The sequence below is a fragment of the Streptomyces sp. NPDC048258 genome, from assembly GCF_043201995.1.
Classification (GTDB): Bacteria; Actinomycetota; Actinomycetes; order Streptomycetales; family Streptomycetaceae; genus Streptomyces.
The window spans coordinates 266637-324307 of the sequence record NZ_JBICZH010000010.1 but is presented as its reverse complement, the minus strand read 5'-3'; the positions used below and the strand labels follow the sequence as shown (position 1 = coordinate 324307).

The following is a 57671-nucleotide window of genomic DNA, read 5'->3' as shown; positions in this document are numbered from 1 at the left end:
GTGACCGCGGCCGGGCCGCTCGCCGCGGGCTTCACCGCGACGCCCATCCTGCCGGGTACGGACAGCGCGGGCGCCTTCACTCCCCCGCTCACGGTCGACATCGACCCGCGGGACGCGACGGCCGCCCCCTGGCCGGTGCAGCGCACCCAGGTGGCCTTCGGCGACGGCACCTACGCGCACAGCGAGCACCTCGACGGCTTCCAGCACACCTACAGCCGGCCCGGCACCTACACGGTGACGGTCAGCCTGGGTGACTCCAAGGGCGCCGACTCCACGGTCAGCAAGACCGTGAAGGTCGACTACGCCGCTTCCGGGTACGTGGCCACCGAGCCGTCCCGCGTGCTGGACACCCGCACCACCAACTCCCCGCTTCAGGACGGCACCCCCGCGTCGGTGCCCGTGCCCGTCCTCACCTTCGGGTCGGGGGGCTTCAGCTCGGGCGGTGCGTCCGCGGCGGTCCTGAACGTGACGGTCACCGGCGCCACCGAGGACACCCACCTCAGCGTCTGGCCCTCCGGCCAGCCCCGCCCGGTCACCTCGAACGTCAACATCAAGGCCGGCGGCACCTCCTCCAACACCGTCACCGTCCCCGTCGGCGCCGACGGCAAGGTCTCCGCCCAGCTCAACTCCGGCAAGGCCGCCCTGATCGTCGACTTCGTCGGCTACTACCAGCCGAACACCGGACAGCGCTTCTCCCCGATCGCCCCGACCCGCCTCGCCGACACCCGGACCACGGGCGGCGCCCTCGGCGGCGGCCAGACCCGCACCGTCAAGGTCGCCGGCATCAACGGCATCCCCGCCGACGCCACCGCCGTCGCACTCAACCTGACCGGCACCGGCGCGACCGAAAACGGCCACGTCATCGCCTACCCGGACCCGGCCAAGCGACCCACCACCTCGAACCTCAACCTCGAACCCGGCAAGGACAAGTCCAACCAGGCCATCGTCCCCGTCGGCCCGAACGGCACCATCACCCTCTACACCAACACCGGCTCCACCCACCTCATCCTGGACGCGGTCGGCTACTACGCCAACGACGGCAAAACCCTCTTCACCCCCGCCGTCCCCCAACGCCTCGCCGACACCCGCACCACCGGCAAACTGAACCCCGGCGCGACCACCACCGTCACCGGCCTGCCCGCGGGCGCCATCGGCGCGGCCCTGAACGTCACCGCCACCGAGTCCACCGGCCCCGGCTTCCTCACGGTCTACGGGCACGGCACCACCCGGCCCGAGGCCAGCAGCCTCAACACCCGCCCCGGTGAGACCGTCCCCAACCACGTCACCACCCCCGTCACCGACGGCCGCGTCAGCATCTCCAACAGCTACGGCGGCAGCACCCACGTGATCACCGACCTGCTCGGCTACTTCACCCAGGGCTGACCCCACGCGTGGCAATGGCCCGGCGGACAGGTGTCCGGCCGGGCCATTGCTACGGAAGCGCCGCCGCCAGGGCCGCCAGGGTCGGGGTCCACGCGCTGTCCGACGGGGTTCCGTAGCCGACGACCAGCGCGTCGCGCGGCGGCAGCGACGCCTGCGGGTGGCGGAAGCCGGCCAGGCCCTCCAGAGCCAGGTCCTGCCAGGCCGCCGACTGGAGCACCGCGCGCTCCGTCCCCGCCGGGAGGTCCAGCACCGCGTGCAGGCCCGCCGCGATCCCGGACACGCCCACCACCCGGCCGGCCACCGCCGCCACCAGCTCGTCCCGGCGGCGCCGGTAGCGCAGGCGCATGCCGCGCACGTGGCGGTCGTACGCCCCGGAGGTGATGAACTCCGCCAGCGTGAGCTGGTCCAGCGAGCTGGAGGTCCGGTCGCTCATGCCCTTGACGGCCAGGACCTCGTCCACGAGCCCCGGCGGGGCCACCATCCAGCCCATGCGCAGCCCCGGCGCCAGCGACTTGCTGGCCGTACCGAGGTACACGACCCGGTCCGGGTCGAGCCCTTGCAGGGCGCCGACCGGCTGGCGGTCGTAGCGGAACTCCCCGTCGTAGTCGTCCTCCAGGATCAGCCCGCCGGTGGTGCGGGCCCAGTCGACCGCCGCCGCCCGGCGGGCCGGGGTCAGGGCCGCTCCCGTCGGGAACTGGTGCGCCGGGGTCAGGAGCACCGCGCCCGGCCCCGCGCCCAGTTCCCCCGTACGGGCCCCCTCCCCGTCCACGCCCAGCGGCGGCGTCCGCAGCCCGGCCGCCGTGAGCAGGTTCCGGTGGATGTCCAGGCCGTACCCCTCCACCGCCACCTCCCGTACCCGCCGCGCCCGCAGCACCCGTGCCAGCAGCGTGAGCGCGTGCGCGAAGCCCGCGCACAGCACGATCCGGTCCGGGTCCGCGTACACCCCGCGCGCCCGCGCCAGGTACCCGGTCAGCGCCTCGCGCAGCTCGGGCCGGCCGCGGCCGTCGATCCCGTACCCGAAGGCCTCGTTCGGGGCGTCCGTCAGCGCCCGCCGGGCCGCCGACAGCCAGGCCGCGCGCGGGAAGGCGCCCACGTCCGGGGAGCCCGGCCGCAGGCTGTACGAGGGCCCCTGGCGCGCGGGACGCCGTACGCGGGCGGGCACGGCGGTCCGGCGCGGCCGGGCCCGTTCCGCGACCCGGGTCCCGGAGCCCTGGCGGGCCGTCAGCCAGCCCTCGGCGACGAGCTCGGCATAGGCCTCCGCGACGGTGTTCCGGGCGATCCCCAGGTCGACGGCGAGCGAGCGGGAGGACGGCAGCCGGGTCCCGGCCGCCAGCCGCCCGCTGCGCGCGGCCTCGCGCAGCGCCTCGACGAGCCCGGCGCGCAGCCCGCGTCCGGCGGAGAGGTCCAGATGCAGGTCGGCACCGAAAGTGGCCCAGGATTCCGTCATGGATATGGACCATATCGGTGGGCCGCCCGCCCCCTACGGTTGATCACATGACGAACGCACACGAACACACTCCCCGTATGAACATGGCGAAGGCCGCCCCCGAGGTCTACAAGGCGGTCCTGGCCCTGGAGATCGCCGCCAAGAAGGGCCTGGACCCGGCTCTGGTCGAGCTCGTCAAGATCCGGGCCTCGCAGCTCAACCACTGCGCCTTCTGTCTGGACATGCACTCCAAGGACGCGATCGCCGCCGGCGAGAGCGTCGAGCGGATCGTGCAGCTCACCGCCTGGGAGGAGTCGCGGCACTTCTACACCGAGAAGGAGCTCGCCGCGATCGAGTTCACCGAGGCGGTCACGGTCCTGACGGACGGCTTCGTGCCCGACGAGGTGTACGAGAAGGCCGCGAAGCACTTCGAGGAGCGCGAGCTGGCCCAGCTGATCGCCGTCATCTCGACGATCAACGTCTGGAACCGCATCGGCGTCACCACCCGCATGGTGCCGGGGCACTACACGCCCGGCATGTACAACAAGGGCTGATCGGCCGATCAGAGCGGCTGGAAGGACTGGACGGCCGCCGTGAGGTACGTGCGGGTCAGCTCCTCGTCGCCGGCGGGGCCGTTGATCATGATCACCCACCGGCTGCGGTCGGCGGCGACGAGGAGCCGTTCGACGGCGCGGTTGGGCGGGGCGGACACGGCCGGATCGGTGTACTCGAAGACCAGCTCGCAGCCGGAGCCGTCCACCGGATCCCGGGAGATCTCCCGGTAGCCGGGTTTCCTGCCCAGCTCCTTGGTGGAGTCGCCCAGGACCTCGCAGGCCGTCATGGTGTCCTGGGTGGCCCGGAAGATCTGGAGCAGCGCGCTCTGATCGCCGGACCGGTACAACGTGCCGGCGGCCGGCTCGGCGCGGTCGGCCGTCCAGCCCGTGGGAACGGCGACCGAGAAGCCGGACGCCGTTTCGCGCACCCACGCGTATCCGGAGGGCCCGGTGGACGAGGTCGAGGTGGGGGTCGGGCCGGAGGTGGCGGTCGGGGTCGCGGTTCCCTCCGCGCCCGGGCCGCCGGGGCCGGAGCCGGAGTCCCGCTGGCCCAGGTAGAGCCACCCGCCGACGGCGGCCGCGCCGACCACGGCCACGCCGAGGGTCACCGCCACCAGGGTCCGTCGGCGCCGCGCGGGGGGCGGCGCCGCCGGACCCTGTGCCCGCCACCCCGGCGCCGACGGCATGCCCGGCGCGTACGAGGGCGGCGACGGCGGATACGACGGCCACTGCGGCGGCCCGGGGGCCGGGGCCGGGCCCGGCCGGGTCCGGTCGGCGGGGGCGGCCCGGCCGGCCGGCCCGGTCCACTCGCTCGGCTTGGTCCGCTCGGCCTGTTCGGCCCGGCCGGCCCGCTCGTGCCCGCCGGCCTGCTCGGGCCCGCCGGCCTGCTGGGGCCGCTCGGCCGGATCGGGCCGCTCGGCCGGGCCGGGCCGCTCGGCCGGATCGCTCGGCCCGGTCCGGTCGGTCCGCTCGCTCGGCTGCGCCCGCTCGCTCGGCTCGGCCGGCCGGACCCACTCGGCCGGCTCCGTCCGCTCCGTCCGTTCCCACCGCTGCGACCGCGGATTCCAGCGGACGCCGCCCTCCCCCGTGGCCACGCTCAGCCTCCCAGCGAGGTCAGCAGGGCGCCCAGGGCGGTCGCCGCGCTCACCGTGTCCACCAGCGGGGCCCACCGCTCCAGCGCCCCGCGCAGCCTGGCCGGCAGGCCCGGGCGGACCTCCCCGCCCGCCTCCAGCTCCCCCGCGACCTCGTCCAGTTCGCCGTCCAGCGCCGCCCGTTCGGGGCTGCGGGGCAGCCGTACCAGGGCCGCGCGCAGCTCCCGTACGGCCTCCAGCAGTTCCTCGGCGCCCGGCGCCGCGGCCTCCGTACCGCCGTGGTGGACGGTGCTGTTGGTGTTGTGGGTGCCGCCGATGCTGAAGCTGCTGCCGTGGACGTCACCGATCCGCACCGCCGGCTGTTCTCCGCCGCTAGTTGCCACTGCTTCTCCTCTTGCCCGACCTCGTGCGCTTGTCCTTGTCGTCGTCCGGGTCGGAGGACCCGTGGCGGGTGGCGCTGTTGTGGCTCACTCCGCCGATGCCGAAGGCGCTGTCGCGCACCGACTGGATGAAGACCGCGCCCTCGGCGACGTTGACGGCCCGCTCCGCGAACTCCTCGGTGTGCCAGCCCGCCTCGTGCAGGGCCAGGGTCACCCCGCCGACGATCCGGTCCTGGATCGTCTTCAGGTACCGGTCCAGGTCCATCAGCTGGAACAGCGAGGCATCGCTCTGCGCGGCGAGTTCGCGTACGGAGACGGCCGGCCCGGCCGGGATCGCCACGCCGTGCCCCGCGGTCGCCATCCGCCACGGGATGCGCAGCGCGCGCACCAGGGCGAGCAGCGCCGGACCGAGAGCGCCCGCACCGTTCACGACCGCCCAGACCACCTTGGCGAAGGTGGTGTTGCGCCGCTGCCGCTGGGCGGTGTCGTCGGCCCGCTGGAAGTCCGGCCGAACGGGCAGCAGCACGTGCGGGGCCACCTCCAGCATCAGCATCCCGCCCTGGGTGTGGACGCGGATGAAGACGGTGATGACGAGGTTCTCGTCCCAGCCGCCGACCCGAACGCGCAGGAAGTGCCGGCGGCGCTCGCCGCCCTCCTCGATGGCGCTGGCGCGGTGTTCGGCGAACGCCTTCGCGGACAGGTCCAGGGAGTCGACGTCGGGCAGCCCGTCAGCCGGCAGGAACACGCACTCGTCGATGACCAGTTCACGCAGCCGGTCCAGTACGGAGGCCTCCGCGTCCTCGGAGCCGTGCGGCGACGGGATGCGCAGGGCCTCCAGGCGTGGCCGGATCCGGTCCACGATCTGCGCGTTGTCCAGCTCGTCCGCCTCGCCGTCGCCGCGCGGGCGCAGTTCGACGGCCAGCTGCCACGGCAGGTAGGCCTGGCCCGCGCCGCAGAACGGGTTGTCCACGTCGTACATGACCAGGGGCGCGTGCTGGATCCGCTGGATCCGCGCGCGGGCCCGGCCGAAGCGCCGGCCCGTCACCAGCAGGTCTCCCGCCCCGGCGGCGTAGTGCTCCCGGTCGAGCGAGGAGTGCAGGACCCGGGCGAAGTGCCCCCGCTGGAGCCCGGCGACGGTCGTGAGCAGGAGGAAGACGAGTATGGCGACCCAGGAGTAGGCCTCCGCGTGGATCTGCCCCATCCGCGGCCACTCCAGGAAGATGCCGAGCGGGTTCCGCGCGATCACCTCGCCGACGTACGGGAAGAACCAGCCCGCGTCCGAGAAGCGCAGCGGCCCCAGGTTGCCGTCGGCGAAACCGGCCGCCACGCCCCAGAGGACGTTGCCGAGCATCCAGACGGCGTACCCGCGCAGGATGTACTCGACGATGCGGCTGCCGCGGCCGGTCCGGTCACGGTGCCGCTTGATCTGACCGGCACCGCTGAGCAGGAGCGCGGGGACGATCAGGAAGACGGTGAAGGTCTGGAGCAGCAGCAGCCCGAGGGCCCAGACCGCCACCACCGCCACCGCCCAGGCCATTTCGATGCGCCGGGCGCGCAGGGCGTGGGCGAGGACGCGCGCGGCGTCGAATCCGTAGGAGGGCGCGGTGAAGCGTTCCTCGTGGACGTACAGCTCGTCGATCACCCGATCGCGGTACGCGGTGTCGAGATGGACGCCGGCGCACAGCAGCCGTCCGGCCTCCGTCTGCGACGGGTGTACGGGCGCTCTGCCGTCCGGAATGGTGCCGCTCACCGAGTCCCCCCTCAGGTGTGGGAGGAAAACGTACGGGGCCGGGCGGGCCCCGGACAGGGCGGATCACGCCAAAAGGCCCCGGCGCACTGGGCGCCGGGGCCTTTCAAGCGGTGGAGCGGTGATCAGATGAGGCCGAGCTCACGGACCGCGTCGCGCTCCTCGACGAGCTCCTGCACGGAGGCGTCGATGCGGGCGCGGGAGAACTCGTTGATGTCCAGGCCCTGGACGATCTCGTACTTGCCGTCCTTGGTGGTGACGGGGAAGGAGGAGATGATGCCCTCCGGGACGCCGTAGGAGCCGTCCGACGGGATGCCCATCGAGGTCCAGTCGCCCGCGGCGGTGCCGTTGACCCAGGTGTGCACGTGGTCGATGGCGGCGTTGGCGGCCGAGGCGGCCGAGGACGCGCCACGGGCCTCGATGATCGCGGCGCCGCGCTTGGCGACGGTCGGGATGAAGGTCTCGGCGAGCCACAGCTCGTCGCTGACGACCTCGGCGGCGTTCTTGCCGGCGATCTCCGCGTGGAAGATGTCCGGGTACTGGGTGGCCGAGTGGTTGCCCCAGATGGTCAGGCGCTTGATGTCGGAGACGTCGGCGCCGGTCTTCTGCGCGAGCTGCGAGATCGCGCGGTTGTGGTCCAGGCGGGTCATCGCGGTGAAGCGCTCGGCCGGTACGTCCGGGGCGGCGGCCTGCGCGATGAGCGCGTTGGTGTTGGCCGGGTTGCCCACGACGAGGACCTTGATGTCGTCCGCGGCGTGGTCGTTGATGGCCTTGCCCTGCGGCTTGAAGATGCCGCCGTTGGCGGAGAGCAGGTCGCCGCGCTCCATGCCCTTGGTGCGCGGGCGGGCGCCGACGAGCAGCGCGACGTTGGCACCCTCGAAGCCCTGGTTCGGGTCGTCGAAGATGTCGATGCCCTTGAGCAGCGGGAAGGCGCAGTCGTCGAGCTCCATGGCGGTGCCCTCGGCGGCCTTCATGCCCTGGGGGATCTCCAGAAGACGGAGCTTGACCGGCACGTCCGCGCCGAGCAGGTGGCCGGACGCGATGCGGAAGAGCAGCGCGTAGCCGATCTGGCCTGCGGCGCCGGTGACGGTGACATTCACGGGAGTGCGGGTCATGGCCTTCTCCGTTAGACAGCTGGCGGTCGGGGCGTCCCTGCCCCATGTGCTGGAGGACGCCGCTCCCCAGTAAATCTTGACGTGAAGAGACATCCGCCGTCAGGCTATCGGACCCTGGGGCGGCCGGTCTCCATGGGGGCTGGTCCACCAGGTGGATCCGGCCCCCGGCGCCGGCCGCCCGGCCGGTCCGCGGACGGTGAAGCGGAAGGTCAGCGCACGGTGAAGCGGACCGCCGTCTCCAGGAACGGGACCTCCAGCCACGGCTTGCCGGGCGGGCTGGGCTGCATCACCAGCGCGAGCAGCGTGATCGCCACGCCCAGGATCCCGTACGTGACCATGTCCGTGAACCGGGAGCGCACCGCGAGCATGCCCACCGAGGGCAGTACGCGCCGCAGCACCGAGGCCGCGATCAGCGCCAGGCCGATGGCCAGGCAGCCGACCCGCGGATGCCCTGTCGCCGTGGCCAGCAGGCCCGCCGCGGTCGCGGTGAGCACGCTGAGCATCGGCCACTGACGGGCGGGCGTGGACACGGCCCCGGGGACGGCCCGGCCGCTGCCCTCCGGGCGGGCGGTGTCCCGGGTGACGGACGGGAAACGGCGGGATCTGGGCGCCTCGGCCGCCGGCGTCGCGCTCTCGTCGCCCCGCTCAGCCCGCACTGCCGGCCCGTTCCGCCGCCTCGACGACGTTGACGAGGAGCTGGGCCCGGGTCATCGGGCCGACACCGCCGGGGTTCGGGGAGATCCAGCCGGCCACCTCGGCGACACCGGGGTGCACGTCGCCGACGATCTTCCCGCTCTCGTCGCGGCTGACGCCGACGTCGAGCACGGCCGCGCCCGGCTTCACGTCCTCCGGCTTGACCAGGTGCGGGACGCCGGCCGCGGCGACGACGATGTCCGCCTGGCGCAGCAGCCCCGAGAGGTCGCGGGTACCGGTGTGGCAGAGCGTCACGGTGGCGTTCTCGGACTTGCGGGTCAGCAGCAGGCCGATCGAGCGCCCGACGGTGATGCCGCGGCCGAGGACGACGACGTGCGCCCCGTTGATCCCGACGCCGTGGTGGCGCAGCAGTTCGACGATCCCGTACGGGGTGCAGGGCAGCGGGCCCGGCTCGTTCAGGACCAGCCGGCCGAGTGACATGGGGTGCAGGCCGTCGGCGTCCTTCAACGGGTCCATCAGCTCCAGGACCCGGTTGGTGTCGACGCCCTTGGGGAGCGGCAGTTGGACGATGTAGCCCGTGCACTCCGGATTGGCGTTGAGTTCCCGTACGACCTCCTCGATGTCCTCCTGGGAGGCCGTCGCGGGCAGTTCGCGCTGGATGGAGGCGATGCCGACCTCGGCGCAGTCCTTGTGCTTGCCGTTGACGTACCAGCGGCTGCCCGGATCGTCACCGACCAGCAGGGTGCCGAGGCCGGGGGTGATGCCCCGGGCCTTCAGGGCCGCCACGCGGGCGGTCAGTTCGGACTTGATCGCGGCTGCGGTGGCCTTGCCATCGAGAATCTGGGCGGTCATGTACCCATCCTCCCGGATGGAGTGCCCCTGGTTCCAGTCAAGGCGCTTACGGACGCGCGCGGTTCATTGCACTTGCACAACAAGTCACCGCCCGGGCGGGAACCGGCTGGACAAGTTCAGTCGTCTCGGATGACGATGACCGGAAAAGAGTGCCGCGGGCAGTGCCGGGGGGCGGACCGTAGAACAGAGCTTTCCTCCGTGCGTGCCGTGCGTCCCCGCACTTCCACGGAGGAACACCCCAAGATGAGCTTCGGCGACCCGAACAACCCGTACGGACAGCAGCCCCAGGCCCCGCAGGGCCAGCCGGGCTACGGCTACCCGCAGCAGGCGCCCCAGGGCGTCCCGCCGCAGGGCGGCTACGCCTACCCGCAGCAGCAGGCCCCGCAGGGCTACCCGGGCTACCCCGGCGGCCCCGGCGGCTACCCGGGCGCGCCCATGGAGATGCCGGGTCTGGTCAAGACCGCGCGCGTCCTCCTCTTCGTCGTCGGCGGCCTTCAGCTCATCATCGGCCTCCTCGCGCTCCTCGGTGGCGCCGCGCTGTCCTCCACGGACACCGGCACCGCCGGCGCCGTGGCCGGCGGCGTGGTGATCGCCCTCGGCCTCTTCCTGCTCGCCATCGGCGTGCTGGCCATCGTCCTCGGCGCCAAGTTCGCCAAGGGCGGCAACGGCGTCCGCATCACGACGATCGTCTACGCCTCGCTGTCCATCCTCGGCAGCTTCTTCAACTTCGCCAACACCTCCGCCAACGGTGGCTCGGGTGCCGCCGGCGGCGTCATCAGCCTGGCCATCGGCGCCCTGATCCTCGCCGCGATGGTCACCGCCCCCGGCTCCGCCTGGTTCAAGCGCCCGCGCTTCTGATCCTGGTACGACACGTACGGCGAAGGCCGCGACCCGCGCACTGCTGCGGGTCGCGGCCTTCGCCGTTGTCGTCAGCCGGCCGGCTCAGTGGAAGAAGTGCCGGGTCCCGGTGAAGTACATCGTCACGCCGGCCTTCTTGGCGGCCTCGACGACCAGCTCGTCGCGGACCGAACCGCCCGGCTGGACCACGGCCTTGATACCGGCGGCCGTGAGGATCTCCAGCCCGTCCGGGAAGGGGAAGAAGGCGTCGGAGGCGGCGTACGAGCCCTGCGCGCGCTCGGAGCCGGCCCGCTCGACGGCGAGCTTCGCCGAGTCGACGCGGTTGACCTGGCCCATGCCGACGCCGACCGAGGCGCCGTCCTTGGCGAGCAGGATCGCATTGGACTTGACGGCCCGGCAGGCCTTCCACGCGAAGGCGAGCTCGGCGAGCTCGGCCTCGGAAAGCGCGTCGCCGGTGGCGAGGGTCCAGTTGGCCGGGTCGTCGCCCTCGGCCTGGAAGACGTCCGACTGCTGGAGCAGTACGCCGCCGGAGATCGGCTTGAGGTCGCCCGGCTGGTGCGGGTGCCCGTCCACCTTCAGGACGCGGATGTTCTTCTTCTTGGCCAGGATCTCGACCGCGCCGTCCTCGTAGGCGGGGGCGGCGATGACCTCGGTGAAGATCTCGGCGACCTGCTCGGCGAGCTCGACGGTCACCGGGCGGTTGACGGCGATGACGCCGCCGAAGGCCGACAGCGGGTCGCAGGCGTGCGCCTTGCGGTGGGCGGCGGCGACGTCAGTGCCGACGGCGATACCGCACGGGTTGGCGTGCTTGATGATCGCGACGCAGGGCTCTTCGTGGTCATAGGCGGCCCGGCGGGCGGCCTCGGTGTCCACGTAGTTGTTGAAGGACATCTCCTTGCCGTGCAGCTGCTCGGCGTTGGCGAGCCCGCCCGGCTGGCCGTCCGTGTAGAGGGCGGCGGCCTGGTGCGGGTTCTCGCCGTAGCGCAGGGTCGACTTGCGCTCCCAGGCGCCGGCCAGGAACTCGGGCAGCACGGCCTCCGGCTCCGGGGCGTACGCGTTCGTGAACCAGGAGGCCACGGCCACGTCGTACGCGGCGGTGTGCTGGAAGGCCTCGGCCGCCAGCCGCTTGCGCGCGGTGAGGTCGAAGCCGCCGCCCTGCGCCGCCGCGAGGACGGCGGCGTAGCGCTCGGGGCTGGTCACGACCGCGACGGAGGGGTGGTTCTTGGCGGCGGCGCGGACCATGGAGGGGCCGCCGATGTCGATCTGCTCGACGCACTCGTCGGGGGTGGCGCCCGAGGCGACGGTCTCCCGGAAGGGGTACAGGTTGACGATCACCAGGTCGAAGGGCTCGACGCCCAGCTCGGCGAGCTGGTTGCGGTGGTCCTCCAGGCGCAGGTCGGCGAGGATGCCGGCGTGCACGCGCGGGTGCAGGGTCTTGACCCGCCCGTCCAGGCACTCGGGGAAGCCGGTCAGCTCCTCGACCTTGGTGACGGGCACCCCGGCGGCGGCGATCTTCGAGGCGGTGGAGCCGGTGGAGACGAGCGCGACGCCCGCCCCGTGCAGCCCGCGGGCCAGCTCTTCCAGTCCCGTCTTGTCGTAGACACTGACGAGCGCACGCCGGATCGGCCGCTGGGTCGTGGTCGGGTCGTTGCTCTCTACGGCGGTCACTGGATTGTTACCTTTCGTCCCTCAATGCGGTAGCCGTGTCGGGCCAGGCGCCCCACGACGTCGACGAGCAGCTGTCGCTCGACTTCCTTGATGCGCTCATGGAGAGCGGCTTCGTCGTCCTCGTCCCGGATCTCGACGACACCCTGGGCGATGATCGGACCGGTGTCCACGCCGGAGTCCACGAAGTGGACCGTGCAGCCGGTGACCTTCGCCCCGTAGCCGAGCGCGTCCCGTACGCCGTGGGCGCCCGGGAAGGCGGGGAGGAGGGCGGGGTGGGTGTTGATGAACCGGCCGCCGAAGCGGTCGATGAACGCCTTGCCGACGATCTTCATGAAACCGGCGGACACGACGAGGTCCGGAGCGTGGGCGTCGGTCGCCTCCGTGAGGGCGGTGTCCCACTCCTCGCGGCTCCCGTAGGCCTTGACCGGGCACACGAAGGTGGGGATCCCCGCCTTCTCGGCGCGCTCCAGGCCGACGATGTTCTCGCGGTCGGCCCCCACGGCGACGACTTCGGCACCGAAGCCCTCGGGTCCGCCGGGGTGGGCGTCGATGGCGTCGAGCAGGGCCTGGAGGTTGGTGCCGGAACCGGATACCAGCACGACCAGGCGGGAGGCGGCCATGGGAGGCCCTTTCTCACGGGAATGCGGTGTTCGTCTTTGTATGGTCATACGAAACTTCGGGGTACCGATATACGGGGGACCATACGAAGCAACCGACCGCCTGCAACGATACCGGCACACCGGACGGCCCCCGAGGGACGGGGGGACGGCCGAGGGGTAGCGTCTGCTTACAAGCCGAATCGACGTCGTCGTGACGTCCTTGACACAGGGGAAGTAACACACCCGATGCCGGACCGCCGTCAGCCCGACTCCCCCACCGACGACAACCCGTTCGCGGCTCCCCCGGAAGGCCGGCCCGACCAGCCGTGGCAGCCGCGCGGCGGTGGCGACGGCGGCGAGGACGGCAACGGCCGGCCGGAATCCGAGGGCCGGGGCGGCCCGGCGCGCTGGGACCCGACGGACCCGATCCAGCGCCGCGCCCGGTACGCGCTGCTGGCCGGCATGTGGGGCTTCTTCTTCGGGATCTTCGGCATCCCGTCGGTGGGACTGCTGCTGGGGGCCCTCGCCCTGTACTGGGGCATCAGCGCCCTGCGCGGCAAGCCGGCGACGGCGCAGCCCGGCCAGAGCGGCACCCCGGCCCCGGGCGGCCTGGCGGCCCTGGGCGAGGCGGCCCGCCCCCAGCGCACGGCGGCGGTGAGCGGCCTGGTCACGGCGTCACTGGCGATCCTGCTGGCGATGAGCTCGTACGCCTTGCAGCTGGCGTACAAGGACTTCTACGTCTGCCGCGACGACGCCCTGACGAACGCGGCGGAACTCCAGTGCAACACGCTCCTCCCGAACAACTTCGTGGGCGACGTCCTGAAGGTCCGCCAGTAGCCCCACCCGGGGCACCCTCAGCCCCGCCACCGCTTGAGGCGCGGGGGCCCGGGGGCGGAGCCCCCATCTTCAGCCTCGCCGGCGTTTGAGGTGCGGGGGCCCGGGGGCCCGGGGGCCCGGGGACAGAGCCCCATCTTCAGCCCCGCCGGCGTTTGAGGCGCGGGGCGCGGGGCGGAGCCCCGAACTTTCAGCCCGGCCCCACCCGGGGGCACCCTCAGCCCCGCCGGCGCTTGAGGCGCGGGGCACGGGGCGGAGCCCCCATCTTCAGCCCCGCCGGCGTTTGAGGTGCGGGGCGCGGGGCGGAGCCCCGAACTTTCAGCCCGGCCCCACCCGGGGGCACCCTCAGCCTCGCCGGCGTTTGAGGCGCGGGGGCCCGGGGGCGGAGCCCCCATCTTCAGCCCCGCCGGCGTTTGAGGCGCGGGGCACGGGGGCGGAGCCCCAATCTTTCAGCCCGGGCCCACCCGAGGGCACCTCCAGCCTCGCCGGCGCTTGAGGCGCGGGGCACGGGGGCGGAGCCCCCATCTTCAGCCTCGCCGGCGCTTGAGGCGCGGGGCACGGGGGCGGAGCCCCCATCTTCAGCCTCGCCGGCGCTTGAGGCGCGGGGGTCCGGGGGCTGGCCCCCGGCAGCGGCGCCGCACACGCTAAGACGGCGGCTTCCGGCGGGCCAGGACACGCGCACCCCCCACCGGCGGAGCCAACGGCGGAGCAGCAGCCGGAGCCTCGGCCGACTTCGCCGGGATCAGGATCGGACTCAGGTCCAGGCTCAGCCCGGGCACCACGGTCACCGGCCGGTGCGGCCGCACCGGGACGGGGGCCCGGGCTGCGGCCGGACTCGGGGCCTGGGTTGCGGCCGGGGCCGAAGCCGGAGCCGCGGCCGGGGCCGCGGCAGGCTCCTGCACCAGAACCGGGGCTGCGGCCGGGGCATGGGCTGCGGCCGGGGCCGAATCGGGGGCTGCGGCCGGGGCAGGCTCCTGCACCGGAACCGGGACTGCGGCCGGAGCCGAAGCCGAAGCCGGAGCTGCGGCCGCGGCAGGCTCCTGCACCGGAACCGGGACTGCGGCCGGAGCCGCGCCCGGCGCAGCCGACGGGGCCGACATGTCAGGGACCAGCGCGCCCGCGGCCCGCCGCAGCGCCTCCCACCGAACCTCCCGCACGCCACTGTCGTGCCACCCGTCCTCCACCGCCCCCGCCACCGCCACCGCGGACCTGGCCGGCCGCGTCCGCCACGCCTGCACCCCCACCGCCACCGGCACGGCCAGCACCAGCGTCCACGCGAAGGCCGCCGCCCCCACCGCCCACCACACCGGCCCGAAGTCGGCCAGCGCCCGCGACCCCAGCGGCCCCGCCGAGGCCGCCGCGAGCCCGGCCATGGCCAGCCCGCACACCAATGCGCCCAGCGCGGCCGTGAGCGCGGTCTCCCCGTACGAGACCTCGCGCGCCCGGCGTACCGCGAACCACCCCACCGCCAGCCCGGCCACCACCGGCACCCCGGCGACCGCCCACGTCAGCGGCGTCCCGGGCCCCTCGGGCGGCAGCGCCGCCAGCAGCGGGAACCGGGGCAGCGCGGGCGCACCCGTGAACCCGAGCGGCGTGGCGGTCACACCGGCGCCGAGCACGAACCCGGGCCCGAGCGCATAGGCCGCGCCCCACACCATGGCGTTCGGGATCAGCGCGAGCGCCAGCAGCAGCACCGCGAAGCGGCCCGACCACACCCCGGTCAGCCCCAGGAAGGTCCCCTGGACCTCCGCACCGTGCCACGCGAGCGAGCCGCCGACGAGCAGCACGCCACCGCCCAGCAGGACGAGCGCCCCGCCCGCCCCGGCCCGGAGCGCCACCGCGTAACGGGGGCGCGCGACCGCCCTCCGTACACCCCCTGGCACCCACGACGGCAACGGCCGGACCGGCCGCCCCCGGACCGCCCACACCCCACCGGCGGCGGCGAGCACGGCGACCATCGGGACGTGCCAGGCCGCGCTCATCGGGTCGGCCGGCATGGGCCCGCCCGCCGCGTACACCGTGGCGAGGGCCCCGACGGCCAGATAGCCGCAGAGCACGGCCGAGAAGACGGCGCCGGCCGGCAGCACCTCCTCCCCCTCCTCCTCTGAGGCGCTCCCCAGCCGCGCGGCCCGCCGCATGAGCAGCACGGGCAGCGCGACGAGCAGCAGGGGGGTCAGGCCGACGGGCGCGGGCACGCCGGACAGCGTCTCGTACCGCACCAGTTCCGTCCCGTGGGCGAGCAGCCACAGCCCGGCGGCGAGGTGCAGGGCCCCGCCGGGGCCGCTGTCGGGATAGGGGGAGCTGATCCACAGCACGGTGACGAGCACGGCGAGGAAGCCGAGCCCGAGTCCGGCCGCCACGGCGCCGCCCACCACGCATGCGGCCGCCGCCGGGGAGCGGCGCCGCCGGACGGTTCGCGGAGCCGCGGACAACGGGGTCCCGCGTTCGGTCACTTGGGTCACCCCGCCATGGTGCCAACGACACGCGCTATGGGCGGGTAACAGGCGAATGTCCGTGGTGTCGCCCAATATACGTTTATGTACTTTTTCGCCCAGAGCGGTCGGGTCGCGGGGAGCGTGGCATGACACAAAGCGTCGAGACGAACTCGGAGCTGAGCCTCCCCTCCCCGGAGGAACGCCGCAGACTGCGCGAAGCGGCGGACCTGACGCACGAACAGGTCGCGGCGGCCGTGGGCGTCACCGTGACCACGGTGCGCTCCTGGGAGACGGGCCGCACGGAACCGCGCGGGCGCACACGCGAGGCGTACGCGAAGTTCCTGACGGACCTGTCGGAGCCGCCGGAGTCCGAGACCCCGGCCCCGGCCGACCCTGACCCGCCGTCACCCGCGGCCGACGCGACCGGTCCCGCCCCGGAAACGGCCGTGGCCGAAGCCGGGCAGAGGCTCGTCGAGGCCGACGCGACGCCCGCGGCAGCCCGCGCCCCGGAAGCGGTCGGAACCGAACGGCCCGTCACCGAAGCCGGGCAGGAACTCGTCGAGGCCGGCCCGTCCGCGCCCGCGGGTGCCGCGACCGACCCGGCCGTCGGAGCGATCGGAGCCGAACGGGCCGGCGCCGAAGCCCGGCAAGGGCTCGTCGCGCCCGACGCAAGCGACGCGGGCGCCCGAACCGGCCGGGCAACACCGCAGGCGACCGGCCCCGGCACCCCCGGCTCGGCCGGGACCGACAGGAGCTCCAGGGCTGCCCATTCGGCGGATGCGGCCAGGCCCGCCGGCTCCGCCGCGCCGGCTCCGGCAGACGGGTCGGCCGTGCCCGCCGGTGCGGCCGGAACCCCCGGAGTCCCCGAGTCGCCGGGGAGCCCCGCCCTCGGCGGAGCCGCGGAAGCCACTGGAACGGCCCGGTTCACCGAGCCCGGCTGCGGCACCGACCCGGAGCCGGCTCCGGCAGACGGGTCCGCCGTGCCCGCCGGTGCCGCCCGCACCCTCGCAGCCCCCGACGCGCCGGGGAGCCCCGCTCCCGACGGAGCCGCAGCAGCCACTGGAACGGCCCGGTCCACCGAGCCCGGCGGCGTCGCCGACCCGGATGCGCCCCGCACCCCCGCGCAGCCACCGGCAGGTCAGGCCGAGGCGGCTTTCGACGCCCTCTACGCCCACGCCGCCCCCGACCTCATCCACCAGGCCTACCTGCTCACCGGCCGGCCGGACCTCGCCCAAGAGGCCGTGGAGCGGGCCTTCCGCCAGGCCTGGCGGCAGTGGCCGGACGTGGCCACCGATCCGGACCCGGTGGGCTGGGTGCGCGCGGTCGCGTACGAGTACGCCCTCTCCCCCTGGCACCAGCTGCGCCGCGCGCACCGGTATCCCGACAAGCCCCCCGCCGAGCCCGCCGACCGGATCCTCCTCGACGCCCTGCTCACACTCCCCGTCGCCCACCGCCGTACCGTCGTGCTCTACGACGGCGTCGGCCTCGACCTCCCCGACACCGCCGCCGAGACCGAGGCCAGCACCCCCACCGCCGGCGGCCGGCTGCTCGACGCGCACGGGTACCTCGCCGACCGGGTCCCCGAACTGGCCGACGTACCGCCCGAGAAACAGCCCGTGCTGCTGCACGACCTGCTCTCCACGCTGACTCCGGCGGTACGGCTCGCACCGCGCCCCGCGGCCCTCGTACGCGGCCGCGCGGAGCGGCGTACCCGGCTGTGGACCCGCGCCGCCCTCGGCATGACCTCGGTGATCGCGGTCGCGACCGCGTACACCGCGGCGACCGCGCCCACCCACTACCAGCCGCCGATCGCCCCCGGCGCGAACGTCTCGGGAGTACCCCCGCTCAGCGGTCCCCAGCGGATCACCGAGCAGAGCAGGCAGCTCCACGACAAGCTGCGCGCGGACCCGGCCGCCGGTCCCGCCCGCCTCGCCCCGCGCGTCGAATGAGAAAACGGGCGTGGCCCGCACCCGGGAAGGGTGCGGGCCACGCCCGTACACACGTACTGCTGCGACTGCTACTGCGCGGCGTTCAGGATCGCGCGAGCCAGCTGCGCGGTCTCGGTCGGCGTCTTGCCGACCTTCACGCCGGCGGCCTCGAGGGCCTCCTTCTTGGCCTGTGCGGTGCCAGAAGAACCGGAGACGATGGCACCCGCGTGGCCCATGGTCTTGCCCTCGGGGGCGGTGAAGCCCGCGACGTAGCCGACGACCGGCTTGGTGACGTGCTTGGCGATGTAGTCCGCCGCACGCTCCTCGGCGTCGCCGCCGATCTCGCCGATCATGACGATCAGGTCGGTGTCGGGGTCCGCCTCGAACGCCTCCAGGGCGTCGATGTGCGTGGTGCCGATGACCGGGTCGCCACCGATGCCGACGGCCGAGGAGAAGCCGATGTCACGGAGCTCGTACATCATCTGGTAGGTCAGCGTGCCGGACTTGGACACGAGACCGATGCGGCCGGGCTTGGTGATGTCGCCCGGGATGATGCCGGCGTTGGACTGGCCGGGGGTGATCAGACCCGGGCAGTTCGGGCCGATGATCCGCGTCTTGTTGCCCTTGGAGGTCGCGTACGACCAGAAGGCGGCGGAGTCGTGCACCGCAATGCCCTCGGTGATGACGACGGCCAGCGGGATCTCGGCGTCGATGGCCTCGACGACGGCGGCCTTGGCGAAGGCCGGCGGGACGAAGAGGACGGAGACGTTGGCGCCCGTCTTCTCCATCGCCTCGGCGACGGAGCCGAAGACCGGGACCTCGGTGCCGTCGAAGTCGACGGTGGTGCCGGCCTTGCGCGGGTTCACGCCGCCGACGATGTTGGTGCCGTCAGCCAGCATCAGCTTGGTGTGCTTCATGCCCGTGGCACCGGTCATGCCCTGGACGATGACCTTGCTGTCCTTGTTGAGGAAGATAGCCATGTGAGTCTGTGACCTCTGCCCTTACTTCGCAGCCGCGAGCTCGGCGGCCTTGTCGGCCGCGCCGTCCATGGTGTCCACGCGCTGGACCAGCGGGTGGTTGGCGTCCGAGAGGATCTTGCGACCCAGCTCGGCGTTGTTGCCGTCGAGACGGACGACGAGCGGCTTGGTGACCGCCTCGCCCTTCTCCTCCAGCAGGGCCAGCGCCTGGACGATGCCGTTGGCGACCTCGTCGCACGCGGTGATGCCACCGAAGACGTTGACGAAGACGGACTTGACGTCCGGGTCGCCGAGGATGATCTCGAGACCGTTGGCCATGACGGCGGCGGAGGCGCCACCGCCGATGTCCAGGAAGTTGGCGGGCTTGACGCCGCCGTGGTTCTCGCCGGCGTACGCGACGACGTCGAGGGTGCTCATGACGAGACCCGCGCCGTTGCCGATGATGCCGACCTCACCGTCGAGCTTGACGTAGTTGAGGTTCTTCGCCTTGGCAGCGGCCTCGAGCGGGTTCGCGGCCGCGTGGTCCACGAACTCCTCGTGGCCCGGCTGACGGAACTCGGCGTTCTCGTCGAGCGAGACCTTGCCGTCGAGCGCGATGACGTCGCCGGAGGCGACCTTCGCGAGCGGGTTGACCTCGACGAGGAGCGCGTCCTCGGCGATGAAGGTCGCCCACAGGGTCACCAGGACCTCGGCCACCTTCTCGGCGACCTCGGCCGGGAACTGCGCCAGGGCGACGATCTCGCGGGCCTTCTCGATGGTCACGCCCTCGTTGGCGTTCACCGGGACCTTGGCGAGCTTCTCGGGGGTCTCTTCCGCGACCTGCTCGATGTCCATGCCACCCGCGACCGAGGCCATGGCCAGGAAGGTGCGGTTGGTGCGGTCGAGGAGGTACGAGACGTAGTACTCCTCGAGGATCTCGGGGGCCGTCTCGGCGATCATCACCTTGTGGACCGTGTGGCCCTTGATGTCCATGCCGAGGATGTCCGTCGCCCGGGCGACGGCCTCGTCCGGGGTGGCGGCCAGCTTCACGCCGCCGGCCTTGCCGCGGCCGCCGACCTTCACCTGCGCCTTGACGACCGACTTGCCGCCCAGCCGCTCGGTGGCCTCGCGAGCCGCCTCAGGCGTGTCGATGACTTCACCGGCCAGCACCGGTACACCGTGCTTGGCGAAGAGGTCCCTCGCCTGGTACTCGAACAGGTCCACGCGCGTCCGTCCCTTGTCTTTTTAAAGATTCGCAGTGATTCGCGGTTGTCTGCTATCTGCGTGGGCGTGCCGCGGAGGGCAACGTGACGGCGCTGTCACAAGGAAGGCGCACACGGTGACCGTGGACGCGGCATGTCCGTCCCGCAGGTTATCCCCGTGGGACGTAGGTCCCTAAATCGCAGATCACACCTGAGCGGTGATACCTGTCACAGATCCCCTCACGGTTGAGCTGGAACTTCGTGTGATCTGCCGATTCCCCCGTGATCCACGCACGACCGGTCACGGCACCGGCAGGGGCCGCTTCTCCAGGGCCGCGGCCATCACCTCCGGGAACAGGTCGGGGGTGCAGGCGAAGGCGGGCGCGCCCAGCGCCGCAAGGGCGGCGGCGTGCTCGCGGTCGTAGGCCGGGGCGCCCTCGTCGGACAGGGCCAGAAGGGTCACGAACTCGACGCCCGCCGCCTTCATCGCGGCGACCCGCTTGAGCATCTCGTTGCGTATGCCGCCCTCGTAGAGATCACTGATCAGGACGACGACGGTGTCGGCGGGACGGGTGATCTTCGACTGGCAGTAGGCGAGGGCGCGGTTGATGTCGGTGCCGCCGCCGAGCTGCGTGCCGAACAGGACGTCGACCGGATCGTCGAGCTGGTCGGTGAGGTCCACGACGGCGGTGTCGAAGACGACGAGCCGGGTCGCGATCGAGCGCATCGAGGCCAGCACCGCCCCGAACACGGAGGCGTAGACGACGGACGCGGCCATCGAACCCGACTGGTCGATGCAGAGGATCACCTCCTTCTTCACCGACTGGGCCGCCCGGCCGTAGCCGATCAGCCTTTCGGGGACGACGGTGCGGTACTCGGGCAGGTAGTTCTTGAGGTTGGCCCGGATCGTGCGGTTCCAGTCGATGTCGTGGTGACGGGGGCGGCTGGTCCGGGCGGAGCGGTCGAGGGCGCCGGTGAGGGTCGCCCGCGTCCGTGCCGCGAGCTTCTTCTCCAGCTGCTCGACCACCTTGCGGACCACGGCCCGGGCCGTCTCCTTCGTCGTGTCGGGCATCGCCTTGTTCAGGGAGAGCAGGGTGCCGACCAGGTGCACGTCGGGCTCGACGGCCTCCAGCATCTCCGGCTCCAGCAGCAGGGCGGACAGGCCGAGCCGCTCGATCGCGTCGCGCTGCATGACCTGGACCACCGAGCTGGGGAAGTACGTACGGATGTCCCCGAGCCAGCGGGCCACGTTCGGCGCGGATCCGCCGAGGCCGGCCGAGCGCGCCCCGGACGCCTTGCGGGAGCCCCCCGCGCGTCCCGACCCGTCTCCGTCGTACAGCGCGCCGAGCGCGGCATCCATGGCCGCGTCCCGCCCGCCCAGCGCACATCCGGTCCCGTCACCCTCACCCCCACCGAGCACCATCCGCCACCGCCGCAGCCGTTCCCCCGCGTCGGCTCCCCCGGGCATGTCCGTAACGGTCATCTCCCTGTCCCCTCCACTCGTCGTGTCGTCCCTAACCCCGCCCCGGCCCCGCCGGGCTCAACCCAGCCCCGGGCCCAACCAGCCGTGCCAGGCTCAACCCAGCCCTGCGCTCAACCAGCCCCGCCAAGCCCAACCCGGCCCCGCGCTCAACCAGCCCCGCCAGACCCAACCCAGCCCCGCGCTCAACCAGCCCCGCCAGACCCAACCCAGCCCTGCGCTCAACCAGCCCCGCCAGACCCAACCCAGCCCCGCGCTCAACCAGCCCCGCCAGACCCAACCCAGCCCCGCGCTCAACCAGCCCCGCCAGACCCAACCCAGCCCCGCCGGGCTCAACCCAGCCGGCGCTCAACCGGCCCCACCAAGCCCAACCCAGCCCCGCCGGCGTTTGAGGCGCGGGGTCCGGGGCAGAGCCCCGATCTTTGAGCCCCGCCGGCGCTTGAGGCGTGGGGGTCCGGGGGCCGCGCCCCCGGCAACGGCGCCGCACCCTCAGGCCGCCGCCACCCCGTCGGCCGGCGCCCCGCCGAGGAGCATCCGGACCAGGTCCACCACCGCGTCGGCCCGGACCGGATCCAGGTCCGGCCCGAACCCCGCGGGGGCCGAGCCCACCATGACCACGGCACCACCGGCACCACCGGCACCGCGGCGGACCAGCTCACCCAGGGTCCGCTTGACCCCCGGCTCGTACGCCCCGAACGTCCGCCGCAGCAGCGGCAGCACGTCGGTGAACGCCCGCTCCGGCACCCCCGTCAGCCACGCGTCGATCAGGCCCAGCAACTGGTCGTCGTGGACCAGCAGCGTGCCCCCGCCCGAACTCCCGCCGGCGAAGCCCTCGATCCAGCCCGCCGCGTCGGCCGGAGAGGCCGCCGGGGACAGCGCGAGCCCCATCAGCCGGGCCGTCTCCCCGGCCGGGAGCCGTCCGTCGTCGAGCAGCAGCCGGGCCGCGCGGCCGCGGATCAGGCCCTGCACGGACTCCCGGCCGGCAAGCGTCCGCAGCACCGCGGACCAGCGATCGCGCAGCCCCTCGTCCGCGTCCGCCAGCAACCCGACCGCTCCGTGCACCCCGTCCACATGGCCCCGCAGCTCCGCCGCCGCGTCGGCGTCCAGCCCGGCCGTGCAGGCCGGCGGCAGCGCCACGCATATCCGTTCCGCGAGCCCGGCCGCGACCGTGCCGAGGGCCGCCGCGTCGGTGTCCCGGACGTCCCCGTACCGCAGCGAACGGGCCAGCGCGGGCAGGGCCTTGGCCAGGCGCGCCACATCGGTGTCCAGCGCCGCCCGGTCGGCGAGCGCCCGCAGCACGGCGGGCAACGCCTCGGACAGCCCGGCCAGCAGGCACCGCTCGGCCAGTGCCGTGACCTCGCCCAGCTCCTCGGCCGCGGCCGCGTCGGCCTCGGCCTTGGCGGTGGCCGCCGCGGGGACGGTGGTTCCCCAGATCCCGGCCTCGGCCACCCGCACCGACAGCTCCGGCTCCCAGCAGAGCCGCCAGGTCTCCCGGAAGGTGCCGGTCGCGCCCCGGGAGGCGGTGGGTATGCCCCAGTCGATGCCGAGCAGCCGCAGCCGGTGCAGCAGCAGGGACTTCGCCGCGTCGGTGTCCTTGCGCAGGTCGAGCTCCAGCTCGCGGTCCTGCGCCTCGGGCTTGAGCCGCAGGGAACGCTGCCGCCGGGTCAGGTCGCGCTGCAGCGGTACAACGGGCGCCGTGTCCGGGACCTCGCCGAGCACGTCCCCGACGACCAGCCGGTCCTCGATCAGCGCGAGCGGTATGTCGGAGCCGTCGCACATCACCGCCCGGACCGCTTCGAGGGTCTCCGTCAGCCCGGGCAGCGGCCGCCCCCGCATCGCGGCCAGGGTCTGCGCCAGCCGGACCGCCTCGATGACGTGGGCGGAGGAGACCTGCCGGTCCTCCTCCCTCAGCAGCCCCGCGACCTTGGTCAGCCACCGCTCCACGGGCCGGTCCCGGACGGCGAAGAGGTGCGCGTACCAGCCGGGCGAGGCGATGCCCGCTCCGTACCCGCCGGCCCGGGCCAGCCGGCGGTGGGTCCAGGGCACCCAGGTGGTCTCCACCTTCACCTTGGGCAGGCCGGTGAGGAGCGCCTTGTCGGCCGCCGCGGTGGTCTTCGCGCGCAGCGCCGGGACGTGCCAGGCCCCGCACACCACGGCGTACGCGTCGCCGAACTCCCGGCGGGCCGCCCGCATCCGCTGCCGCATGTACGCCTCGCGCACGAGGTCGCGCCCGTGGCCGCCGTCCCCGTACGCCTCGCGCAGGGCGCCCATGGCCTCCCCGAGCGCCTCGAACGCGGCCAGCGGATCCCGGACGGCCCCGGAATCCCGGTGCTCGACCACGTCCTCCCACCAGCGCTCGGGGTCGTCGTACCCAGCGGTCCCGGCCAGCACCGCGAGCGGGTCCGGCCTGGCGGTGTCCGGCTCCTCGCCCTCCTCCCGCGCGGCCAGCGAGTGCGCGGCGGGGAGGTCCATGAACCGCACCGGTACGCCGGCCTCCTGCGCCCAGCGGATCGCGACCCACTCCGGGGAGAACTCGGCGAGCGGCCAGAACGCGGCCCGGCCGGGGTCGTCCGCGGCGTGCGCGAGCAGCGCCACGGGCGGCCGCATCCCTGGGTCGGCGGCGAGGCCGAGCAGCGCGTCCCCCTCGGGCGGCCCTTCGATGAGCACGGCGGGCGGCCGGGCCGCGTCGAGGGCGGCCCGCACGGCGCGGGCCGAGCCGGGCCCGTGGTGCCGTACGCCCAGCAGCAGTGGGCTCATACCGTCACCTCCCGGCAGGCGCGGTAGAAGTCCTTCCAGCCGTCCCGCTCGCGGACCACGGCCTCCAGGTACTCCTGCCAGACGACCTTGTCGGCGGCCGGGTCCCGGACGACGGCGCCGAGGATTCCTGCGGCCACGTCGGAGGGGCGCAGCACGCCGTCCCCGAAGTGGGCGGCCAGGGCCAGGCCGCCGGTGACGACGGAGATGGCTTCGGCGGTGGACAGGGTGCCGCTGGGCGACTTCACCTTCGTCCGGCCGTCGTCGGTGACTCCGTCGCGCAGCTCGCGGAAGACGGTGACGACGCGGCGGATCTCCTCCAGGCCCTCGGGCGCGGCCGGCAGGTCGAGGGAGCGGCCCATCTGGTCGACGCGGCGGGCGACGATGTCGACCTCGGCGTCGGCGGTGGCCGGCAGCGGCAGGACGACGGTGTTGAAGCGCCGGCGCAGCGCGCTGGAGAGTTCGTTGACCCCGCGGTCGCGGTCGTTGGCGGTGGCGATGAGGTTGAAGCCCCGCACGGCCTGCACCTCTTCGCCGAGTTCCGGTATCGGGAGGGTCTTCTCGGACAGGACGGTGATGAGGGTGTCCTGGACGTCGGCGGGGATGCGGGTGAGCTCCTCGACGCGGGCGGTCATGCCGTCGGCCATGGCCCGCATGACGGGGCTGGGGACGAGGGCCTCACGGCTGGGGCCGTGGGCGAGGAGGCGGGCGTAGTTCCATCCGTAGCGGATGGCCTCCTCGGGGGTTCCGGCCGTGCCCTGGACGAGGAGGGTGGAGTCTCCGCTGACGGCGGCGGCGAGGTGTTCGGAGACCCAGGTCTTGGCGGTGCCGGGGACGCCGAGGAGGAGCAGGGCGCGGTCGGTGGCCAGGGTGGTGACGGCCACTTCGACGATGCGGCGCGGCCCGACGTACTTGGGCGTGATGACCGTGCCGTCCGCGAGCGTGCCGCCCTGCAGGTACGTGGCCACGGCCCAGGGGGAGAGCTTCCAGCGGGCCGGCCGGGGCCGGTCGTCGGCGGCCGCGAGGGCTTTCAGTTCGTGTGCGAAGGCGTCTTCGGCATGCGGTCGCAGCGCCTCGGCGTGCCGGGTGTCCTCGGGCATGGTCATGGTCCCCCTCCAATGCTCGGCAGCCGCTCCCGACTGCTGTGTCCACGGTGCACCACGCCACTGACAACGAGCCTTGTTCGAGGCGTTGTTGCAGGTCAGAGCAATTGTCAGTGGGGGTCCGTACGGTGGTTCACATGACTGAGCAGGCGGTCCGCTGGACGGCGGAACAGGTACTGGCTCTGGCTCCTGACGATGCCTCACGCAAGGCGGGAGGCAGACTCGGCGGGGCGGGTCCGTGGTCGCAGATCGGAGGTTCCGCTTCCGGTTCGCTGTGGGGGTTGTGCAAGGGCAGCGGCAGCACGCCGTACCGGACGGTCGTGGACCTGGCGGGGCCGGCGTACAAGTGCTCCTGCCCGAGCCGGAAGTTCCCGTGCAAGCACGCGCTGGGGCTGCTTCTGCTCTGGTCGGCGGAGGGGGTGGGCGAGCCGGGCGAGGCGCCGGACTGGGCCGCGGAGTGGCTGGCGGACCGGGCGGCGAAAGCCGCGCGCCCGACCGCCCCGGCGGGCAGGCCGGCGGATGAGGAGGGCGCCCGGCGGCGGGCCGAGCGACGGGCGGCGCGGATAGGCGCGGGCGTCACCGAGCTGGAGCAGCGGCTGGCCGATCTGCTGCGGGGCGGTCTCGCCGGGCAGGAACAGTCGGGCTACGCGGCGTGGGAGGAGACGGCCGCCCGGATGGTCGACGCCCAGGCGCCCGGACTGGCCGGACGGGTCCGGGAGTTGGGGACGATACCCAGTTGCGGCCCCGGCTGGCCCGCCCGGATGCTTGAGGAGGCGGCGCTGCTGCACCTGCTGGACCGGGCCTGGCTGGGGGTGGCCGCGTTGCCGGAACAGCTGGCGGCGACCGTGCGCAGCCGGGTGGGACTGCCGGCCTCCGGGGAGGGGGAGGCCGTACGGGACCACTGGCTGGTGCTGGCCCAGTACGACTCGGTGTCGCCGGACGGCCGGCTCACCACCCGCCGGATATGGCTGCGCGGGCTGGGGAGCGGGCGGCCGGCCCTGGTGCTGGACTTCGGACCGCCCGGGCGGCCACCGGGGCTGGCACTGCCAGTGGGGCTGGTGCTGGAGGCGGACGTCCGCTTCCGGCCCGGGTCGGCGGGGCTGCGGGCGGATCTCGGGGAGAGGTCCTCGGCGGCCGTGCCGTGCGCGGAGGTTCCGGCCGGGGTGAGCACCGGGGCCGCCCTGGAGGCATACGGGGCTGCGCTGCGGGATGACCCGTGGCTGGAGTCCTGGCCGGTGGTGCTCGGCCCGGTGATCCCGATACCTGGAGAGCTCGGCTGGCAGCTGGCGGATGCGGAGGGCACCTCCGCCCTGCCGGTGCCCCTCACCGGGGCCGGGAGCCGCTCCCGCCCGGGTCTGTGGCAGCTGGCCGCGTTGTCGGGCGGGGGCCCGGTGACGGTGTTCGGGGAGTGCGGCCACCGCGGCTTCACCCCCCTGACGGCCTGGCAGCCGGGCTCACCCGAGCCGGTGCCGCTGGCCTGAACAAGGGGCGGAGACAAAGGGGAAATCGCTGGGGGCCTGGGGGGTTCTATGCCGTCGCGGGAGCGACGGGCAGGACACGGCGGCGCGGGGGCGTCGGCGTGAAGTGACGAGAAGCCGGGGGGCTTTGCCGTGAACGACAACCACGCCAGCTAGAGCCGAAGCGGATGTGACGGCGACATCGACAGCTCCGGTCCCGCGGAGGGGGCGGGACCGGGGCGCATTACTCGCAGAGGGCAGAGGGAGGGGTTCGATGGGCAAGGGCGACGAGGGGTACGGGGACTGGGAGGAGCTGGTCGGCGCCGCGCTGCTGGGCACCGACCGGCGCCGGGGCGGGGGCCCGGCCGGTTCGCCGGAGGCCCTGCTGGACGCGGCGGCCGTGCACACCGTGCGGCGCCGGGCCGGGCTGCGGCCGGCCGAGGCGGGCCCGCGCCCGGAGCCCGCGCCGCGGGACCCGCGCCCGGCACCACCGGCGGCGGCCCGGCAGCGGCTCGCGCAGCTGCTGGCCGACCGGACCGCTGCGGGCGGCGGCGGGCGGCGCGGTGCGGCCCCGGATCTGACGGAGCTGCTGCCCCAATGGCTGGCCGCGGCCGGGCGGCACGGCTACCGCTCACCGGCCGCGCTCGTGCCCACGCTGCTGGACGCGGCCCGGGCCCGTACGGACCTGCGGGCACCGGCACTGGCTCTGGCCGGGGCGCGGGGCCTGTGGCTGGCGCGGCTGAATCCGGACTGGCGGTTCGCCCTGCGCGGCGGGGCCGGAGGGGCCGGGGAGCTGCCGGACGTGACCGACCGGGCCGGGGTGGAACGGCTGTGGCAGGAGGGGTTGTTCGCGGAGCGGGTGGCGCTCCTGGGGGCGGTACGGGCCCACGAGGCGGCGGCCGCGCCGAGGCTGCTGGAGACGACCTGGGCCACGGAGCGGGCCGAGGACCGGCTGATGTTCCTCGATTCGTTGCGGGCGGGGCTGTCGCCGCAGGACGAGCCGTTCCTGGAGGCTGCCCTGGGCGACCGCAGCCGCAATGTCCGCGCGACGGCGGCCGAGCTGCTGTCGGCGCTGCCGGGCTCGGCGCTGGCCGGGCGGATGGCGGAGCGCGCCCTGGCCTGCGTGGGCTCCGAGGGGGTGACCCCGCCGGCCGAGTGCGATGCGGGGATGCTGCGGGACGGGGTGGTCAAGCGGCCGCCCGCCGGGCGGGGGGAACGGGCCTGGTGGCTCGGCCAGTTGGTGGAGGCGGCACCCCTGTCCTGCTGGCGGGAGCGGTTCGGCGGGCTGGGCCCGGCGGAGATCGTGGCGCTGCCGGTGGCCGGGGGCGAGGAGTGGCGGGAGGAACTGCACGCGGCGTGGTGCCGGGCGGCGGTGCGCCAGCGCGACGCCGGGTGGTCGCGGGCCCTGCTCGGCGCGGCGTCCGCGCCTCCCGCGGCGGGGCCGGGGACGGCCTCGCTGGCGGAGCGGGCGAAGCTGCTGGAGACCCTGTCGGACGGGGAACGGGCGGACTGGGTCGCGGAGTTCATACGGGCGCACGGGCTCTCGGAGGCGTTCCAGCTGCTCGGGGTGTGCGTGGTGCCGTGGGCGGGGGCGCTGGGGCGGGCCGTGGTGGACGCGCTGGACTCCGCCCGGGAGGCGGGCAGCTATCCGTGGAGCTTCAGTGGGGTGATGGGGCTGGCGGAGCGCTGCCTCGATCCTGCGGAGGCTGGGCGGCTGGAGGTGCTGACCGCGGCGGCCTCGGTGCCGGCGGATGTGTCCTCTGGTGCCGCCGCGTACTGGGCGGAGGCGTTTCAGCGACTGGTGGCCACCCTTCGGCTGCGCGAGGCGATGCTGTCGGAACTGGCCCCGGCCTGACCCTCCCGGGGGGGGCGGGTTCCGCTGCGCGGGGCCTTCCCCCACCCCGCCCCTTCCCGAAACCGGGCTCCGCCCGGACCCGCGCCTCAATCGCCGGCGCGGCTCAAAGACCTGGGGCTCCGCCCCAGACCCTCGCCGGCGCCGCTCAAAGACCTGGGGCTCCGCCCCAGACCCTCCCCCAGACTCCGTCCGGGGGGACCCCCACGCCTCAAACGCCGGCGAGGCTTGATGGTGCCGCGCCAAAGGGACGGCATCGGCCAGATTCAGCCTCGCCGACCCTGCTACTGGCGGACGTTGCCGCGGACCCAGTCCACGATGGCTGTCGTCGTCGCGCCCGGGGTGAAGATCTCGGCCACGCCCTTTTCCTTCAGGGGGGCGATGTCGTCCTCCGGGATGATGCCGCCGCCGAAGACCTTGATGTCCTCCGCGTCGCGCTCCTTGAGGAGTTCCAGCACGCGCACGAAGAGCGTGTTGTGGGCGCCGGAGAGGATCGAGAGGCCGATGGCGTCGGCGTCCTCCTGGATGGCGGTGTCCACGATCTGCTCGGGGGTCTGGTGGAGGCCGGTGTAGATGACCTCCATGCCCGCGTCACGCAGCGCACGCGCGATCACCTTCGCGCCGCGGTCGTGGCCGTCGAGACCCGGCTTGGCCACCACCACACGGATCGGACCGGTCACACCCATCGCACTGCCTCCCGAGTGAACGAACGTTAAGTACAGCATCGCGCACGCCGCCGTTTCACGGTCAACCAGGAGGGGGAAATCACACGTGGGACGGCATTGCGCCACCGTGCCGACAGCCGCACGGCACGGTGGCGCGACCGGCCGCAGTCCCAGGAGGCTCAGGGGAGGCCGTCGATGGGGCTGTCCATACCCGTGTCCATACCCGTATCCGGCGCCGCGCTGCGGGCCGGAGCGCTCGAGGTGGTCGTGCTCGGCGGGCACCTCCTCCTGTATCCCACCGGAGTGTGCCAGGAGAAGGTCGGCGCCGGCTCACCGACGACACCTTCCTCCGCGACACGCCCGCCCGTTCTCCTCCTCCACGGGTTCACCGACAACCGCTCCGTCTTCGTCCTGCTGCGCCGCGCCCTCGGGGCGGGCGGGCGGCGGCACGTGGAGGCGTACAACTACTCGCCCTTCACCCGCGACCTGCGCGTGACGGCCCGCCACCTGGCCCGGCGCGTGGAGGAGCTCTGCGCGCGCACCGGGCAGGAGCGCGTGGACCTGGTCGGCCACAGCCTGGGCGGGCTGGTCGGCCGGTACTACGTCCAGCGCCTCGGCGGCGACGCCCGCGTCCGGACGCTCGTCACGCTCGGCACCCCGCACTCCGGCACGCTGGTCGCCCCCTTCATGGACGCGCACCCACTGGTCCGGCAGATGCGCCCCGACTCCGAGGTGCTGGCCGAGCTGGCCGCGCCGTCGCCCGGCTGCGCGACCCGATGTGTGGCGTTCTGGAGCGAGTTCGACACGTTGATGACCCCGGTCGGTACGGCCCGCATCGAGCATCCGGATCTACGCGTGGAGAACGTCCTGGTCACCGGCATCGGGCACCTCGCCCTGCCCGCGCATCCCACCGTGATCGCGGCGGTCCGGCGCGCCCTCGACGGGCCCGGCCTGGCCGTGGCGGAGAGCTCGGAAGCCACGTCCGTCGCATAGACGCGCAATGACACAGAGTCGAACGAATTTCGAACTCAAGGCCAAGGGTGCGTCTTTGTGCGACCGAAAGACGGCCGAATGCCCGGTTCCCGGGATATGGAACCCCTCCGAAGATTGTCGTTGCGAGTAACCGCCGGGTACAGTCACGCCACTGCTCTCCTCCGGGGAACCTCACGTTCCCCGGCCACCCAGGCCCCCGACGCCGAGGCGAAAGAGAAGTTGGTGAACGACCGCCCCTCGCCGGGCCAGTACCCGGATCCCGGGTATGACGGCCTTGCCACCACCACTTTCGCTGGTGACTCGACCTACGTTTCCTACGAAACGCAGGGCCAGGGGGTCAACTACGCGGCATACGGCTCCTATGAGACCGGCGCGTACGACACCACGGCGTGGACCTCGCAGGACCCTTACCTGTCCACGATCCCGGCCCAGGCCGTCCCCGCGGACGCCACCGGCCAGTGGGATGCGAACGCCTGGAGCACGCCGAGCGCACCGAGCGCGGACTACTCGGGCTACACCGAGTACCAGCAGCCGCAGGCCTCGTTCGGCTACGACACCTCCGCCGAGCAGACCGGCCACTGGGCGATGCCGGGCTACGGCACCCTCACCGGTACCGAGACGGGGGCGTACGACGCCACCGCCTGGAACACCGTCACGGAGACGCAGACCCAGACCCAGCCGCAGCCCGACTCCGGCTACGCGTACGGATACGAGTACCAGCAGCCCGCGCAGCCGGAGCAGGGGTACGCGCAGGAGTACGCGCAGGAGTACACGTACGAGGCGGCGGGGGCTCCCGAGGCGCCCTACAGCGAGACCGCGCTCTTCGACGTCGTCACCGACGAAGCACCCGCGACATCCGAAGCACCCGATGCGCCCGACGTGCACGAAGTACCCGAGGTGCACGACCTTCCCACCCAGGCCGTGCCCGTGACCTCCGTGCCGCGCGCCGCGCGCCGGACCGCCGCCAAGGGCAACCCCAAGGGCAGCGCCAAGGCCGGCAACAGCCGTCGCCGCACCCCGGCGAAGCGTTCCGCCTTGTTGACCGTGGCCGTGCCCTCCGCCTGCGTGATGGGCGTCGCCGGTGTCGCGGCCGCCTCCGTCGGCGGGCTCACCGGCACGGAGAAGCCCGCCGAGGACACCACCACGATGGCCGCGCCCGACCCGGCCTCGGTGAAGCCCGTCGCGGCGAACACCAAGCTCGACACCCAGCTGGCGGCGCTCAGCGCCGACGCGGGCGACTTCGCGGACCGCGCGAGCCGCACGCAGGAGCGCCTCGACCTGCGCCAGCGCCAGGAGGACGAGAAGAAGAAGAAGGCGGAGGAGGCCGCGGCCAAGGAGGCGGCCCGACCCAAGTTCGCGATCCCCGTCGAGCAGCACGGCCTCAGCGCCAGCTTCGGCCAGGCCGGCGGCATGTGGATGTCCGTGCACACGGGCATCGACTTCCCGGTCTCGTACGGCACCCCGGTCATGGCCGCCACCGACGGCACCGTGCGCACCCAGTACAACAGCGCCTACGGGAACATGGCCATAGTCACCTCGCCCGACGGCACCGAGACCTGGTACTGCCACCTCAGCAGCACCAAGATCCGGGGTGGCAAGGTCAAGGCCGGCGACGTCATCGCGTACTCCGGCAACTCCGGCAACTCCACCGGACCGCACCTCCACTTCGAGGTGCGGCCGGGCGGCGGGTCCGCGATCGACCCCCTGCCGTGGCTCCGCAGCCACGGCCTGAACCCGGCCTGAACCGGCCTGAGCCCCCAAGCCCCCCCCCGGGCGGGGTCAGAGCTTCTGCACCGGCGCGTAGCGCAGCAGCAGCCGCTTCGGCTTGTCGTCCCCGAAGTCGATGGTGGCCTGCGCGTCCGCGCCCGCTCCCTTGACCTCCATGACGGTGCCGAGCCCGAACTGGTCGTGCGTGACCCGGTCCCCGACCACCAGCGCGATGACCGGCTTGTCGGCGGCCCGGCGCGTCGCGAACCCGGACGGGCCCGACTTCGTACGCGACGAGGACAGGAACGACTCCGGCGAGGTGCCGAACGAGGCCTTGCCGCCGCCGGAGCCGCCCGATCCTGAAGACCCGTAGCCCGAGCTCCGCATCGGTCCGGCCGGCTTCTGGGCCGCGCCCGTGCGCTTCCACTGCAGGTACTCGGCCGGGATCTCCTCCAGGAACCGCGACGGCGGGTTGTACGAGGGGGTCCCCCACGCACTGCGCATCGAGGACCGGGTCAGGTACAGCCGCTCGCGGGCGCGCGTGATGCCGACGTACGCGAGGCGGCGCTCCTCCTCGAGCTCCTTGGTCTGGCCCAGCGACCGCATGTGCGGGAAGACCCCGTCCTCCATGCCGGTCAGGAAGACCACCGGGAACTCCAGGCCCTTGGCGGTGTGCAGGGTCATGAGCGTGATGACGCCGCTGCCGTCGGTGTCCTCGTCCGGGATCTGGTCGGAGTCGGCGACGAGCGCGACCTGCTCCAGGAACTCGGCGAGCGTGCCGGGGCCGGGAGCCGGGGCACCGGTCTCGGCCGCCTCGGTGGTCGCCGCCTCGCGCGCCTGCTCGAACTCCAGCGCCACCGCCGCCAGTTCCTGGAGGTTCTCGATCCGCGTCTCGTCCTGCGGGTCGGTCGACGCCTGGAGCTCGGCGAGGTAGCCCGTACGCTCCAGCACCGCCTCCAGCACCACCGCCGGGCCCGCGCCCGAGTCGACGATCGTACGGAGCTCCTCCATCAGCACGTTGAACCGCTTCACCGCGTTGGTGGAGCGCGCGGCCATGCCGAAGGCCTCGTCCACGCGCCGCAGCGCCTGCGGGAAGGTGATCTTCTCGCGCATCGCCAGGGCGTCGATCATCGCCTCGGCGCGCTCGCCGATGCCGCGCTTGGGCACGTTCAGGATGCGGCGGAGCGGGACGTTGTCCTCGGGGTTCGCGAGGACGCGCAGGTACGCGAGGACGTCGCGGACCTCCTTGCGCTCGTAGAAGCGGACGCCGCCGACGACCTTGTAGGGCAGCCCGACCCGGATGAAGATCTCCTCGAACACACGCGACTGCGCGTTGGTCCGGTAGAAGATCGCGACGTCGCCCGCCTTGGCGTCCCCGGCGTCCGTCAGCCGGTCGATCTCGTCGGCGATGAACTGCGCCTCGTCGTGCTCGGTGTCCGCGACGTAGCCGGTGATCACGGCGCCGCTGCCGGCCTCGGTCCACAGGTTCTTGGCGCGGCGGTTCTCGTTGCGCTCGATGACCGCGTTGGCCGCGGAGAGGATCGTCTGCGTGGAGCGGTAGTTCTGCTCCAGCAGGATCGTCGTCGCGTCCTTGTAGTCCTCCTCGAACTGGAGGATGTTGCGGATGGTCGCGCCGCGGAAGGCGTAGATCGACTGGTCGGCGTCACCCACCACGCACAGCTCGGCGGGCGGCAGGTCCGGGTAACCGGTACCGACCAGCTCGCGCACGAGCGTGTACTGGGCGTGGTTGGTGTCCTGGTACTCGTCCACCAGGACGTGCCGGAAGCGGCGCCGGTAGTGCTCGGCGACGTCCGGGAAGGCCTGGAGCAGGTGGACGGTGGTCATGATGATGTCGTCGAAGTCCAGCGCGTTGGCCTCGCGCAGCCGCCCCTGGTACATCGCGTACGCCTGGGCCAGGGTCTTCTCGAAGCCGTCCGCGGCCTGGTCGGCGAAGGCTTCCTCGTCGATCAGCTCGTTCTTCAGGTTCGAGATCTTGGCGTTGAAGGCCTTGGGCGGGAACTTCTTCGGGTCCAGGTCCAGGTCGCGGCAGACGAGCGCCATCAGGCGCTTCGAGTCGGCCGCGTCGTAGATCGAGAACGAGGACGTGAACCCGAGCCGCTTGGACTCGCGGCGCAGGATACGGACGCACGCGCTGTGGAAGGTGGAGACCCACATGGCGTTCGCGCGCGGGCCGACCAGGCCCTCGACGCGCTCCTTCATCTCACCGGCGGCCTTGTTGGTGAAGGTGATCGCCAGGATCTGGCCGGGGTGGACGTTCCGCGCGGACAGCAGGTGCCCGATCCGGTGGGTCAGCACCCGGGTCTTGCCGGAGCCGGCGCCGGCCACGATCAGCAGCGGCGAGCCGGCGTGCACCACGGCCGCGCACTGCTGCTCGTTCAGCCCGTCCAGGAGCGCCGCCGGGTCGATGACGGGCCTGGGGGCTCCGTCCCGGTAGTACGCGTCCCCGCTCATGGGCACGTCGAACCGACCCCCGAAGAGATCGTCCGCGCCCGCTTCGGGGGCTGCGTGATCCTCGGGCGGCGGCGGGACCTCGTCGGAGGGGGTGAGGTCCGCCAGGAAACTGTCGTCAAAGAGGCTGCTCATCGCATTCCGAGTCTAGGGGGCGGGACCGACAGCCGGTTCCGCACCCGGAAAATCCGTCCCCAGTACGACGCCCAGCAGGCCGGGGAAGCGGAGCTCCAGGTCCTGGCGGCGCAGCGCGAGGTAGAGCTTGCGGCCCTGCGGGCGCTGGCAGATCACGCCGCTCTCGCGCAGCGTCCGGAGGTGGTGCGTGACGCTCGACCTGGGCAGGTCCGGCACCACCTCGCCGCAGAACGCCTCCTCGCCGGAGGCGAGCTTGCGGACGATCTCCAGCCGGACCGGATGTCCGAGCGCGGCGAGGACCTCGACCAGTTCGAGGCGGTCGGCGGTGGGGTGGGTGAGGTCAGCAGCGGCGGCCATGGATCCCACTGTACGCAGATCTCGTACAGACATTGCCAGACCGTACGAAGATCTCGTACAGTCTGGACCGTACGAGATCTTCGTACGGTCATCCGGCCGTCTCTACGTGAGGACCCCCATGCCCACGACCACCGCCCCGCTCGACGACGCCTCCCTCGCCGCCTCCCTCGACGGCGGCTTCACCAGCCGTCACGCCGAGGTCAACGGCACCCGCCTGCACTATGTGGAGGGCGGCAGCGGCGAACCGCTCGTCCTCCTCGGCGGCTGGCCGCAGACCTGGTGGCAGTGGAACAAGGTGCTGCCCGCCCTGGCCCGCCGGTACCGGGTGATCGCCGTGGACCTGCGCGGCATGGGCGGCTCCGCCAAGCCCGAGGCCGGCTACGACAAGAAGACGATGGCCGCCGACGTCCACGCCCTCCTCGGCCACCTCTCCATCGCGTCCGCCCACGTCGTCGGCCACGACATCGGCGCGATGGTCGCCTACGCCTTCGCCGCCAACCACCCCGGGGCCACCTGCCGGATCGCCCTCCTCGACGTCTCGCATCCCGAGGAGGCCTGGGCCCGGATGACCCTGCTGCCCCAGCCCGACGTCCGCCACCTGTGGTGGTTCGCCTTCAACCAGGTCCAGGGCCTTCCCGAGCAGCTCCTGGAAGGCCGCTACCACCTCCTGCTGGACTGGCTGTTCACGGCCATGACCACCGACCCCGCCTCCATCGACGCCCACTCCCGCGCCGTGTACGCCCGCGCGTACGACTCCCCGGACGCGATCCGGGCCGGCAACGGCTGGTACCGCGCCTTCGGCCAGGACATCGCCGACCTCGCGGCCTACCCGCCCGTGACCGTCCCGCTGCTCGCCCTCGGCGGCGAGCACAGCAACTACGAACGCCTGGTGGCCGCCGTCCCGGCACTGGGCACCGACACCCGGGTCGTCCGCGTCGACGGCAGCGGGCACTACCTCCCGGAGGAGCGGCCGGAGACCGTCGTCGCCGAACTGGTCGCGTTCTTCGGGTGACCGCTGCCCCTCCGAGCGGGAGGGTAGGCGGGGAGCGCGGGCCCCTCCCCTTCTACCCTCCAGCCCGCCCGGAGGACGCCGACGGCCGCCCCGTACGCTCGGCGCATGACCGTCCTGATCAATGTCTTCGTCGGCCTGCACATCATCGGGATCGCCTCGCTCCTCGGCGGTTTCCTGACCCAGATGAAGGCGATGGGCGCGGGCACCGCCCGCTTCGTGCCCGCCATGCTGCACGGCGCGCTGACGATGCTCGTCACCGGCGTGCTCCTGGTCGGCTTCAACGAGATGGACGGCACCGCCGTCAACAACATCAAGATCGGCGTGAAGCTCGCGATCCTCTTCGTGATCCTCGCCCTCGTCTACGTCAAGCGTGACGAGGAGCGGGTGGAGAAGGCCCTGTTCGGGGCGGTCGGCGGACTGACCGTGGTCAATATCTTCATCGCCACCCTCTGGCACTGATCCGCTTCGGTCCCGGGCGGCCATCCCCGGTCGCATCAGGCCACTTACGGTCATCCCGTCATCTGCCCGTTACCTGCGGGTCTAGCGTCCTCCTCCAAGCACCGACAGAGGAAGGACGTGAGGCCCTCGTGGCCAGTCATCGAAAGCCCAGGCAGCGCCCGCTTTCCGGCGGCACCGTTCGGACCGCCGCCACCACCCTCGCCCTCGCGGGCGCTGCCACCGCCACCGCCTTCGAAGGCACCTCCCAGGCCGACCCGCAGCCCACCGCCGCGCAGGTCGAGTCGGAGGTGGACCGGCTCTACGAGGAGGCGGAGGCGGCGACCGAGCGGTACAACGGGGCGAAGCAGAAGGCCGACGAGGCCGAGCACGCGCTGGCGGGACTGCGCGACGAGACCGCCCGCAAGACCGACCAGCTCAACGCCGCCCGTGGCACACTCGGTTCGCTCGCGGCCGGTCAGTACCGCAGCGGGGGGACCCTGGGCACCGCGGTGAAGCTCGCGACGGCCACCAACCCGCAGGAGTACCTCTCCCAGGCCTCCTTCATCACCCGGGCCGGGGACCGCAACGCCGTCGGGATCAGCACCGTACGCCGCAAGCTCGACGAGGTCGGCAAGCTGCGGGAGCAGGCCGCCGGGCGGCTCGCCGACCTCCGCGCGCAGCGGGACGAACTCGCCGAGCGCAAGGCCGAGATCGAGGGCAAGCTCGCCACCGCCAAGCAGCTGCTGGCCAGGCTCACCGCCGAGCAGCGGGCCGCGTACGAGGTCCGTACGGTCGGCGCCTCCCCGGCCGCCCGCCCACAGTCCGCGCCGCCCCCGCCCCCTTCCGACAGTTCGCGCGCGGCCCGCGCCGTGGCCTTCGCGCACGGGGCGATCGGCAGGCCGTACGTGTGGGGCGCGACGGGTCCGGGGTCCTTCGACTGCTCGGGCCTGACCCAGGCGGCCTGGCGCTCGGCCGGGGTCTCCCTCCCCCGCACCACCTACACCCAGATCAACGCCGGACAGCGCGTCTCCCGCGACCAGCTGGCCCCCGGCGACCTGGTGTTCTTCTACTCCGGGGTCACGCACGTCGGCATGTACATCGGCAACGGCCAGATGATCCACGCCCCGCGGCCCGGTTCGACGGTCCGGGTGGCCCCGATCGACTCGATGCCGTGGGCCGGCGCCTCCCGCCCCGCATGACAGCGGCTGCGGCAGCTCCGGCCGCTACGGCGTCTTGACCACGGTGCTGAGCCACTGGAAGGTCTGCGGCAGTTGCTTCGACCACGATTCGAGGTTGTGGCCGCCGACCACCTTCTCCGCGTGCACCACCGTCGGGTTCTGCGCGATCGCCTTGAGGTCCGTGCCGGACAGGTAGCCGTCCTGCTCGGCGCCCGACATCCACAGCGAGACCGCCGGCGGCGTGGGCGCGGCCTTGAGCACGTTCTTCAGGTTGTGCGTGGTGCGCAGCTGCGGATCCTGGGCGACCAGCGAGGAGGGCTCCTGGCCCGGGTCGTTGTAGCCGGACAGGGAGACGGCGGCGCTGTAGCGGTCGGGGTGGGCGATCGCCAGCTTGGCGGCGCAGTACGCGCCGGCCGAGTAGCCGGCCACGCCCCAGGTGCGGGCCTCGTCCGAGACGCGGAAGTTGTCGGTGACCATCTTGCGGACGTCGACGCTGAACCAGCTGTCGGCGTTGACCTTGCCGGGGATGTTGGCGCAGCCGGTGTCGGCGTTGCCGAGCAGCATGGCGCGCGGCGAGACCAGGATGAACGGCTGCACCTTGCCGCTCTTCATCAGCGGCTCCAGCACCTCGTGCGCCTTGAGCCCCTGGAACCAGGACTTGCCCGTCCCCGGTATGCCCGGGATCAGCTCGACCACGGGGAACTTCTTGTCCTTGAAGGCCGGGTCGTCGTACTGCGGCGGCAGCCACACCATGACATCGCCCTTGACCCCGGAGATCTTGCCGTCGAGCTCGGTCTTCCGGACGCGGCCGCCGAGGCCTTCGACCGGCTGGAAGACCTGCTTCACCTTCGGCTCGGCCTTGACCTCCGCGGCCTTCTTCCCGCCGAGCCCGTCCGGCCCGAGGTCGGGGGCGGCGGTGACGTACTTGCCGGTGCCGAACAGATCCCCCCACGAGGCGTAGAAGTTCATGTCCCGGTTGAGCGCGATGAACACCACGGCGATGGCGGTGACCTGAGCGAACACCACCATCAGGGCGCGGGTGGCCACGCGTACGGCGGCGGGCCCGCGCACCTTGCTCCACACGGCCAGCGGCAGGACGACGGCGATCACGGTCAGCACGACCGCCGTCACGAACAGGGGAGTCCCCGTCAAGCTCATCACGGCAACGTAGAGGGCCGCACGGCCCGCCCCGGTTGCCCGGGCGGCCTGCGGCATGGGTCACACCGTTCCCTACCGGACGGTCACACCAGGCGGCGCGCGGTGGCCCAGCGGGTCAGCTCGTGCCGGTTCGACAGCTGGAGCTTCCTGAGCACCGCCGAGACGTGCGACTCCACCGTCTTCACCGAGATGAAGAGCTGCTTGGCGATCTCCTTGTACGCGTACCCGCGCGCGATCAGCCGCAGCACCTCGCGCTCGCGCTGGGTGAGGCGGTCCAGGTCCTCGTCGACCGGCGGCGCGTCCGTCGAGGCGAAGGCGTCGAGCACGAAGCCCGCCAGCCGCGGCGAGAACACCGCGTCCCCGTCCTGTACCCGGAAGACCGAGTCCACCAGGTCGGTGCCGGTGATGGTCTTGGTGACGTAGCCGCGCGCGCCGCCCCGGATGACCCCGATGACGTCCTCCGCCGCGTCCGACACCGACAGGGCCAGGAACCGCACCGGGTTCTCGGCCGCCGTCATCAGCGGGGCGCAGCGCCGCAGCACCTCGACCCCGCCGCCGCCGGGCAGGTGCACGTCCAGCAGGACGACCTCGGGCCGGGTGGCCGTGATGACGGTGACGGCCTGGTCGACGTCGGCGGCCTCGCCGACGACCTCGACGCCGGTCCGCGCGGTCTCGCCGATCTCGGCCTGTACGCCGGTTCGGAACATCCGGTGGTCGTCGACGAGCACCACCCGTACACGCCGGGCCTCGGTCGCGTTCTCGGTCGTCCCAGCTGCCTCGGTCATGCTGCGTTCGCCGCCCTCTCCATCTCCAGCTCGACTTCCGTGCCGCCGTCGGGCGCGGACCGCAGCCGTGCGGTCCCGCCGTTTCGCTGCATCCGGCCGATGATCGATTCTCGTACGCCCATGCGGTCGTCCGGTACCGCGTCGATGTCGAAGCCCGGTCCCCGGTCCCGTACGGACACGAACACCCTCTGCTCCTCCACCTCCGCGTACACCTGCACGGGCCCGCCCTCGCCACCGTACTTGGCGGCGTTGACCATTGCCTCGCGCGCGGCCTGGATCTGTGCCGCCAGCCGCTCGTCGAGGGGGCAGTCGCCGACGATCACGACCTCGATGGGGACGCCGTGGTGGTCCTCCACCTCGGCGGCGGTCTTCTTCACGGCCTCCGCCAGGGTGGCCGGCTCCTCGGCCTCGTCCTTGCCGGTGCCCTCGGGCTTGTACAGCCAGTTCCGCAGCTCCCGCTCCTGGGCCCGCGCGAGGCGGCGTACCTCTCCGACGTCCTCGGCGTTGCGCTGGATCAGGGTGAGGGTGTGCAGGACGGAGTCGTGCACGTGGGCGGCGACCTCGGCACGCTCCTGGGCGCGGATGCGCATCAGGCGCTCCTCGGAGAGGTCCTGGGTCATCCGGATCAGCCAGGGTCCGGCGAGCAGGGCGACGCCGACGAGGACGGCGAGGGTGGCGGTGAGGACGTTGCCGAGCTGCGCCGCGGAGCCGCGTACGACGATGAAGACGGTGAGGCCCACGCCGACCAGCACGACACCCGCGAGCGCCCGGGCGACGGGGAGGAGGCGCCCGTGCCGTGCGGCGGCCTCGTTCCAGTGGGCACGCCGGGAGTTGTCGGCCTGCCGCCATACGAGGACCACCCCGGCCCCGACCAGCAGCGTCGGCCACACGTACCGGCCGGAGGCGCCGCCGACCTGGACCTGGGAGATGAAGATGCCCGCGCCGATGCACAGGGCGATCAGCGCGGTGATCTGTCCCCGGTCGGGTTTGCGCAGGCGGCGGGTGCCGTCTGGCCGGCTCTCGAAGTAGGAGCGGTGTCCGGCGCGGCCGCCGACGCCGAGCGGTACGAAGACCCAGAAGGCGGCGTACAGCAGCACGCCGAGGCCGTCCCCCCACATGAACAGGCCGAGGAAAGCCAGCCGGACCCAGATCACCGGCAGCCCGAGGTGCCCGGCGAGACCGCGCGCGACACCGCCGAGCATCCGGCCGTCGGCGCTGCGGTAGAGCTTGCGCTGCGGGACGTCCTCAAGATCAGGTGCGTGCGGGGGACGGGGGGCGGCGGCTACGGGCATGTCACCGATGGTCACACGCGCGGGGGCGGCCGGACATCAGGGCTGCCCCCCAATTCCGCCCGGGGGATATCAGGGTTGTGCCAGGGTCGGGCCGGATGCCGCGGGCCGCCGGGGCCCGTCACCATGGACCCATGACCGAAGTACACGACGCCCCGCCGGAGCCCGGGGCACCCCAGTCCCCCGACGCCCGGCCTACCCTGCGCCGCAGCAAGCGCGACAAGGTCCTCGCGGGCGTGTGCGGAGGGCTGGGCCGGTACTTCGACCTGGACCCGGTGGTCTTCCGGATCGTCCTCGGTGTCCTCGCGGTCACCGGCGGCGTCGGACTGATCTTCTACGGCTTCGCGTGGCTGCTGCTCCCCCTGGAGGGCGAGGACGACAGCGAGGCGAAGAAGATGCTGACCGGCCGGGTCGAGGGCGCCACCCTCGCGGCGGTGTTCGCCGCCCTGGTCGGCTGCGCCCTGTTCCTGTCGATGCTGGACAACGGCGTCCTCGCGGTCTTCTCGGTGCTGGTCATCCTGGCGCTCGGCGGGGCCTCGTACTGGTCGCAGCGGCGGCGCCTCACCCAGCCCCCGGAGGCGCAGGCCCCCGCCGCGCACTCGCCCGCCCCGCCGGAGACGAAGGCTCCGCCCGCCCCGGGCAGCCCGTCGTGGTGGCGGGACCCGCTGGTCAAGGACGGCACCACCGGCCCGGTCGGCGGCACGGGGTACCTGTGGGGACCGGACGACGCCGCCGACGCGGTGCGCGCCGCCGGCACCCCGAAGGCGGCCGCGAAGGCGCCCGCCGTCCCGGCCCGCCCGCGCGGCGGGATCGGCGGCCGGGTCTTCGTACTGGCGCTGCTCGCCGGGATCATCGGTACCGCGGCCACCTGGCAGGACCATCCGCTGGGCGAGGCCCTGCAGACCGGGTTCGCCGCCGCGCTGGTCGTCTTCGGCCTGGGGCTCGCGGTCAGCTCCCTGCTGGGGCGCACCGGCTTCGGCACCGTCGTGCTGGCCCTGCTGACCTCGGGGCTGCTCGCGGTGGCGGCCGTACTGCCCCGGGACATCGGCACGGACTGGCGGGAGATCGAGTGGCGTCCGGCCGCGGTGGCCGACGTACGGCCCGTGTACGAGGCGGACACCGGGTTCGCCACCCTGGACCTCAGCCGCCTGGACGTGCCGAAGGGCACCACCCTGGACGTCGCGGCCTCCCTCGACGCGGGACGGCTCAAGGTGATCGTGCCCCGGGAGGTGACGGCCGAGGCCGACGTCACGATCGACCTGGGCGACATCCGGATGCCCGGCGACAGAAGCGAGGACGTACGCGTCCGCGGCGGCGGCGAGCACCAGCGGGAGACCCTGCCGCCCCCCGCCGGCACCGAGGCCGGCGGGACGATCAAGCTGCACCTGAACGCGGGTGTGGGACAGGTGGAGGTGGCCCGTGCGGCGTCATGAGTTCCAGCCGGGACGGCTGATCGCGGGCCTGGCCCTGCTGGTGGCGGGCGTGCTGTACCTGCTCGACAGCGGCGGCGAGGCCGACGTGCCCTGGTTCGTCGTGGTCCCCATCGCGCTGGGCGGGCTCTCGCTCGCGTCGCTCGTGGGGATGGTGACCTATGCCGTACGGCGGGACCAGCGCGATCGGATCACCGAGTCCAGGGACAGGTAGGGAGCCCCGGCGAGGATCAGCGGGGTCCAGGCCATCAGGTAGATCAGGTCGTTGCCGTAGTAGTACGGGGTCACCGCCCACGACACCGTGAGCCACAGGCTGAGCGAGATCAGCGCTCCGCCGACGGCCGCGACACGGGTCAGCAGGCCGGCCAGCGCCCCGAGGCCCACCAGGATCTCCCCGATGGCCAGGGTCACCGCGAAGCCGACGGGCGCCTTCAGCGCCAGGTCCACCAGGGCGGGGACGGCGGAGGTGTCGCGCACCCCGCGCATCAGCTCGCCGATGGAGCCCGCGCCGGAGGCGGAGAGGAATGCGGAGTCGGTCAGCTTGTCCAGACCCGCGTAGACGAAGGTCACGCCGAGGAAGATCCGCAGGGGCAGCAGTGCGTGCCGGGCCGCCGATTCCTTCAACGAGGAGGACTTCGGCGGGAGGATGCGAGAGACATCAGTTCGGGTCACGCGTCATGTGTACCCCGATCACTCGGCCACGTCGACGGTGCAGCGGTTGGATTCCACCCCCGCGGCGGTCACCACCTGGATCTCGACGCGCCCCGGTTCCACTTCCGCCGGGACCGGCACGGTCAGCACGGCGTCGGAGGGGTTGGTGAACCCACCCGCCACCGGGACCAACGGCACGTGCACGTGCACCGCCCCGATCCGCACCACCAGACGGGCCAGCATCTCCGGCGTCTGAGCCCCGGGCGGCACGAAGCCCACGCCCCGGATCTCGATGTCGTCCCCGGGTCGGACGGCCGCGTCCAGGTCCCCGGGCTCCCGTCTGCGCACCACCGACAGCACCAGCGGGCGGGTGCCCTCGGCGTACTTGGCCGCCAGGTACACGGCGGCCGACAGGGCCACCAGCAGGGCCAGCGCCCACGGCAGCTGCGGGAGCCGGTCCGGGAAGCGGGCCAGCGACACCGCCGCGTAGGCCAGCACCACCGTCGAGACGAGCACGTACTGCGCGTCCGGGAAGCTGCCGCGCCCCGCGTCGTCCGTCAGCAGGTCCACCCCGCGCGGCCGGTCGGCGGGCAGCTTCTGCAGCCGCTGGCCCATGATCCGTACGGCGACCACCCTGCGCACCAGCACGGCCACCACGGAGGTCAGCGAGACCACCGCCAGCAGCGGCAGCGCCCGGTCCAGGGCCAGCCCCTCGTACAGGGCCTGCCGTTCCGGGCCGGGCGAGGAGGCCGCCAGCCGCAGCGCGGGCAGCAGCGCCGCGAACGCCGTCAGCACCACCCAGGCGCTGGGCACGGTCTTGGAGGTGGACAGCCGGTTGTCCTCGCCGACGAGCGGGGCGAGGAGTCCGCCGCGCACCGACTGGGCGCGGGCCGCGACGGTGAGCAGCCCGGACAGCGCGAGGGCCGTCAGCAGTCCGGCGGTGCGGGCCGTGGACCAGCCGGTGCCGAGCGCGGTGCCGACCTGGACGAGGAGCAGGACCCCGGCGGCGATCCACACGGCGAGCACGGCCCGCCGCGAGAACAGGTAAAGCCAGGAGTTCCCGGCCTCCCGGCCGCGGTCGGCGACGGTGCGGGCCGACAGGGTCAGCTCGTCGGAGACCCACTGGCGGGAGGCTCCGAGGGAATGGGCCACGGCGGCCGGCACCCCCTGCCCCGCGGCGAACTCGTCGCGCTTCTCCAGGAACGCGGCGACGGCGCGGCGGTGCCCTTCTCGCGCGCAGTCCTCGCAGGTGCAGGCGGCGGTATGGGAACTTCGGGAGATCTCTTGGACAGCCACGTGCGTGCCGCCTCTCTGAACTACGGTGCAATGCCAGCGAATTGTGCACCACTGCGGCAGTGTTCCGGATTGCGCACGATGTCAGAGCAGGTGATTAACCGTTCATGATGTTGACGCCACCGTCTGCCACAGCGGTTGGTAGCTCACCCAGGCGGCCAGATCGCCGCCGAAACGCTCGCGCGCGGCCACGGCGCTGCGGTGGTCGATGAGCACCGGCTTTCCGGCCGCCCGTGCGATCAGCTGGACCTGCGCCGCCCGCTCCGCCGCGATGAACCACCACGCGGCCGCGTCCACCGAACCGCCGACCGTCAGCAGCCCCTGGTTGCGCAGGATGAGCGCCTTGTACGGGCCGAGCGCGCGGCCGATCCGCGCGCCGTCCTCAGCGCCGGCGTACTCGTCGAGGAGCGCGTGGTCCTCGTAGAAGGCGCAGGCCTCGTGGGTGACGGGGGCGAGCAGTTCACCGAGGCAGGCGAGGGCGCGGCCGTACGGGGCCGGCGTACGCACGACGGCCACCGCCCCGGGGCGCGCCCGGTGCACGGCGGCGTGCACGGCGAAGGCGAGCTGGTTGACCCGCCGCTCCCCCCGGAGCACCCGCCCGTCCCCGTCGACCAGCAGCAGGTCCTCGGGGCCCAGACCGGCGAAGGCCCGGCCGAACGGGTTCACCCAGTAGCAGTCCTCGAACTCCGGGTCCCGCGCGGTGACGTGCCCGGCGACCCCGTCCTCGTACCCGAGGCGCGCGAACAGCCGCAGGGCTCCGGCGAGCCGCTCCTTGCGGTACGCGCGCGCTTCCCGGACGGTGTCGTGCACGGGGGGCAGGTCCAGGTGCAGCCGGTCCACCGGCACCGGGGCGGGCTGCGCGCCCGGCCTCCCCGTCTCCTCGGCCATCGCTCGCTCTCCCTCGGTTCGGCTCCGCCGTCGTCGGCGCAAGGTACTTGCCGCCGCGTGAGGAGAACAGAGCCGCGCACGCGCGAAACGACGGCGCCGCCGCTCAGCCAGGCTGAGCGGCGGCGCCGTCGTACGGGGCAGGGGCCCCTACTCCCACTCGATGGTGCCCGGGGGCTTGCTCGTGCAGTCCAGGACCACGCGGTTCACGTCCGGCACCTCGTTGGTGATGCGGGTGGAGATCCGCGCGAGCACCTCGTACGGCATGCGCGTCCAGTCCGCGGTCATGGCGTCCTCGGAGGAGACGGGGCGCAGCACGATCGGGTGGCCGTAGGTGCGGCCGTCGCCCTGGACGCCGACGCTGCGGACGTCCGCGAGCAGGACGACCGGGCACTGCCAGATCTCGCGGTCCAGGCCGGCCGCGGTGAGCTCGTGGCGGGCGATGGCGTCGGCCTCGCGGAGCAGGTCCAGGCGCTCCTTGGTGACCTCGCCGACGATGCGGATGCCCAGGCCGGGGCCGGGGAAGGGCTGGCGCTGGACGATCTCGTCCGGCAGGCCGAGCTCCTGGCCGACCATCCGGACCTCGTCCTTGAACAGCTGGCGCAGGGGCTCGACGAGCTCGAACTCGATGTCGTCGGGGAGGCCGCCCACGTTGTGGTGGGACTTGATGTTCGCGGTGCCGGTGCCGCCGCCGGACTCGACGACGTCCGGGTACAGGGTGCCCTGCACCAGGAAGGCCACCGCCGGGCCGTCCTCCTGGAGGATCTCCAGCTGGGCCTGCTCGAAGACGCGGATGAACTCGCGGCCGATGATCTTGCGCTTGGTCTCCGGGTCGGAGACCCCGGCCAGCGCGTTGAGGAAGCGCTCCTGCGCGTCGACGACCTTCAGCTGCACGCCGGTGGCGGCGACGAAGTCCTTCTCGACCTGCTCGGTCTCGCCCTTGCGCATCAGGCCGTGGTCGACGTACACGCAGGTCAGCTGCGAGCCGATGGCCTTCTGCACGAGGGCCGCCGCGACCGCGGAGTCCACGCCGCCGGAGAGGCCGCAGATGGCGCGCTTGTCGCCGACCTGCTGGCGGATGGCCTCGATCTGCTCCTCGACGATGTTGCCGGTGGTCCAGGTGGGGGCCAGGCCGGCGCCGCGGTAGAGGAAGTGCTCCAGGATCTGCTGGCCGTGCGTGGAGTGCATGACCTCGGGGTGGTACTGGACCCCGTACAGCTTCTTCTCGTCGTTCTCGAAGGCCGCGACCGGGACGACGTTCGTCGACGCGGTGACCGTGAAGCCCTCGGGGGCGGCCGAGCAGGCGTCGCCGTGGGACATCCACACCGACTGGTTCTCGGGGGTGCCCTCGAAGAGGGTGGAGCCGGCCTTGGAGACGGCCAGCGGGGTGCGGCCGTACTCGCGGGCGCCGGTGTTGTCGACCTGGCCGCCGAGGGTGGTCGCCATCAGCTGGAAGCCGTAGCACATGCCGAAGACGGGGACACCGGCCTCGAACAGGGAACGGTCGAGCTGCGGGGCGCCCTCCTCGTACACGGAGGACGGACCGCCGGAGAGGATGATCGCCTTGGGGTTCTTGGCCAGCATCTCGTCGACGGGCATCGAGCTCGGCACGATCTCGCTGTAGACCCGTGCCTCGCGGACGCGGCGGGCGATGAGCTGGGCGTACTGGGCGCCGAAGTCGACGACGAGAACCGTGTCCGGGGCGCTGTCGTGGGCGGCGGAGGGTGCTTCTGGCACGGGGCGGCCTTCCGGCGGAAGAGGTGGCTGTTTTGTCGATTCTAACGGGGGACGTGCACACCTCTTCGTCTCACCATCCGAACCGGGTTGGCCGGGAGGGGGACGGAAGGTAATAATCCGTTCCATGCGCAAGCAGCTGAGCTTCCTCTTTACCTATGGCACCGGCCGGTCCGGTCGCCATGGGTCCTCGTGATGCTCGCTTGAGCCGCTGACTTCCCAGAGCGCCCCGGTCCGACAGGACCGGGGCGCTCTGGCGTTCTCCGGACCTGTGGGCCCCACCCGACAGGAGACCGACCATGAACACGATCACCACCACCCCCGAGCAGCTGATCGCCGACTCCCGTGCGCGCATCGACGCCCTCGACGACCGGATCATCGGCCTGATCCAGGAGCGCATGGCCGTCTCGACGGTCATCCAGGAGGCCCGGATCACCTCCGGCGGCCGCCGGGTGCACCTGTCGCGCGAGATGGAGGTGCTCTCGCACTGGAGCGACGCCCTCGGAAAGCCCGGCACGAACCTGGCCATGACCCTGTTGGAGCTGTGCCGGGGCCGCGTCTGACGGGTGTTCGTCACTCGTCCGGACCGTGACCGCCCCCGGAGCCCTTCGTTGGTGAGGATGTCCGCGCCAGCCAGGCGCGGGACCGCAACACCACGCGTGGCTCCGCCGGAGCGATGAGACGCACGCCCCGTGGAGCGTGCGTCGTGGGACCTCGCTCCCTCGCGTGACCGGACGGCAGGGGACAGCAGCCCGGTCACCCCGTAAAGGACGGCCGGCCCAGGGGACGCCCCGGGTCGGCCGTTCCGCGTTCCCGTTCCGCCCGCGCCCCCACGGGCCCCTCGGGCCCTTCGGCCCCCTCGCGTAGCACATGCACACTTCGCTGTGTGATCGACACCACAGCCCGGGACGCGGGATTCCGGTACAACCATCCGTACCGACCGCCTGTCACTCATGTACCGCGGTGGGTACCGCGCTCGGAGGGGGAGCGCGGTACCGACCCGGTCGTCAGGCCGGGTCCGCGGCCTTGGGCGGGATCTCCGGGACCGCCAGGAACGGCAGCCGCAGCGCGCCGAAGGCCTCCTTCGGGACCGCCGGACGGACCGGTTCCACCGCCGCGAGGCGCACGTACCCCGCTCCCTGCTCCGGCCGCGGGTCCTGCTCGCCCTTGTTCGGCCAGTACGACATCGCCCGCTCGGCCTGCGCCGTGATCGTCAGCGACGGGTTGACCCCGAGGTTCGCGGAGACCGCCGAACCGTCCACGACCGAGATCCCCGGGTACCCGTAGAGCCGGTGGTACGGGTCCACCACGCCCTCCCCCGCCGAGGCGCCGATCGGGCAGCCGCCTAGGAAATGCGCGGTCAGCGGGGTCCCCATCAGCTCGCCGACGTTGCTGCCGGGGAAGCCGTTGATCTCCTCGGCGAGCAGGGTCGCGGCCTGGGTGGCCTCCGCGATCTGGACCGGGTTCGGGGCGCCGTGGCCCTGGCGGGCGGTCAGCAGGCCCTTGCCGATCCCGCCGGGCTTGCGGTAGGTCGTCAGGGAGTTGTCCAGCGACTGCATGACCAGGCCGATGATGGTCCGCTCCGACCAGCGCCGGTTGGAGAGCGAGCGGGCCAGCTGCAGCGGGTGGCGGGCGGTGCGGGCGAACCAGGCGCGGACCCGGTGCTTGGCGTAGGGCACCTGGAGGATGGTCATGAACCCCATGGCGTTGGAGCCCTTGCCGTAGCGGACGGGCTCGATGTGGGTGTCGGCGTTGGGGTGCACCGAGGAGGTGATCGCCACGCCCTTGGTGAAGTCGGCCCGCCGGTCGGCGCCGTGCCGTTTGCGGTAGCGGCGGTCGTCGGTCTGCGCGCCGACCAGGCCCTCCGAGTTGGTCCGGGTCAGATCGCCGAGCCGGTCCGAGATCTTCGGCAGCTCGCCCAGGTCCTTCATCGTGTGCAGCAGGGTCTGGGTGCCGTACGTGCCCGCCGCGACGACCACGTACCGGGCGCGCAGCACCTTGGCCTTGCGGGAGCGACGGCCGTCGGTGGGGACAGTACGGACCCGGTAGCCGCCCTCGGGGTGTTCGGAGAGCGCGGTGACCGTGGTCATGGGGTGGATGACGGCGCCCGCGCGCTCGGCGAGGTGCAGGTAGTTCTCGTTCAGGGTGTTCTTCGCGCCGTGCCGGCAGCCGGTCATGCACTCGCCGCACTCGGTGCAGGCCTTGCGGGCGGGCCCGGCGCCGCCGAAGTACGGGTCCGGGACCTCCTGGCCGGGGCGGGCCTCGCAGCCGCCCTCGGCGTCCGCGCCGTCGCCGAAGAAGACGCCGACCGGGGCCATGTGGAAGGAGTCCGCCACGCCCATCTTCTCGGCGGCCGCCTTGAGGTGGACGTCGGAGGGGGTCATGGTCGGGTTGAGGCGTACGCCGAGCATCCGCTTGGCCTGGTCGTAGTACGGCGTGAGCTCCTCGCGCCAGTCGGTGACGGACGCCCACTGCCGGTCCTCGAAGAAGGCGGTGGGCGGCACGTACAGGGTGTTGGCGTAGTTGAGCGAGCCGCCGCCCACGCCGGCGCCCGCGAGCACCATCACGTTGCCGAGCAGGTGGATCCGCTGGATCCCGTACAGCCCGAGGGCCGGGGCCCACAGGTAGTTCCGCAGGTCCCAGCTGTTCTTGGGCAGGCTCTCGCGGGTGAAGCGGCGGCCGGCCTCCAGGACGCCGACCCGGTAGCCCTTCTCGGTGAGGCGCAGTGCCGAGACCGACCCCCCGAAACCGGATCCGATGACGATGACGTCGTAGTCGTATGCGTCGTCGTGCGACACGGGTACCCCTTAGCGCAGTCGGAGAGCCTTCATGACCTTGAGGCTGCGGGTCATGAACGCCGCGTACTTCTCGTCGTCCATGCCCAGCGAGGGCGCCATCGGGAGCAGCCGCTGGTGGGCGACGGTCTGGGCCTCGGTGTACTTGAGGATGCCCTCGGAGCCGTGGCGGCGGCCGAGGCCGGAGTCCTTCATGCCGCCCATGGGCGCCTGGGCGCTGCCGTAGGCGGGGGCGTAGCCCTCGTTGATGTTGACGGTGCCGGTGCGCAGGCGGGCGGCGACGGCGTGGCCGCGGCGGGAGTCCTTGGTCCAGACACTGGAGTTCAGGCCGTAGGCGGTGGCGTTGGCGTCCGCGATCGCCTCGTCCTCGTCGGTGAAGCGGTAGATCGAGACGACCGGGCCGAAGGTCTCCTCGCCGCACACCGCCATGGGCGCCTCGACGCCGTCGAGGATGGTGGGCTCGTAGAAGAGGGGACCGATGTCGGGGCGGGCGGTGCCGCCCGCGACGAGGGTGGCGCCCTTGGCGACGGCCTCGTCCACGTGCCGCTGCACGGTCTCCAGCTGGCGCTCGCCGACCAGCGAGCCCATGTCGGCGCCGTAGGCGAGGGAGCTGCCGAGGCGCATGGCCTTGGTGCGGGCGGCGAAGCGGGCCACGAACTCGTCGGCGATCGAGGCGTGGACGTAGAGCCGCTCGATGGAGATGCACAGTTGGCCCGCGGAGGAGAAGCAGGCGCGGACGGCGCCCGCGGCGGCCTTCTCGATGTCGGCGTCGCGCAGCACCAGCATGGCGTTCTTGCCGCCGAGTTCGAGGGAGACGCCGACGAGGCGGGCGGCCGCGCCCTGGGCGACCTCGCGGCCGGTACGGGTGGAGCCGGTGAAGGAGACGTAGTCGGCGTGCCGGACCACCTCGGGGCCGACGACCGGGCCCTCGCCGAGGACGATCTGGAAGACCTCGGCGGGCAGGCCGGCCTCGATCAGCAGGTCGCGGGCCCACAGGGCGGTCAGCGCGGTCTCGGTGTCGGGCTTCATGACGAGGGCGTTGCCCGCCACGAAGGCGGGCAGGGCGTCGCCGACCGACAGTTCGAGCGGATAGTTCCAGGGCGCTATCTGGCCGACGACCCCGCGCGGCTGGCGCAGCTCGGTGACCTTGGTGAGGGTGGGCATGGCGCCCGTGTGGCCCTTGGGGCGCAGGTACGAGGGGGCCTTGCGGCCGTAGTGGCGGGCGGCGACGGCGACCGCCTGGACCTCCTCGTGGGCGTGCAGCCGGGCCTTGCCGGTCTCCAGCTGTATGAGGTCGAGGACCTCGGCCTGCCGGGCCAGCACCAGGTCGTGGAAGCGCAGCAGGACCGCGGCCCGCTCGCGTACGGGGACGGCCGCCCAGGCGGGCTGGGCGGCGCGGGCCCGGCCGAAGGCCTCGGCGACGTCCTCGGGGGTGGCTTCGGGGAGCTCGGCCAGCCGGTCCCCGGTGAAGGGGGTGTGGTTGGCGGTGCGGCCGGAGCCGAGCACCCCGCGGGTGAGGCGGGCGACCAGGTCGGGTGTCACCACGTCGGCGGCGGTGCGGGCGCCGGCCGGGGCCGGGGCGACCGGGTTGGTGGGTTCCGGTGCGGTGCGGAGGGGGGCCGGGGCCTGCGAGTCCGTCATGCCGGTGAGCGTATTGCGCCGGACAGCCTTTGGGTACCCGCCGGTAACCGGATTTTGTCATTTCCGCCAGTGATCGCTGGCAGGATGACGGAATCAGGGCTTCGCGGCGGGCGGCTCCCAGCCGCTGAGCACGATGTCGAACTGCTGCTGGGTGGTGTCCCAGTCGGCGGCGGGGCCCGACATGTAGATCGCGTACTCGGTGCCGTCCGGGGCGAAGTACATCTGCTCGATGGCCCGGCGCGGGCCGGCCTGCGTCCCCTTCTCGGTCCAGGTGAAGTCCCACCGGGCAGCCCGGACGGTGTCCCGGAAGGTGTTCTGGTTGAGCTGCTGTCTCTTGTAGTCGGTCCGCTTCTGCACCTGCTTCTCCAGGTCGAGCACGTGCATGTACGGGTTGTCGTAGTCCGGTGTGGGGTCGGTGGCGATCCGGATGAAGTGCTTTCCGTTGTCCGGGGTGTAGTCGATCTGATTGCCGTCCATCTGGCGCTTCCAGCCGTCCGGGACGAAGAGGGTGAAGCCCGTCGGGTCGGTGACCTCGGTCCAGCCGGCCGGCACGGCATCGGCCTCGTCCGACGACGTGGAGTCGTCATCGCCCTGCTGGTCGGGGGCGCTCGCGTTCTTGTCCGAGCCGCCGGCCTTCTCGGTGTCGCTCGTGTACTTGAGCACCCCGAAGACACCGCCGCCGCCGAGCAGCGCCGCCACCAGGGCGATGGCCGCCGCACGCTTGAGCCGGCCCTTCGCCGGTGCGTCGGTCGCGGTCGCCGACGGCTCCGGCAGCGGGGCCGTCGGCGCGACGTCCCCCTGCGGGGCCGCCTCCTGCGAACGCTCCTGGGCCGGAGCGAGCTCCTGCGCGGTCACCGCGCGCGTCGGCACGTACGCCTGCGCGGCCTTCGGCGCCCTGCCCTCCATCGCCTCGATCAGCATCCGCTCGGCGTCCTCGGCCGTCGGGCGTTCCCCCGGGTCCTTGCGCAGCAGGGCGGTGATGACCGGCCCCAGCGGCCCGGCCTGGCGCAGCGCCGGCGGCTCGTCGTTCACCACGGCCTGGAGGCTGGAGATCGGCGAGGTGCGGCGGAACGGCGAACGCGCCTCCACGGCCGTGTACAGGGTGGCGCCCAGCGACCACAGGTCGGAGGCCGTGCCGGGGGTGCCCCCGGTGACCCGCTCGGGGGCCAGGTAGTCGATGGAGCCGACGATCTCGCCGGTGCGCGTGATGGACGAGTCACCCTCGATCGCGGCGATCCCGAAGTCCGTGAGCAGCACCCGGCCGTCCTTGGCCAGCAGGACGTTGCCCGGCTTCACGTCCCGGTGCAGTACGCCGACCGCGTGCGCGGCGCGCAGCGCGCCCAGCACGTGCAGCCCGATCCTGGCCGCCTCGCGGGGCTCGATCCGCCCGGCCGCCTTGGCGGCGTCCGCGAGGGAGGGGCCGTCGATGTACTCCATGACGATCCACGGCCGGTCGTCGTGTTCCAGCACGTCGTGGACGGTGACGACCGCCGGATGCTGGATCCGGGCCGCGGCCCGGGCCTCCTTCTGCGTCCGGGCGTGCATGACGTCCCGGTCGGCCTGGGCCACGTACAGACCCGCCGTCAGTTCCTTGACGGCGACGGTCCTGTGGAGCAGCTCGTCATGCGCGCGCCACACCTTGCCCATGCCGCCGCGGCCGATCGGCTCGACGAGCCGATACCGGCCCGCCAGCACGGCGCCCCCACCTGTCTGCTGTTCCACGAAACCCCGCCGCTCTCTGCACTTCAGGCCAGATTACGGAGCCCACGGGTGCTGTCGGAACCGCCCGGCCGCCGAAAGGCGGCACTGTGACGCAATCGCCGTACTGACCGCCCGTCAGTCTCCGCTCATCCGCCCGACTTGTAACTCGCCGTGGCCTTCTCGAAGACTTCGGTGACCTTGCCCTGTTCGTCCTCCGGCCCGGTCACCATGACGACGTGGTAGCTGCCGCCGAGCGCGACGACGAAGTTGCGGGCGAAGACGTTGCGGCCGGTGCCGTCGATCCACGTGTAGCGGCCGGTGGCGCGCAGCTGCTGGCCGACCTTGGTGGTCTTGACGTCGCCGACGGTGGACCAGGTGGAGGTGCGGTACGGGGTCAGCTCCTGCTCCTTGTCCTTCTGGTACGCCGCCGGGTCCGGGTTGCCCTCGACCTTGTCCCGGCCGGGGACGACGGTCAGCGTGAACTGCCCCCCGGTGTAGCGCACCTGGCCCGCCTCGTTGATGCCGCGGCGCTCCCAGCCGTCGGGGACCGCGATCTCGAAGTGCTCCGGGTCCTGCTGGGTGGTGTAGCCGGCCGGGGCGGGGGCCGGCGCCGCCGTCGGAGCGGTCGGGGGCGGGGTGGTGGTCTGGGGCGCGGGCTTGGACTCGGGGGTGCCGGTGGGCACGTGGGACGGGCTCTGCTTGGGCGGCGTCTGCGCACCGGCGCCCGGTTCCCGCGGATCGGCGGACCGGGGCATGAACAGCATCGCGTACGCCACGGCCCCGGCGAGCAGGACCAGGATGCCGACGAGCAGGGTCCGGCCCAGGGAGCGGGGCTTGCGGGGGGCCGCGGGGTTGCGGTGCCGGCCGTGGAGTTCGCCGCGGCGGCGTACGACGGGCAGCCGCGCGGGATCGGGCTCCGGCATCGGGAGCATGGCGAAGCCGGCCTCGGGCTCGGGGGCGGACCGTACGAGCGAGCGCAGCCAGCCTCGGAGCTCCTCGAAGTCGGGCCGCTCGGTCGGGTCCTGACGCAGCAGCGACTCCACGACCGGGCGGAGCGCGCCGCACTCCTCCGCGAAGGCGGGGGGCTCGGCGCAGACCATCTCGACGAGCTCGGCGACGCTGTCCTCGGGGTACGGGGCATGCCCCTGCACGGCCCGGTACAGCAGCGCGCCGAGCGCCCAGAGGTCGGTGGCGGGGCCGACGGGGGGCGCCAGCTGCCAGTGCCCGTGCACGGGGCCGGCCTGTTCGGGGGCCCACCGCTCGGTGACGGCTCCGACGACGGCCATCCGCGTCTGGCGCGCCCGCTCGGCGTCCAGCCCGCTCCGGGGCCCGGCCCAGCCGCCGGGCTCCGCCTGCCCGTGACGGTGGCCGTGGCCGGGCTCCGGACCCTGCGGGACGGGGGGCCGGGAGGGGCCGGCGGCAGGCGGCTGCCCCGGGGGGTGGGCCGCCGGGTCCGGGGCTTCGGCCTGGCGGTAGCCCTGGGGCAGCGCGAGCTGCGCGGGCAGCCCGGGCCGCACAGCCGGGTCGGGCTGCGGGTCGGGCTGCGTCCCTGGCGGCAACTGCTGCCGTCCGGACTCCGGATCGGGCAGCGGGCCCGGCTGGGGCTCGGCGGCCGGGGAGAGTTCCGGGCGGCGGGGGGTGGCGCCGTGCCAGGCGGCGGCACCGGTCTCCGGCCCGCCGTACGGGTACGAGTACCCCTGCGGGAGGGTCGACCCCTGCGGCCTCGGCTCCGGCACGGCCACGGGCTCTGCCCTGCGCTGCTCGCCGACCTTGGCGGCGGCCGCCCGCGCCCCGGCCCGGTACGCGGCGATGGCCCCGGCCCGCGCGGCGGCGTTGGGGTCGGGCCGCTCCTGCGGGCGTACGGGGGTGATGTGGTCGTTGTACCGCGGCCCGGTGTCGTACCCGGGAGCCACCAGCGGCGCGTATCCGGCCTCGGACCTGGGCTCCGGCACGGACTCCTGCACGGACTCGTGCAGGAGTCCGTGCAGGGGCTCGTGGCCCGCCGAGGCATCCGGACGGTCCCACTCCCCTTCGCTGCCGGAGCCGAAGGGCCCCGCGCCCGGGACGGCCCCGCGGCCGGACCCGTCGCCCGACCCGGTCTCCCGACCCGCCGGAGTGCCCGGGCCTCCCCACCCCGCGTCACGACCGGAGGCCTCGGTTTCGGCGCTGCCCGGGACGGGGTCGTACCCGCAGAGGGCCTCCTCCGCCGCTCCGGCCGCGAGGCCGGTCAGCACGACCCGCCCGTCGTCGCAGACCAGCACCGTCCGCACGGTGATGTTCCGGTGGGTCCAACCGTGCGCGTGCAGCACCCGCAGCGCGGTCAGCACGTCCGAGGCCACCTCCGCCGCCCGGTAGGGGCTCAGCGGTTCATCGGCTATCAGCGCCGCCAGCGGCCTGGCCGGGACCAGTTCGCTCACTATCCACAGCGACCCGTCCTCGGCGAACACGTCGAAGACCTGGTCCAGCCGGGGATGGTCGGGGATGGAGGCCGCGGCCTGCGCCGCCTCGATCGCGCGCCGCACGGCCGGCAGATCGCCCGGAGCGCGGCGCCCCGCCGCCGGGACGGCCCGCTGCCCGTCCAGCAGTTCGGCGTCCACGACCTCCGGCAACGGCACCTGCCGTACCAGGACTTCCTGCCCGCTGCGGGTGTCGAAGGCGCGGGTCTCGACCAGTTCGTACTCGTCCGACGGCGGGAGCGGCAGACGGTAGCGGTGAGCCAGGATCCGGCCCGCGTAGTCCTCCACATCGCCTCCCCCGAGTGCGGTGGGGTCCCCGTGGCCCCGCAGCCACGATACGTCGCGCGGGCCGCCCGCGTCCCGAGGTCAGCCGAGCATCTGGAAGGTCTCGAACGCGGTGGTGCGCATCTGCGTGCACTCGGGGCCGTCCCACTGGTCGGCGGGGCAGCTGATCATGATGGCGTAGCCGTGCGTCGCGTCCGCCCTGAAGCCGCGGTTGAGCACCCGGACCTTCATGCCGGCCTGCTCTCGCTCGAACTCCCAGTCGGCGACGGTCGGGTAGTTCCGGTACGTCGTCGCATTGATGCCGATCAGTCGGTAGTTCTTGCTGCTGTTCGCGGTGGACGGAGCCAGGCTCAGCCAGGCGGACCGCGCGTCGTCACCGGGTTTGGCGTTGTAGTCGACCTGGATCCGCGGGAAGCCGCCGTCGCGGCTGTATATCCCGCCGGAGTTCTCGCCCGCTATGCCCGTCTGGTGGAAGCCCGCGGGCATGGCCATGGAGAAGTGGAAGCCCAGTTCCGTCACCACGGCGTATCCCGCGGGGAGTCCGCCGCCAGCTCCCCCGGGCTGTGCGCCCTGGCCCTGGCCCTGGCCCTGGCCGGCGCCCGGGGTCTGCTGCCCCTGCCCCTGGCTCTGGCCCTGGCCGCCGGGGGTGGCGTTGCCGTTGGCCCCGCCCTGCTCGCCGGGCTTCGCCGAGGGCTGGGGAGCCGACGGGGTGGCGCCCGGGGACTGGCCGGCCGACGCGGACGGGGTGGCCTTGCCGCCCTTGCCCTCGTCCTTGCGGCCGTCGGCGTCGTCGCCGTTGAAGGCGTAGGCGATGAGCGAGCCGACCGCCGCGAGTACGACCACGACGGCGGCTATCGCGAGCGCGATGGTGCGGCGCGGCATGACGTCGGTGAGCGGGGCCGCCACCGGGGCGGTCCTGGCCGTGGGCTTGGGCTCGGCCGCCGGCGCCTCCGCGGCCGTGGCCGCCGTGGTGGCGGAGGCGACCGCCGCCGCCTTGCGGGCCGACTTCAGGGCGGCGCGGGCGCGTTCGCGCTGCTCGCGCTCCCGCCGCTCGCGTTCCTTCTTCGCCGCCTTCTCGGCCGCCTTCTCGGCGGCGACCTTGTCCGCGGCGGCCTTGGCGTCGGCCAGCGAGATCTGCCGGGTCTCCTCGGCGGCCGGGGCCGCCACGGGGGCCGGAGCGGGCTCGGGCGCGTTGACGACGGCGGTGAGCATCGCCCGCGCCCGGACGTCGTCGAGCCGGTGGGCCGGGTCCTTGGCGAGCAGGCCGTAGATGACCTCGGTCAGCGGGCCGGCGTTCTTGGGCGGCTCGACCGGCTCGGTCATCACCGCGGTGAGGGTGGCGAGGGCGGAGCCCTTGTCGTACGGCGGCACGCCCTCGACGGCGGCGTACAGCAGGCCGCCGAGCGACCACATGTCGGCGGGCGGGCCGGGCTTGTAACCGCGGGCGCGCTCCGGGGAGATGTAGGAGGGTGCGCCGACGAGCATGCCGGTGGAGGTGACGGAGGGGTCGCCCTCGACCTGCGCGATGCCGAAGTCGGTGAGGACGACGCGGCCGCTGGCGGCGATGAGCACGTTGGACGGCTTGACGTCCCGGTGCAGGATGCCCTGGCCGTGCGCGGCGCGCAGGACGTCGAGCACCGCGAGGCCGACCTCGGCGGCGCGGTGCGGGGTGAGGGGGCCGTTCTCCCGGATGAACTCGGCGAGCGAGGGGCCCTCGATGAGCTCCATGACGATCCAGGGGCGGGCGTCCTCGTCGACGACGTCGAAGACGGTGACCGCGCCTCCGCTCCGGATCCGGGCGATGGCCTTGGCCTCGCGGAGGGTACGGGTGATGAGGCGGCGCTTCTCGTCCTCGTCGACGCCGCTGCCGAAGCGGAGTTCCTTGACGGCGACGATCCGGCCGAGGGTCTCGTCCTCGGCCCGCCAGACGGTACCCATGCCGCCCTTGCCGAGCACGGCGCCCAGCCGGTACCGGCCCGCGAGCAGCCGGCCCTTGTCCTGGCCGTCCCCCGCCGACCTGGCGGCCTCGGCCCTGGCCTTGACCTCGGCGGCCACGGCATCGGCCTTCTCCACCACGGGATTGACGGGCTTCGCCAGGTCGGCCTTGGCCGCCGCGGGCTTCGCGTCCGCCGGCTCCGCCGCAGGAGCGGGCACGGCCTTGTCGGCCTTGGGCTCCGCAGCGGGCTTCGCGTCCTCGGGCTCCGCCTCGGGCGCACCGGCGTCGGCCACCGGCTTCGCGCCCTCGGGCTCCACCGCGGGAGCGGGCACGGCCTTGTCGGCCTTGGG

The 57671-nt window shown here is 73.2% G+C and carries 45 protein-coding genes (1 of these 45 only partly in view); 15 read left to right on the top strand and 30 right to left on the bottom strand.

Going from position 1 to position 57671, the window contains the following annotated elements; translation table 11 throughout:
* A protein-coding gene (locus ACGFYQ_RS24120; RefSeq protein ID WP_393747077.1) for a PKD domain-containing protein crosses the window boundary here: on the top strand, positions 1-1383 show its 3' portion. 1365 nt of this gene lie to the left of the window's left edge; only the last 1383 of its 2748 coding nucleotides appear in the window; the start codon falls outside the window, past its left edge; the stop codon is at positions 1381-1383.
* A 49-nt stretch (positions 1384-1432) separates the two neighbouring features.
* Here ACGFYQ_RS24120 and ACGFYQ_RS24115 read toward each other — a convergent pair whose 3' ends face one another.
* Positions 1433-2830, bottom strand: coding sequence for a PLP-dependent aminotransferase family protein (locus tag ACGFYQ_RS24115; protein ID WP_393747075.1), 1398 nt, complete (start codon positions 2828-2830; stop codon positions 1433-1435).
* 47 nt (positions 2831-2877) lie between these two features.
* On the opposite strand from ACGFYQ_RS24115, the gene ACGFYQ_RS24110 reads away from it, so the two are divergent.
* Positions 2878-3363: a carboxymuconolactone decarboxylase family protein gene (locus tag ACGFYQ_RS24110; protein WP_362405632.1), complete on the top strand. Its 486-nt coding sequence runs from the start codon at positions 2878-2880 to the stop codon at positions 3361-3363.
* Positions 3364-3371: 8 nt separating this feature from the next.
* Here the strand turns inward: ACGFYQ_RS24110 and ACGFYQ_RS24105 are convergent, their stop codons facing one another.
* The 6 genes from ACGFYQ_RS24105 to ACGFYQ_RS24080 all read right to left on the bottom strand — a co-directional run bounded on the left by ACGFYQ_RS24105 (position 3372) and on the right by ACGFYQ_RS24080 (position 9202).
* Positions 3372-4457 (bottom strand): hypothetical protein, encoded by a 1086-nt coding sequence (locus ACGFYQ_RS24105; protein WP_393747073.1) that lies wholly within the window; start codon positions 4455-4457, stop codon positions 3372-3374.
* A 2-nt stretch (positions 4458-4459) separates the two neighbouring features.
* Positions 4460-4837, bottom strand: coding sequence for a hypothetical protein (locus ACGFYQ_RS24100; protein WP_393747071.1), 378 nt, complete (start codon positions 4835-4837; stop codon positions 4460-4462).
* Positions 4827-6584 carry a hypothetical protein gene (locus tag ACGFYQ_RS24095; protein ID WP_393747069.1) on the bottom strand — a complete coding sequence of 586 codons (1758 nt, stop codon included), beginning with the start codon at positions 6582-6584 and terminating at the stop codon, positions 4827-4829. The genes ACGFYQ_RS24100 and ACGFYQ_RS24095 overlap by 11 nt, the downstream gene beginning before the upstream one ends.
* Before the next feature lie 122 nt (positions 6585-6706).
* A complete protein-coding gene (locus ACGFYQ_RS24090) occupies positions 6707-7696 on the bottom strand; it encodes a malate dehydrogenase (RefSeq protein ID WP_362405644.1) in 990 nt (329 codons plus the stop codon).
* 209 nt (positions 7697-7905) lie between these two features.
* Positions 7906-8352: a DUF3017 domain-containing protein gene (locus ACGFYQ_RS24085; protein ID WP_393747066.1), complete on the bottom strand. Its 447-nt coding sequence runs from the start codon at positions 8350-8352 to the stop codon at positions 7906-7908.
* A complete protein-coding gene (locus tag ACGFYQ_RS24080; protein WP_393747064.1) occupies positions 8342-9202 on the bottom strand; it encodes a bifunctional methylenetetrahydrofolate dehydrogenase/methenyltetrahydrofolate cyclohydrolase in 861 nt (286 codons plus the stop codon). Before ACGFYQ_RS24080 ends, ACGFYQ_RS24085 begins: the two co-directional genes overlap by 11 nt.
* Positions 9203-9445: 243 nt before the next feature.
* Between ACGFYQ_RS24080 and ACGFYQ_RS24075 the strand changes: the two genes are divergently transcribed.
* Positions 9446-10060, top strand: coding sequence for a hypothetical protein (locus ACGFYQ_RS24075; protein WP_393747062.1), 615 nt, complete (start codon positions 9446-9448; stop codon positions 10058-10060).
* A gap of 84 nt (positions 10061-10144) precedes the next feature.
* On the opposite strand, the gene purH is transcribed toward ACGFYQ_RS24075, so the two are convergent.
* Both purH and purN read right to left on the bottom strand, forming a co-directional pair.
* Entirely contained in the window at positions 10145-11728 is a 1584-nt protein-coding gene (gene purH, locus ACGFYQ_RS24070) for a bifunctional phosphoribosylaminoimidazolecarboxamide formyltransferase/IMP cyclohydrolase (RefSeq protein ID WP_393747060.1), read from the bottom strand.
* Positions 11725-12348: a phosphoribosylglycinamide formyltransferase gene (gene purN / locus ACGFYQ_RS24065; RefSeq protein ID WP_393747058.1), complete on the bottom strand. Its 624-nt coding sequence runs from the start codon at positions 12346-12348 to the stop codon at positions 11725-11727. Before purN ends, purH begins: the two co-directional genes overlap by 4 nt.
* A gap of 225 nt (positions 12349-12573) precedes the next feature.
* On the opposite strand from purN, the gene ACGFYQ_RS24060 reads away from it, so the two are divergent.
* Positions 12574-13164: a hypothetical protein gene (locus tag ACGFYQ_RS24060; protein WP_393747056.1), complete on the top strand. Its 591-nt coding sequence runs from the start codon at positions 12574-12576 to the stop codon at positions 13162-13164.
* Between the two features lie 641 nt (positions 13165-13805).
* Here the strand turns inward: ACGFYQ_RS24060 and ACGFYQ_RS24055 are convergent.
* On the bottom strand, positions 13806-15623 hold the full coding sequence (locus ACGFYQ_RS24055; RefSeq protein ID WP_393747054.1) for a DUF6350 family protein: 1818 nt from the start codon (positions 15621-15623) through the stop codon (positions 13806-13808).
* A 119-nt stretch (positions 15624-15742) separates the two neighbouring features.
* Between ACGFYQ_RS24055 and ACGFYQ_RS24050 the strand changes: the two genes are divergently transcribed.
* Entirely contained in the window at positions 15743-17545 is a 1803-nt protein-coding gene (locus ACGFYQ_RS24050) for a helix-turn-helix domain-containing protein (protein ID WP_393747052.1), read from the top strand.
* A 68-nt stretch (positions 17546-17613) separates the two neighbouring features.
* Here ACGFYQ_RS24050 and sucD read toward each other — a convergent pair whose 3' ends face one another.
* The 5 genes from sucD to ACGFYQ_RS24025 all read right to left on the bottom strand — a co-directional run bounded on the left by sucD (position 17614) and on the right by ACGFYQ_RS24025 (position 25022).
* On the bottom strand, positions 17614-18504 hold the full coding sequence (sucD, locus tag ACGFYQ_RS24045) for a succinate--CoA ligase subunit alpha (RefSeq protein WP_393747050.1): 891 nt from the start codon (positions 18502-18504) through the stop codon (positions 17614-17616).
* A 21-nt stretch (positions 18505-18525) separates the two neighbouring features.
* Complete coding sequence (sucC, locus tag ACGFYQ_RS24040) at positions 18526-19704, bottom strand: ADP-forming succinate--CoA ligase subunit beta (RefSeq protein WP_030290619.1); 1179 nt, start codon at positions 19702-19704, stop codon at positions 18526-18528.
* Positions 19705-19983: 279 nt separating this feature from the next.
* The gene (locus tag ACGFYQ_RS24035) at positions 19984-21165 is read right to left on the bottom strand and encodes a VWA domain-containing protein (protein WP_393747048.1); all 1182 of its coding nucleotides are present in this window, start codon (positions 21163-21165) and stop codon (positions 19984-19986) included.
* Positions 21166-21651: 486 nt separating this feature from the next.
* Positions 21652-23919 (bottom strand): DUF5682 family protein, encoded by a 2268-nt coding sequence (locus ACGFYQ_RS24030; RefSeq protein ID WP_393747046.1) that lies wholly within the window; start codon positions 23917-23919, stop codon positions 21652-21654.
* Positions 23916-25022, bottom strand: a complete 1107-nt coding sequence (locus ACGFYQ_RS24025) for an AAA family ATPase (RefSeq protein ID WP_393747044.1) — start codon at positions 25020-25022, stop codon at positions 23916-23918. The genes ACGFYQ_RS24030 and ACGFYQ_RS24025 overlap by 4 nt, the downstream gene beginning before the upstream one ends.
* A gap of 134 nt (positions 25023-25156) precedes the next feature.
* On the opposite strand from ACGFYQ_RS24025, the gene ACGFYQ_RS24020 reads away from it, so the two are divergent.
* Together ACGFYQ_RS24020 and ACGFYQ_RS24015 are read left to right on the top strand one after the other, a co-directional pair.
* On the top strand, positions 25157-26500 hold the full coding sequence (locus ACGFYQ_RS24020) for an SWIM zinc finger family protein (RefSeq protein WP_393747042.1): 1344 nt from the start codon (positions 25157-25159) through the stop codon (positions 26498-26500).
* 250 nt (positions 26501-26750) lie between these two features.
* A complete protein-coding gene (locus ACGFYQ_RS24015; RefSeq protein WP_393747040.1) occupies positions 26751-28331 on the top strand; it encodes a DUF5691 domain-containing protein in 1581 nt (526 codons plus the stop codon).
* A 281-nt stretch (positions 28332-28612) separates the two neighbouring features.
* On the opposite strand, the gene ACGFYQ_RS24010 is transcribed toward ACGFYQ_RS24015, so the two are convergent.
* Positions 28613-29014, bottom strand: a complete 402-nt coding sequence (locus ACGFYQ_RS24010) for a cobalamin B12-binding domain-containing protein (RefSeq protein WP_362394998.1) — start codon at positions 29012-29014, stop codon at positions 28613-28615.
* Positions 29015-29188: 174 nt separating this feature from the next.
* Between ACGFYQ_RS24010 and ACGFYQ_RS24005 the strand changes: the two genes are divergently transcribed.
* Both ACGFYQ_RS24005 and ACGFYQ_RS24000 read left to right on the top strand, forming a co-directional pair.
* Complete coding sequence (locus ACGFYQ_RS24005; protein ID WP_393747038.1) at positions 29189-29986, top strand: esterase/lipase family protein; 798 nt, start codon at positions 29189-29191, stop codon at positions 29984-29986.
* Between the two features lie 78 nt (positions 29987-30064).
* Complete coding sequence (locus tag ACGFYQ_RS24000; protein WP_393747036.1) at positions 30065-31729, top strand: peptidoglycan DD-metalloendopeptidase family protein; 1665 nt, start codon at positions 30065-30067, stop codon at positions 31727-31729.
* A gap of 36 nt (positions 31730-31765) precedes the next feature.
* Here ACGFYQ_RS24000 and pcrA read toward each other — a convergent pair whose 3' ends face one another.
* Both pcrA and ACGFYQ_RS23990 read right to left on the bottom strand, forming a co-directional pair.
* Positions 31766-34297, bottom strand: a complete 2532-nt coding sequence (pcrA, locus tag ACGFYQ_RS23995) for a DNA helicase PcrA (RefSeq protein ID WP_393747034.1) — start codon at positions 34295-34297, stop codon at positions 31766-31768.
* 12 nt (positions 34298-34309) lie between these two features.
* The gene (locus tag ACGFYQ_RS23990; protein ID WP_393747032.1) at positions 34310-34654 is read right to left on the bottom strand and encodes an ArsR/SmtB family transcription factor; all 345 of its coding nucleotides are present in this window, start codon (positions 34652-34654) and stop codon (positions 34310-34312) included.
* A gap of 118 nt (positions 34655-34772) precedes the next feature.
* Here ACGFYQ_RS23990 and ACGFYQ_RS23985 point away from each other — a divergent pair, with 118 nt between their 5' ends.
* The 3 genes from ACGFYQ_RS23985 (at position 34773) to ACGFYQ_RS23975 (ending at position 37303) form a co-directional block, all read left to right on the top strand.
* On the top strand, positions 34773-35666 hold the full coding sequence (locus ACGFYQ_RS23985) for an alpha/beta fold hydrolase (RefSeq protein ID WP_393747030.1): 894 nt from the start codon (positions 34773-34775) through the stop codon (positions 35664-35666).
* A gap of 105 nt (positions 35667-35771) precedes the next feature.
* Entirely contained in the window at positions 35772-36125 is a 354-nt protein-coding gene (locus tag ACGFYQ_RS23980; RefSeq protein WP_393747028.1) for a hypothetical protein, read from the top strand.
* Positions 36126-36253: 128 nt separating this feature from the next.
* On the top strand, positions 36254-37303 hold the full coding sequence (locus tag ACGFYQ_RS23975; protein ID WP_393747026.1) for an NlpC/P60 family protein: 1050 nt from the start codon (positions 36254-36256) through the stop codon (positions 37301-37303).
* A gap of 24 nt (positions 37304-37327) precedes the next feature.
* Here ACGFYQ_RS23975 and ACGFYQ_RS23970 read toward each other — a convergent pair whose 3' ends face one another.
* From ACGFYQ_RS23970 to ACGFYQ_RS23960, 3 genes are all read right to left on the bottom strand, one after another.
* Positions 37328-38440 carry an alpha/beta hydrolase gene (locus ACGFYQ_RS23970; RefSeq protein ID WP_393747024.1) on the bottom strand — a complete coding sequence of 371 codons (1113 nt, stop codon included), beginning with the start codon at positions 38438-38440 and terminating at the stop codon, positions 37328-37330.
* Between the two features lie 83 nt (positions 38441-38523).
* Positions 38524-39225, bottom strand: a complete 702-nt coding sequence (locus ACGFYQ_RS23965; protein WP_393747022.1) for a LuxR C-terminal-related transcriptional regulator — start codon at positions 39223-39225, stop codon at positions 38524-38526.
* The gene (locus tag ACGFYQ_RS23960) at positions 39222-40517 is read right to left on the bottom strand and encodes a PspC domain-containing protein (protein WP_393747020.1); all 1296 of its coding nucleotides are present in this window, start codon (positions 40515-40517) and stop codon (positions 39222-39224) included. The genes ACGFYQ_RS23965 and ACGFYQ_RS23960 overlap by 4 nt, the downstream gene beginning before the upstream one ends.
* A gap of 131 nt (positions 40518-40648) precedes the next feature.
* On the opposite strand from ACGFYQ_RS23960, the gene ACGFYQ_RS23955 reads away from it, so the two are divergent.
* Both ACGFYQ_RS23955 and ACGFYQ_RS23950 read left to right on the top strand, forming a co-directional pair.
* Positions 40649-41947: a PspC domain-containing protein gene (locus tag ACGFYQ_RS23955; RefSeq protein WP_393747018.1), complete on the top strand. Its 1299-nt coding sequence runs from the start codon at positions 40649-40651 to the stop codon at positions 41945-41947.
* Complete coding sequence (locus tag ACGFYQ_RS23950; RefSeq protein WP_393747016.1) at positions 41934-42158, top strand: hypothetical protein; 225 nt, start codon at positions 41934-41936, stop codon at positions 42156-42158. Before ACGFYQ_RS23955 ends, ACGFYQ_RS23950 begins: the two co-directional genes overlap by 14 nt.
* Here ACGFYQ_RS23950 and ACGFYQ_RS23945 read toward each other — a convergent pair.
* From ACGFYQ_RS23945 to guaA, 4 genes are all read right to left on the bottom strand, one after another.
* Positions 42104-42616 carry a DoxX family protein gene (locus ACGFYQ_RS23945; RefSeq protein ID WP_393747014.1) on the bottom strand — a complete coding sequence of 171 codons (513 nt, stop codon included), beginning with the start codon at positions 42614-42616 and terminating at the stop codon, positions 42104-42106. The two genes, ACGFYQ_RS23950 and ACGFYQ_RS23945, sit on opposite strands and share 55 nt — an antisense overlap.
* Positions 42617-42634: 18 nt before the next feature.
* Entirely contained in the window at positions 42635-43891 is a 1257-nt protein-coding gene (locus tag ACGFYQ_RS23940) for a hypothetical protein (protein ID WP_393747012.1), read from the bottom strand.
* 102 nt (positions 43892-43993) lie between these two features.
* Positions 43994-44776 (bottom strand): class II aldolase/adducin family protein, encoded by a 783-nt coding sequence (locus ACGFYQ_RS23935; RefSeq protein WP_393747010.1) that lies wholly within the window; start codon positions 44774-44776, stop codon positions 43994-43996.
* 147 nt (positions 44777-44923) lie between these two features.
* Complete coding sequence (gene guaA, locus ACGFYQ_RS23930) at positions 44924-46510, bottom strand: glutamine-hydrolyzing GMP synthase (protein WP_393747008.1); 1587 nt, start codon at positions 46508-46510, stop codon at positions 44924-44926.
* Between the two features lie 296 nt (positions 46511-46806).
* Here guaA and ACGFYQ_RS23925 point away from each other — a divergent pair, with 296 nt between their 5' ends.
* Entirely contained in the window at positions 46807-47070 is a 264-nt protein-coding gene (locus ACGFYQ_RS23925; RefSeq protein WP_393747006.1) for a chorismate mutase, read from the top strand.
* Between the two features lie 444 nt (positions 47071-47514).
* Here the strand turns inward: ACGFYQ_RS23925 and ACGFYQ_RS23920 are convergent, their stop codons facing one another.
* The 5 genes from ACGFYQ_RS23920 to ACGFYQ_RS23900 form a co-directional block, all read right to left on the bottom strand.
* Positions 47515-49305, bottom strand: a complete 1791-nt coding sequence (locus tag ACGFYQ_RS23920; RefSeq protein WP_393747004.1) for a GMC family oxidoreductase N-terminal domain-containing protein — start codon at positions 49303-49305, stop codon at positions 47515-47517.
* 9 nt (positions 49306-49314) lie between these two features.
* Positions 49315-50943 (bottom strand): succinic semialdehyde dehydrogenase, encoded by a 1629-nt coding sequence (locus ACGFYQ_RS23915; protein ID WP_393747002.1) that lies wholly within the window; start codon positions 50941-50943, stop codon positions 49315-49317.
* A gap of 93 nt (positions 50944-51036) precedes the next feature.
* Positions 51037-52665 carry a protein kinase gene (locus ACGFYQ_RS23910; protein WP_393747000.1) on the bottom strand — a complete coding sequence of 543 codons (1629 nt, stop codon included), beginning with the start codon at positions 52663-52665 and terminating at the stop codon, positions 51037-51039.
* Between the two features lie 125 nt (positions 52666-52790).
* Entirely contained in the window at positions 52791-55388 is a 2598-nt protein-coding gene (locus tag ACGFYQ_RS23905; protein WP_393746998.1) for a protein kinase, read from the bottom strand.
* 78 nt (positions 55389-55466) lie between these two features.
* Positions 55467-57671 (bottom strand): serine/threonine-protein kinase (locus ACGFYQ_RS23900; protein WP_393746996.1); only part of this gene is annotated, 2205 nt, incomplete at its 5' end.

What these genes read in the sequence shown, in the direction of transcription:
- ACGFYQ_RS24115 (WP_393747075.1), bottom strand. Translation starts at nt 2,830, where the DNA reads ATGACGGAATCCTGGGCCACTTTCGGTGCCGACCTGCATCTGGACCTC.
- ACGFYQ_RS24110 (WP_362405632.1), top strand. Translation starts at nt 2,878, where the DNA reads ATGACGAACGCACACGAACACACTCCCCGTATGAACATGGCGAAGGCC.
- ACGFYQ_RS24090 (WP_362405644.1), bottom strand. Translation starts at nt 7,696, where the DNA reads ATGACCCGCACTCCCGTGAATGTCACCGTCACCGGCGCCGCAGGCCAG.
- ACGFYQ_RS24080 (WP_393747064.1), bottom strand. Translation starts at nt 9,202, where the DNA reads ATGACCGCCCAGATTCTCGATGGCAAGGCCACCGCAGCCGCGATCAAG.
- ACGFYQ_RS24075 (WP_393747062.1), top strand. Translation starts at nt 9,446, where the DNA reads ATGAGCTTCGGCGACCCGAACAACCCGTACGGACAGCAGCCCCAGGCC.
- purN (WP_393747058.1), bottom strand. Translation starts at nt 12,348, where the DNA reads ATGGCCGCCTCCCGCCTGGTCGTGCTGGTATCCGGTTCCGGCACCAAC.
- ACGFYQ_RS24060 (WP_393747056.1), top strand. Translation starts at nt 12,574, where the DNA reads ATGCCGGACCGCCGTCAGCCCGACTCCCCCACCGACGACAACCCGTTC.
- ACGFYQ_RS24050 (WP_393747052.1), top strand. Translation starts at nt 15,743, where the DNA reads ATGACACAAAGCGTCGAGACGAACTCGGAGCTGAGCCTCCCCTCCCCG.
- sucD (WP_393747050.1), bottom strand. Translation starts at nt 18,504, where the DNA reads ATGGCTATCTTCCTCAACAAGGACAGCAAGGTCATCGTCCAGGGCATG.
- ACGFYQ_RS24035 (WP_393747048.1), bottom strand. Translation starts at nt 21,165, where the DNA reads ATGACCGTTACGGACATGCCCGGGGGAGCCGACGCGGGGGAACGGCTG.
- ACGFYQ_RS24030 (WP_393747046.1), bottom strand. Translation starts at nt 23,919, where the DNA reads ATGAGCCCACTGCTGCTGGGCGTACGGCACCACGGGCCCGGCTCGGCC.
- ACGFYQ_RS24025 (WP_393747044.1), bottom strand. Translation starts at nt 25,022, where the DNA reads ATGACCATGCCCGAGGACACCCGGCACGCCGAGGCGCTGCGACCGCAT.
- ACGFYQ_RS24020 (WP_393747042.1), top strand. Translation starts at nt 25,157, where the DNA reads ATGACTGAGCAGGCGGTCCGCTGGACGGCGGAACAGGTACTGGCTCTG.
- ACGFYQ_RS24015 (WP_393747040.1), top strand. Translation starts at nt 26,751, where the DNA reads ATGGGCAAGGGCGACGAGGGGTACGGGGACTGGGAGGAGCTGGTCGGC.
- ACGFYQ_RS24010 (WP_362394998.1), bottom strand. Translation starts at nt 29,014, where the DNA reads ATGGGTGTGACCGGTCCGATCCGTGTGGTGGTGGCCAAGCCGGGTCTC.
- ACGFYQ_RS24005 (WP_393747038.1), top strand. Translation starts at nt 29,189, where the DNA reads ATGGGGCTGTCCATACCCGTGTCCATACCCGTATCCGGCGCCGCGCTG.
- ACGFYQ_RS24000 (WP_393747036.1), top strand. Translation starts at nt 30,065, where the DNA reads ATGCCCGGTTCCCGGGATATGGAACCCCTCCGAAGATTGTCGTTGCGA.
- pcrA (WP_393747034.1), bottom strand. Translation starts at nt 34,297, where the DNA reads ATGAGCAGCCTCTTTGACGACAGTTTCCTGGCGGACCTCACCCCCTCC.
- ACGFYQ_RS23990 (WP_393747032.1), bottom strand. Translation starts at nt 34,654, where the DNA reads ATGGCCGCCGCTGCTGACCTCACCCACCCCACCGCCGACCGCCTCGAA.
- ACGFYQ_RS23985 (WP_393747030.1), top strand. Translation starts at nt 34,773, where the DNA reads ATGCCCACGACCACCGCCCCGCTCGACGACGCCTCCCTCGCCGCCTCC.
- ACGFYQ_RS23980 (WP_393747028.1), top strand. Translation starts at nt 35,772, where the DNA reads ATGACCGTCCTGATCAATGTCTTCGTCGGCCTGCACATCATCGGGATC.
- ACGFYQ_RS23970 (WP_393747024.1), bottom strand. Translation starts at nt 38,440, where the DNA reads ATGAGCTTGACGGGGACTCCCCTGTTCGTGACGGCGGTCGTGCTGACC.
- ACGFYQ_RS23965 (WP_393747022.1), bottom strand. Translation starts at nt 39,225, where the DNA reads ATGACCGAGGCAGCTGGGACGACCGAGAACGCGACCGAGGCCCGGCGT.
- ACGFYQ_RS23960 (WP_393747020.1), bottom strand. Translation starts at nt 40,517, where the DNA reads ATGCCCGTAGCCGCCGCCCCCCGTCCCCCGCACGCACCTGATCTTGAG.
- ACGFYQ_RS23955 (WP_393747018.1), top strand. Translation starts at nt 40,649, where the DNA reads ATGACCGAAGTACACGACGCCCCGCCGGAGCCCGGGGCACCCCAGTCC.
- ACGFYQ_RS23935 (WP_393747010.1), bottom strand. Translation starts at nt 44,776, where the DNA reads ATGGCCGAGGAGACGGGGAGGCCGGGCGCGCAGCCCGCCCCGGTGCCG.
- ACGFYQ_RS23925 (WP_393747006.1), top strand. Translation starts at nt 46,807, where the DNA reads ATGAACACGATCACCACCACCCCCGAGCAGCTGATCGCCGACTCCCGT.
- ACGFYQ_RS23915 (WP_393747002.1), bottom strand. Translation starts at nt 50,943, where the DNA reads ATGACGGACTCGCAGGCCCCGGCCCCCCTCCGCACCGCACCGGAACCC.